We start from the raw sequence: 57,671 nt of genomic DNA on the forward strand, positions 1-57,671 counted from the left end.
ATTGGCATTGGAGGGGCTCTCTACGTCTCCAGCAACTTTAAATCCGCTGACACTGAGTACACCGACTTCATATCCAAGGATGGTAACGCGGAGATCGACATGGCGATCGCCAGCCAGCGCTTGGTTTCAATCGTCTATGACGCGTATCAGGTCTTCCTGTACGACGGTGGCACATCAGGAATGAAAAGAGCGACGGATGACTACGCGGCGAGCAAGACGAGACTTCACGAACTGATCGACAATGCCGAAAAGCTGTTGCCAGAAGAAGGCCAGACGCTTGGCGCTCTCCAGTCTCAGGCTGAATCAATCATCGAGATTACCGACAAGGCGGTAGCAGCAGGCTCGGCCAATCGCGATGAGGAAGCAAAAGCGCTGCTCGTGCAGGCTGACGAGAAGGCTGCCAAGACCATTGCTGAGATGAGAACGTGGATCAATAGCGCCAGCGACAACATCAAGAACAAGTCCGCGGAACTCTCCGACAAGACAAACGACACCATCCTGTACACCCTTCTCACCTTGGCCGGTGTGTTTGCGCTCACGCTGCTCTTGGCCGTGTTTGTTACGAAACGCGAGATCACGTCTCCAATCGAGCGTCTCCGCTCACGTATGATGTCGCTTGCTTCTGGAAAGGTCGATGAGGTCGTTCCAGGCGCTGATCGACGTGATGAGCTCGGCAGCATGGCATCGGCAGTCGCGGTCTTCCGTGACAACGCAATCGAAAAGGATCGTCTCGAAAAACAGACAGATGCTGACCGTGTCATGTCTGAAAACGAGAGACTGGAGCGAGAAAAACAGAAAGCGGAAGAGGCAGCGAACACAAAGTTCGCAGTCGATGCCCTCCGTGGAGGACTAGAAGCGCTGGCAAATGGTAATGTCTCTCACCGGATCCGGACCCCTTTCACAGGTGCGCTTGACGAGCTTCGCTCTAATTTCAACGGATCGGTCGAAAAACTCCATTCGGTTTTGAAATCCGTTGGGCAAAATGCGGCCGGCATCGATGCTGGTGCAAATGAAATCAGATCTGCAGCTGACGATCTGTCGAGACGTACAGAACAGCAGGCTGCATCTGTCGAGGAAACCGCTGCGGCGCTGGAACAGATCACCACGACCGTAAGGGACTCAGCCAAACGCGCTGACGATGCGGGCAAGCTGGTTGAGAAGGCGCGAAGCGGCGTAGAACGCTCGGGCGAATTGATGCAGGACGCCGTACAGGCCATGATGGCCATAGAGAAATCCGCAGGAGAAATGGGCAACATTATCTCTGTTATCGATGAGATCGCATTCCAGACCAACCTGCTGGCCTTGAATGCCGGTGTTGAAGCTGCTCGCGCAGGTGAAGCCGGAAAAGGGTTTGCAGTCGTTGCACAGGAAGTTCGCGAACTCGCGCAACGTTCGGCGACGGCCGCAAAGGAAATCAAGACTCTGATCGCGGCTTCCGGTTCGCAGGTTCAGACCGGGGTCAGCCTGGTAAAGCAGACTGGAAGCTCACTCGACACAATTGTCGACGAGGTCCGGGAAATAAACCGCCATGTCAATGCGATCGTCGAATCCTCCCGCGAACAGTCCACTGGACTGCAAGAGATCAACACCGCTGTCAACGTGATGGACCAGGGCACCCAGCAGAATGCAGCCATGGTCGAGCAGTCCACCGCGGCGAGCCACAGCCTTGCTCGAGAAGCCGCCGCGCTCAACCAGTTGCTAGCACAGTTTGATTTGCGTGGTGGACAAGGCTCCGACAGTGTTTTGCGGGGACAACGGGCCGCCTGAATAACGCAGCAGTTTAAGTCGGAGCGTGCCAGAAGACCATTTTGGCACCCACTCCTCTGATCATGAACAATGCACTTCGGCAAAGTTGAGAGCGGGACTTCGCTTGAACTGTGCCAATCCACGGTCTTGATAGGAATCGAACTGCTGACCCCGTGATTACACGACCGCTATGTGGTTGAAGGGCGATGTCACGTAGTTTGATCAACGGCCGTGAATGCGCTTGTCGTTAAACTCAGGCAATTGCAGCGCTCACCGCATTCCACTGCGCCATGGCGCGGATACGATGAATTCAGCGTAACGCTCGCTGCACAAATTTGAAATCAAAATTCTAATTCAGAGCTGGAATTCTGGACACCCATTACTCGATAGGTGTGAAGTGTTGAGAGGACAATGGAACCGTCAACTGTCTGCTTAACAGTCCCGGGGTCATCCAAACGACCGAAACGATAACTGTCTCTCCTACACCGGATTGAATATTGGCTAAATCCCGTATCATAGCGTCCTGGACACCAATATTTAGCAAGGTCGCAACTTCCTGGGTAGCTTTGACCGCGCTTGTACGCATTGTTAGAGCAGAACCCTCAATAGTGAGATATTCTTGAAGGTCTGATAAGACGTCTCGCCTCGACACATCAAAAATGTTCACTGGTATTTGGCGCGGCAGGTAATGATCGACGAGTATGCAGGGGGCACCATTGGCGCGGTACAACCAGCGGAGACGGCTCACTTTGACACCCCGCTTTATCTCTAAAAGAGTAGAAACATCGTCGGACGGAGCTACTTTGTCGCGGGAAATTTCTTCTAGCGTTGGCGTCATACCCGCGTCCTTGATCAGCCCCCAAAATCCGACTGTTTCTCGAGTAACGTTCAGGATGGGAGATGCAACGAATGTACCGATGCCGTGAATGCGCCGAATGACACCCTTGGCGCTCAAGGCAACATACGCCTCGCGTACCGAATTTCGGCTTAACTCAAGTTCCCTGGCAATCTCCATTTCGCCAGGAAGTTGGTTACCAACGACAAGCTTTTTTTCTCGGATGTATTCCAAGATACGTTTTGACGCCGTCCCAGTCATTTATGCTGCCATGTCGTTGTTTAACTCATCTTCAGTTTCGAAAAACAATCCAGGACATCGGGTCGACCGCCTTACGTTCTAGAATCCTTGCCTGTTCCGCCTACAAACGGAGTTGTGGACGTTAGCCCTTTGACGCCGATAAAACTTTCCGGCGTTTATTATAGGGGCGTCTATACATTGGGGGCTCCTCCTGTGGGAGATCAGTCGGCAATGTTTAGGCTTGTTTCCCTTCACTAATTCACAATCAGCATACTGCCTTTTTGTCAACACCGAAGCGTTTTCGTAGACTTGTCTCGATTCCTGCCCTTGTGGCAACGAGCGTTCAAAATAAGGGGGGCGACGGCGCGCTGTGATTTGCGTGTCTGTACAGCAAGCCAGGCGCAGACATAGAAGCTCACAGCTTGCCATTCGTCTCTATTCAATAACGGAGCCGATGCTACCGGCGCCAGATGGGGTCAGCTTGTCGCTTACAGTCCAGACGTTAGCGCAAAGGGATAGGCCAAGCAGCGAAAGAGATGTCTCCCCAATGGCGGGCCATCGGGAGATGATTGCGCTGTCCCAGTATCAACGTGTGCGGGTCTCCACACCACGGCTTCTTGCCAAATTTCACTGTTCGATGGCATCTCTGCGACGTGTGAATGCGATTACCACTTCACGCGGAACCCGACGGTACCCTTGTATGAGTAACTGTCAGCAAAGGCACTGAGGCTGGTGTTAATGCTGCCTTCGGCATAGATCGAATATTTATCGTTATCCCAGTTGTAAGAGCCGCCCAGCCCGATCCCGCCCCAAAGCTTCTCGTTGCGACTGGTGAATCCGGTGCCAGAAACATCAACTCGGGTCCCATCGAGGAACTCATAGTACAGATTGGAGATACCGTAGACATTGGCGCGGTTCAGAAGGCCATCGTCATTGTACCATGATGTCTGGCGTTCAACAGAAAGACCAAGGCGACCCTTGAGGCTTTCGCCCCGGTCGAGACTGACACGGGCGCCAAACACATCATCGAAACTGTCAAAGTCGACATGGGAGTAGCTCAGTTGGGCCTGAGGCGTTACAGACCAGTTCTCATCAATCGCGATCCGCTTGCCAGTTTCTGCCGAGAACGAATAGCCAAACCCGTCATTGCTGCCCTTAAGCCCGGTATTGGCCAAGTTTGAACTCAAACCGCTATTATACCACGTCGCCTGGGTCTGACCGTCAATGTAAAAGCCATTTTCGCCATACCAGGTCAACGTTCCCCCAAAGCCATAACCATTGGTCGAGATATCGCCATTGCCATAGATCGAGCGCGTATCAGCCTTGCCATGCACATAGTGAACTGTCACTCCACCGATCAGCGTGCCGCTTTCACTTTCGGAAAGCATACCATCAACGCCTGCCTGCATGAGGAAGGTATCGAAGCCGTAATCGGTCGATGACGTGGATGCACGCGGGTTGATGCGGTGATGCTCACCTCCCATGCGACCCCAGACTGCATTCTGTTCGATGAACTGTCCGCTTTTTGATGGTGACGCGTTAGGGGCCGGCTCGTCAGTACCCTCTGCAACAACGTGATTACCTGCATTATTCCAGTATCGGCTGCCGACGCGCTGCTGCAGCGTGGGCACGCTATTCAAGCCCAGCAGCAGCTGCGGATAAGCTTCATACGTCGGAACACCAGGCTGATAAAGCGGCGTATCAGGTTCTATGGAATCAACCGGTTTAAGCTGGGAACGAAGATACCAGTCACCGTCATCAGGTGTCGATGTGCCGCCCTGGTAGAGCCGGTAGCCATAAGCACCACCGACAACTGCTTGTTCACCTTCGAAGACGTAATCGCCCAAAAGCGAGAATGTGCCTGCCGAAATACCAGCGACATCAATGATCTTAATACCTTCAACAGTAGGAGCGCCGCTGCCACTTATATTAGCCACCTTCACACTGGAATTACCCGAAGTATCTCCTGATACGACGAGTCTGTCAGTCGACGATTCGTCGTCACCAAGTACAGTGTTGAACAAGACTGTGCCGCCCCCGCCTCGGTAATCGCCCGCAAGCGTCAGGGTGGCGCCCGGCACTCCTGCAAAGGTTATGATACCGTCATTTTGCAGCGAAGCGATCGTCTGATCAAAACCATTGAGGTCAAGTGTTCCACGCGCGTTAACCACATGATCGGAATTCGAACTGAACGCACCACTGAGACCTGCCCGCAAGGTGCCGGCGTCGATCGTCGTCATTCCTGCATAATCATTCACGGCAGTAAGTGTTGTCGCGCCAGAATTAACCTGATTGACGTCCAGATTGCCAGTAAGCTTCGGCAAAAACCCAATGTCATCGCTATGGTTGAAATTCAACGTCGCGTTGCCTCGCCGCCCAGTGATCACAGCAGTATCAATGAAACCCGAAACACCACCGGTTCCAACATTGATTACACCGGTACCCGAATACCCGGCGACATCAATGAATTGCGCAGAAACCTTACCGTTGTTTGCGACAGTTAAAGTGCCATTTCCGGTATACGCGACCAGCATCGATCCGATAACATTCAAATGCGAACTGCTATCACTGACAAGGATACTTCCATCTGGAGACGAAAGCCCTATATTGACGCTTTGCGCTTCGACGTAGCCACCCTGTGTAATAGTCAATGAACCTTGCCCGCCAGAACCAGCTGTCAAATTATTATTGACAATCCATTGTGATCCGCTTCCCGACACCTCCACATGCCCGACGGTTCCAGGGCGGTTGCCGATAAGAGAAAGCCCACTGGTAACTAGCCCCTGATCATAAATGGATAATGAGCCTTCATTGTAATTGCCGACAAAGAATGCACCTGTGTTCTCCCATGTCGCTCGATATCCACCGCTCGTTCCATGGACCGATGCCGAACCAACTGCGCCTGTTGGAAACACCGTATTTCCGCCATCAGCCGGAAGCTCAACAATACCCGTGTATCCACCGATCACCGTGGAGCCACTCTTTACCAGAGCACCTTCCGCAATATCCAACGTACCGGTGCCGAAATCGCCGAGTCTGATCTCCCCACCGGCGTTCAGGGTTGACCGATAGCCCGAGCCTAAATTAACGCCTGCGATATTTACTACGCCCACGCCTCCCACGGAGGTTCCTATGGAAACATTTCCTAGGCTTCCACCAACGCTCACGAGGGCTCCATCCGCGACTGTCAAACTGCCTTGGCCGCCCGGCCGACTAGCTGGCGAATATATGTCACCTCCCAGATATAATCGTCCCGTATTGACCCACGTTGAACGCGATCCTGATTGCGAAACTCCGGAGACCAAAGCCTCGCCCGAGCTCCCTTGGAATGTTCCTATAAATCCATTTCCATTTTGAAGATAACCGCCGTCTGCTATCGACAGGCTCCCATTTCCATAGTGACCAACGGTAAACCCTCCTGCCACCGTCCACCTCGATCCATCCCCCGAAATGCCGAAAGAACCGGATGTATTGTTTTCAAAACCTACGAAAACGCGACCCGTGTTGGCAACGCCCCCCGCGGTAGCAGAGGCTGTACCGCTGGCCAGTGGACCCGAGTTACTGTTGCTGAGATTGGCACCGATTAGCACGCCTGATCTTGGTCCCGAGGTATGCGTCCAGGTTCCGGCATTAACGGGCCCGATGGCAGCGCGCGTTTCCGTCGCACATTCACTTGGGACGTAAACCGTGCTGCAACCACCAATTTCGCCATTGCTACCAGATAGTGAGACATTCTGGGCCTGCGCGTTCAGGGAAAACAAAATCCCGAGCACAAATGAAGAAGCCGATAAAAACAGATTTGAAGTGCATTTGGCTAAAATAGTGCCACGTTTCCATCCCTCGTCGCTTCGCTCCACCAATGTTTTATCTGTGTTATTCTCGAGTTTTATACTTTCATCACTTTTCATAATGATATTCCCACTCTCCAGAAAAAACCCCCAATGTGGCACTGCTCGAATTGCATCCCGCTTGACTGCTTTAGAGCAACCAAAGGTTGCTAAATATTTGATATGCACTTTCAAAACATCGTCATCAACTATATGTTGGACGTCCAACTTCTTGTCTGGCTGGACATGTACGACGTCCAACCTCTAATGTAAAGCAACTTTGTAGCGGACACTCAGGCTGGGGTCAGAGCAAGGTCTGCTCCAAACCGTACTGCAACGATGAACCGAGAATGAACGTCATGCTGCGCGGAGTATTTTGCCTGGCAACCTCAACGGCTTGAAGCCTTCGGCCATCGGTTTTAGGGGTCAGAACAAGATTAGTGCGAAATGGTACGTTTAGATGAGAAAACGATGATCGAGATCGACATTCCCCCCCAAAACTGGGCACTCCTGATGCATTTCTCCCTAAAACCTAACGTTCGAGCAGATGGCAAACTACGGAAAACATGCACAATTTCGGCTAGCGTACGATTTCGTACTAATCTTATTCTGAGCCCTGCTTGTCTCGAAGTGACGCCTTAACGACGATTTCCCGTGTTGTCATAGCAGTGGCTCCTCGACCAGTCGCAATTGGCCGCTGCGCAAAGGTCAGGAATATCTTAATAGCGCACCGATGCAGCGCAGGCCGTTTCACACAACGCTGTCTCCGCTAGCAACCGGACCGAGGGTGAAGAACTAAACCTTTAGACAAGAGTTACCTCCTCTTGACCTCGCCGTGTGGACACGATTGAGACCAAAGGCGTGATGTAAGATGGCCTTGATGACAGGCATGCACAGACTTCTTGTCGTTGAGGATGAACCGCTTATTCGGCTGACCATCATTGACGCTCTGGAAGACGCGGGGTTCGATGCGGTCGAGGTGTCGAATGCCGATGAAGCCGTCCGTATCATCGACGGTCAGACCATCCACTTCCTTTTCACGGGCATTCAAAGCCCGGTCGGTTATCTGGGGTGGATCTCGCACACGCCGTGGCGGAACGATTTCCTAAAGCGGGAATTATCGTAGCGTCAGGCAGAATAAGGCCCGAGGACATAGATCTCCCTGCTGGCGCTCACTTCTTTGCGAAGTCCTACAGCAACGATAACGTCGTTGACCAACTAAACGCATGGACGGGTCGACAGCTATAAGGTTCGCAGAACCAAGCATTTCAATCTCTACTTGGCAAGTTTCTCAGCGCTCAGTTTCAACACCACCAATAGCCCTTTCTCAGACCAGTCGTAGGTGATCGTCCCGCCTAGTTGGCTCGAGACACTGCGATTGAGCAGCTTGCTTCCGTAACCCTTTTCGCCATCGGGTGGCTCTACGACCGGCCCGCCTCGCTCCGTCCAGGTCAAGATCACTTCGCCTTCCTCGGTTGATCCGGACAGATCAAGAGCTCCAGTATCCTCCGACAAGGCGCCGTATTTCATAGAGTTTGTCGCCAGCTCGTGGAAGATAAGCGCCAGTGAAGTCGCGGCTGCCTCCCCTACTCCCATGCGTGGCACGGCAACCCGAATGCGCCCTTTGAATGCCCCGAGATCCTCATATGGCGCCAGCAGAACGGATAGAAGGTCGCCCAGAAGAGCGGCATGTCCTTGTGAACCCGGGATCGGGCGCACGAGGTCATGTGCTCTTCCGAGTGCTGCCAGCCGGGCTGTTAATTCCTTCGCCATTTCCTTAGCTGTTGCCGTCGACTGCGAGGTTATGTTGGTGAGGCCCATGGCAATCGCGAGGAGATTTTTCACCCGGTGGCTCATCTCGCCAGCCAGCAATTCGTTGCCTTCTTCAGCCTGCTTGCGGCCGGTCACATCGAGGAATACTCCGAACATCTGCCCCTCGTGCAAGGCGGTATCGTCGCCCAACCCGCGCGCGGATACCCATCGAATTTCATTGCTCACCATGATGCGGAAATCGATCTCATATGATCCGACGATCCCGCGCGTTGCCGTGAATGCAGCGCGCACCCGGTCGCGGTCGGCTGGATGAATGTGGGCCGAGAGGTCCTCAAACTTGACCTCGCCGCTTTTTTCCAAGCCCCATAGCTCGAATCCCTTTTCGTCCATCGCAAAACGATCATTGGTGACGTTCCATGACCAAAGGGCCACTCCTGCTGCATGGATGGCACGACGAAGGTTTTCCGGCTTCCAGAGCGGATGATTAGGGTCGCTAAACGGCACTGATGCATCTCCATGAACGGTAGGTTATTTGGTATCGAAAAATCACGAAGATTTCGTTTTATCAGGCTGAGCTACGATCCTCAGTGGAGCACTGACTACCCGGCCACTTCACCAACCAAAGCCAAGGTGGCTCGGGCTGAGAATGTGCAGCCAAGTCCGTCCCACAGCAAAGTACATAGTGGTCAGATAAAGCAAAGCAGTATGACGATCGTCACCGATGACCGCAAGGTAGTTTACGGATGCTTCAGTCCCCAAGGCCATGAAGATGCACACGAATTAAAAACATCAGCGTTTTAGCTTTGCATCTTCCAAAAGTAAATTATGCCGGATATCTAATGTGCGGTCGTGTTAACCAAAGCCAGATTTGGTCGAGTTAAAGGAGTACGAGTTGAGCGACAATTCCATCGCAACGACGTCTTCCGTTCAGCCGGAACTCGACTTCCTGTCCGGATCAACCGAGGAAGGCGAAGTGATCTTGACCTGGACGGAGCGAGGCGGGCCGGTCGTAGAGCCACCCGATGACGAAGCGACATGAAAAGCACGCCAAGGTCGCTTATGACGAGGGTGTGGATATCGGTTACAAGCACTTCGAAAAGGACAGCGGCAACATCCTGTTTCCGTTCGGCCACAGCCTGAGCCACGGCAGTTTCCACTACCGCGACCTGAAGATCGGCGACTGGTCGCAAGACGAGGGGCTAGCGATTGAATTAACGATCGAAAAGAGATCCAATCCCGTCGCAGCTCTCCATGAAAAAGCAAGAGCCGTGTTCACCGACCTCGCCAAGACCGAGGACGGCGGGAAATGCTTCTGTTCCTTCTAGCAGAGCGTTTCTTAGGCATCCCACATGTTCTCTGTAAGATGGACCTCAAGACCTGGGGCGAATCCAAAGTCTACAAGGATCCGACTGATGCGATCTGGGACTGCCTCAACTCGCTGGCGCCATTTCTAATCGAAGAAGATCGTCTCGGTTCATCACGGCAGCGAGATCTAGTGCTTTTGAGCGACAAGGCAGATCTTGGCGATCCGGAATTGTCAGCAGCCTTCCGCCGCTTCTTCGACATAAGCTCGCCCATGTCGAACAGGGTGGAGTATTGCGGCGTAGCGTTGGTCGGCTTCGGTGCCGAGTTCTATCCTGCAAATGATGGACAGGGTGTGTTGGACGATATGGTGACTGCCGCGAAGAGCTTCTTTAGGCAATCGTCTCCAACAATGATAACCTGAGCTACGGCAGCATTATCTCCGTGTACACAGGAGACGATGAATCCGTGACCGTACTGACAGACGACCATGGACGAATTGGAGCAGATGCTCAAAGACGCCCGCCGCTCACCCCAAGAATGGAAAGAGTTCCTCGACAGTTTCGTCCGACGACGTGTTGCTCGCCGCTCGCATCAAAGCAAAAAGGACAGCCACCAATCTAGTTACAATCTGGTAAGCGCCGGCCGGCCAATAGTCGTTTAAAACAACCTCGTTTGTCAGCGCCTTGGATGTGGATTGAAAAGATTTGTGAAGTCAAGAGTTCGAGAACTGTCTTTGGGCGTTTTGAAGCGTTTCAACTATTTTGCTATCCAAGTCCAAATTGTAACGCGATGCGGGTACGGCGACGTTGATTGCACCCACCACACTGCCATTACGTTCTAACGCGACCGCGACAGCGGTGATCCCTGCTACATATTCGCTGAACGTGCGGGCAATCCCTGTCGCTCTAATTTCGCTGATTTCGGACCTCAATTTTGAAGCGCTGGTTATGGTACTCTCGGTATATGCCCGCAATTCCGCTCTTTCCAAGTACTTGTCGAATTCCTCATCGTTTAGCTTCGAAAGCAAAATCTTACCGCATGAATTGGCATATATGCGGACGCGCTCGCCAACCTGCATACTGTAGGACAACGCCTTCTGCTGGTACGATTCGGTTTCAATGCACTCCACCATGTCGCCGCGCATTTCGTAGTAGCCCGAAGATTCCTTCAGCGCGTAGGAAATCTGCTTGAGGAGTGGACCGACTAAGTTAGTATTCTTTGAGGACTTCCAGATCCGGCTCGCCAAGCGTTCGCTCGCCAACCCCAATTGAAATCCACCCCGTCCGCTGACATGTTCCAGATAGCCCTTCGCGACCAAAGTGGAAAGCAACAGCGACAGAGAACTGCTTGGAATTTTCAGCTCCCTGGCGATCTCGTTGAACGCTATTGGCTGACCCACATAGGCGATCAGTTCAAGGACTTCGAGCGTTCTGTTGGCCGACTTTACGGCAGGCGTCTGTTCTCTCGACTTAGGCACGTATTGCTCCCAGAATCAAAGCCGCAACCTTCGGAAGGAAGGCTCTGTATACTTTCGTATAAGATGCAGAGTCTATTGACGCTTTAATACGGGATCGTGAATGTTCGTCAACAGCGTCATCACTACGCAAGACACCGCCGTCCTGCATAGCGATACCGACCATAGCGAAATGGAGAGTGACAGATTCCGGTCAATTTCCAGTCAGCAATCTCTCAATTCGCCAATACCCATTTTCCATCGCTGATTCTCAGCATGATTATCGAGCGCTCATCAAGGCCGTATGGGTTCCCTTCGCTGAAGTTGTAGATGCCGCGCGTGCCGATCAAATTCTTCGTGTTGTAAAGTTCGCTACGTAGCGCATTCCGGAATTCCTGAGTACTTGGCTTGGTCGTCGCAAGGGCGCGCGTTGCAATATCCCTCAGGATAATTCCCGCATCGATACCGCCGGAGGCTTGGCCGTCCAGAGATCCGGCACCGAATTTGGCTTCGAAGGCGGCCACGGCCGGAAGCCCTTCTATCTTGACGGGATTATCGTCCGGCAACATCGGTAGTGCCAAGGCCAGGTAACTGGCGGCAAGAACGTTGTCTGGGACGTCGCCGAGCAGCCGCAAAAAATCGGGACCGATGACGGCATCCGTGTTGTAGATTGGCTTTGTGAAGTTCCGTTCGATGAGCGAAGTGTTCGGCAGCGCTGCAGGGCTCGCTGAGGCGCCCACCATAACGGCGTCCGGATCCATCGCAATCATCTTCAGAATCTGACCACTGACGCTTGTGTCCGACCGGGCGTAACGTTCATCACTTATGATCTCGATCCTTTCCTTAGCGGCCAGCCTCGTAATGTTGTCGTACACAATGTCGCCCCAAGTGTCGCTGTAACCGATATATGCAACACGCTTCACGCCTTTCCTTTTCATGTCGGCAATGACCGCGCCCGCCCACGCTTCGTTATTGCCTAGGACATTCGCAAACCAGCGCGCCTTTTCACCCTTCAATTCGATGGGTGTAACCGAGATCATCGGCACCATGAGCTCCGTCACTACGGGCGCAGTCGCGTAACCTGCCGGAGCACTGCCGGGCCCAACGATGACGTCCACGTTGCTTTCAGTGGCAAGCTTGCGCACATTGCGTACTGCCGCAGACGGATCGCTACCGTCGTCTAGTACGATGTAGCGAACAGGCTCCCCGCCTATCTCCTTGGGCGCGAACTCCAGTCCCCGTTGCACCGATAAGCCCAGCCCGGCGGCGGGACCGCTTAGAGGTAAATTTACCCCCACTACAATTTCGGCCAGAGCCGGATTAGAATACAACACAATCGCACCTGCGATAGCAGCAAGAAAACGTCTCATTCTCTTAATCCTCCCAATGTGAAGTCCCATGGCGGACCCCAGCCACTTCACTTAACGCGCGCCTCCACGACAACGCTCTCATTAAGTTGCACACGCGCAGGCAATGCGACATGCAACCCGATCACTTCGACATGACCAGCGACGTCCGCCCCCATATCAGAAGGACAAAGCGGATTTTCCGAAATACGTCTCCACGACCCTGGCGTCACTAACCATGGTGCTTGCCGACCCATGGAAAGAAAACTGGCCCGACTCCATCACATACGCGTAGTCGGCGATTTCCAAGGCCGCACGCGCATTTTGCTCCACCAACAAGACGGAAACGCCCGTATCGCGCAGACCGACAATCATCCGAAAGATCTCTCGTACCAGCAGAGGAGCCAGACCCAAGCTGGGCTCGTCCAGCATCAGCAGTCTCGGCTGGCTCATGAGGGCGCGGCCGAGCGCCAACATCTGACGTTCGCCGCCCGATAGGGTCCAGGCAAGCTGATCTCGCCTTTCTGCAAGCCTCGGAAAGCGGTCGTAGACCTCGGCAAGTCGCTTGCGGTAGCCCGCCCTGTCCCGCCGCATCGAAAATCCCCCGAGGAGCAGATTGTCGGCAACCGTCATTGAACCAAACAACTCCCGTTGTTCCGGCACCAGGCAAAGCCCCTTTTCAACACGGTCCTCGGTGTCGTTGCCATGGAGCGATCTGCCGTCGAAACGGATCGCGCCAGTCGAAGGCCGCAACCCGGCGATGGCAGCCAGCAAAGTAGTCTTGCCCGCACCGTTCGCGCCGACGATTGTCACGACGGCGCCGCTTGGAACCTCGAAGTTCACACCGCGAACGGCAAGGACCTCTCCGTAACCGATCTCAATATTGGAGACGTCAAGTATTATGCTCATACCGGGGCTCCCAAATAGGCGTCTTGTACGTCTGGATTGGAGCGAATTTCTGCCGGCGCACCGTCAGCAAGCTTCCTGCCGAAGTTGAGCACGACAATATGATCCGCCAAGCTCATCAAGAACTCCATGTCATGCTCGACGATTAGGATGGTCATGCCCTCTGAACGCAGCGTGGAAAGCAGTTTCGCCAGATCTGACTTCTCGAGTTGGCGCAGTCCAGCGGCGGGTTCATCGAGCATCAGCAATGATGGATCCGCGGTCAGGGCACGCGCTACTTCAAGGATGCGTTGCTGGCCAAGTGGAAGGCTCCCTGCGAGTTGGTGGGAGCGGTCGCCAAGACCGACGCGTTTGAGTTGCTCCAAGGCCTCTTCCCGCAGGATTTGTTCTTCCTTTCGATCAAGCTTTAACAATCCTTTGATCGCACCAGCTCTGGTCCTTGAGTGACCTCCGAGCATCGTGTTCTCGAGCAGGGTCATGGCGGGCCTGAGCTTGACGTGCTGGAAAGTACGCATCATGCCTGCCCGGACGAAGGCCAGGGTGTCGCTGCGGCGGAAATCGCGCGAGGAGAACAAAATACTGCCGCTCGTGGGCTGCCGTAGGCCGGAAATCATATCAAAGGTCGTGCTTTTGCCAGCTCCGTTGGGACCGATTATCCCCAAAATCTCCCCGGCATGCACATCGAAGCTGACATCATCAACCGCTGTCAGGCCTCCGAAGCGCCGTGTCAAATTGCTTACCCGGAGCAGCACCGTTCCAACGGTTGGCATGCGCCGCTTCGGAAAACGCTCTGCAGGGTTGGATTGAGAGACGTGCCTACGCTCGGCGGGCAAGAATGCGCCTAAAAGCCCAACCACACCGCTCCTGGCGCGCTGCAAAAGCACTATGAAAATGAGTCCGTAGACTACCACCTCGACGTTACCCGACGAGGCGGTGAAGAGCGGCAGCACGTCTTGCAACACGGTGTTCAGCGCAACGATTGCGGCGGCTCCGATCGCAGCACCCCAAATGGAGCCGACGCCTCCCACGACGGCCATGAGGAGAAAAATGATGCCATCCGAAAGTTCGAACGGAGCCGGGCCGACATAGCGCTGCATATGGGCATATAACCAGCCCGCAAGTCCAGACAGCAACGCTGCTGCAACGAAGACTTTCAGGCGGGCGTGGAAAGGGTCTATGCCAAGGCTTTTTACCAAGGCGTCGCCACCCCGCAAAGCCTTGAAAGCTCTGCCTTGGCGCGATTGCAGGAGATTAGACGCACCCCACATCGCGAGGGCCAAAAGCATCAGAACCAGATAGTAAAATGGGGTCTGTTGTACCAACGAGTATCCGAGTATTGAAAGTGGCGGAATATCACTGATGCCAGAGTTGCCGCCCAGACCCGGGATGTTGCTGAATAGAAGGGAAATCGTCACACCCCAGGCAATGGTGATCAGCGCAAGAAAATGACCTGATAGACGAAGACTAATCACGCCGAGGATCAAGGCTACCACGGTGCAGTTCGCGAGTGCTCCAAGCAAGCCAAACCAGGGCGAGAGGGCGAATGTCGTCGTCATCACGGCAGTCGTATAGGCTCCTATCCCGACGAACGCGGCTTGGCCGAGCGATATGAGGCCGGCAGCGCCCGTTAGCAACACGACACCCAAGGCGACCAGCGTGTAGATACCGATGAAGCTAAATAAATTGATATAGAAGTTGCCGAGCATGAACGGGACGGCAACCAAGATCAAAAACACGGACGCGACCGCCGCGACGCGCTGCCTAGCATTCATGATTCGTCCTCCACTTCATCGTCTTTGGGCGGGGCCAGCAGATAGCGCACGATCACGATGGGTATCAGTGAAGCGAAGACTATGACGTCCTTGAAAGCGCTGGAATAAAAGGAGGAGAATGCATCTATGAGGCCAATAATGAGAGCACCGGCAAGTGCGAGGGGATAGCTTACGAAGCCACCCACGACAGCGCCGACAAACCCTTTCAGGCCCACCATAAAGCCGGTGTCGTAGTAAATGGTCACCATTGGGCCGATCAAAACCCCGGACAGGGCTGCTAGCCCGGTCGCCAGAAGGAAGGACAGTGAACCTGCCCGACGTGTCCGGATGCCGACGATGCGAGCACCGACCGCATTCACGGCGGTCGCCCGCAGGGCTTTGCCCATTAACGTGCTATTGAAGAAAAGGTAGAGTAGGCCGACTATGCAGACCACGCTGCCAAGAATCACAACGGAGAGCCGCGACACATCGGTGAAACCGACATCGAACGATCCAGTTACATAGGGCTTCGTGCGGTACCCCTCCGCGCCAAAAAACAGGAGTGCCAGGCCCGAAAGCACGAAATGCACAGCGACGGCAGCCATTAGAGTTGTGAGTAGGGAGGCATTGGCCATCGGCTGAAATACCACCCGATACATCAGCGGTCCAAGCGGCAGGATCAGCGCTATCGTGAGCGCGATTTGGATGATCATTGGCAGTTGGAGGGAACTGAGCCACACGGCACAAATGACGGGAATGATGGGAAGAACGCCGTAGACTGCGATGGCACGCGGCAACCTGCTCGAAAAGCCGCGACGCACAAGGTCGAAACACTCCATCAAAACAGCAAGAATGGCCAGACCTACTACCAGCCACACCATCCCAGGTAATTGATGTCCTTGAATAGAGGCCAGCGTCAAGGCCGAGTAGGCAATGAGATCACCGAAGCTAACGAGCACTACCCGACTTACGGTAAAAAGCAGCACCACGCCTATCGCAATTAGAGCGAAAATGGCGCCGTTGACCACACCGTCTTGAAATAGGAAAATGGCAATATCGAAGCTCATCGGAAGCCACCGCCTCGCAGAGTGTAGCCAGCCAAACCCACCTGAAGCGAGCATGCCTTTGCAAACAAATACAGAGACAAGCGACAATTGTCGGCATATCGCTCGGCCACGATGCCAGCATGAACGAGGCCGAAGCGCGTGGTTGTCCGAACTCTGGCGCTCGCATCGGGTTTGTTCCAATGGGCAACGCTTCCAGCATGCTTTTTGGGTGTCATGTTGTTCCTCCCCAAGCCTATTGGTATTTCAACTCAAGACGGCCGGTATCTTCGCGCCGAGGGAGCGGGCGAGCGTGACCAAATTCTTCCTCGTACCCGCAGAGAGAGGTATTCCCTTCGATTTGCGCTCCCGAGCGGTTTCGAAACCCCGCTGGCCAGGCAACAGGATCCTGTCTGTACCCGCCGCCTTGGGAAGTTCCGAAATCGACATTGAGAGAGCGTGGACATCAGCCCGGAAGCTGATCTCATCGCCGAAAGCCTGGGGGTCCAGTGCTATCATTGCCCCATTGAACCCCCCGCCAGCCTGACCAGACAGTGCGGGTGCGATCACCGCATTCCTGACAAGCAGGCTGCAAAGCACCTCGATCATAAGCGACAAACCGGAGCCCTTTGGACCGGCCATGGGAAGCAAGACTTTGACTGTTTGAGGATCGGTTGTTCTTTTTCCGTTCTCGTCCAAGCCCCATCCCTCAGGAATCTCCCGTCCAGCGTCTCTTGCGGCCATAACCTTGCCCAGCGCGACCGCCGCTGTCGACATATCCAAAAGAAGCGGATCATCGTTGGTCGAAGATGGCGCGGCGATCGCCAGTGGATTCGTCGATACGGCCTCTGCCCTCGAGCCATGATAAGTCATCAGCGGTTTTGACGCCGACATGCCTATAGCGACCAATCCGGCAGCGGCGATTCTCTCGGCGAAGTAACCGATTGCGCCGGAATGCGTTATGTTGCGTGCCGAACACCAGCCGATACCGTTTGCCTTCGCGAGCGCGATTGCTTTTTCAGTGGCGTAGTTCATGCCTACCGCACCTGGCGCGCGCTTGGCATCGATAACAGCAATCGCCCCGAATTCATGCACAGTTTCCGGCATCGCGACGGGGTCAATGATTCCCAAATCGATCATCTCAAGGTAACGTGGAATTCTCAACACGCCATGCGAATCAGCGCCACGCATGTTCGCCCAGACAAGGAGGCGCGCCGTCTGCGCTGCCGAATCCGGAGCAAACCCGCCCGCGAGAAGAAGCTCTTCAGCAAAGGAGCGAAGCGTAGCTTCGTCGATGGTTGCCATGAGAAAATCCTCGATTTCAGGAGGTAAGAGGTGACGGGAAGAATTTGTCCAGCCATCCTTTGAGCGCGATTCTGGTGCGCGGGGCGTCCTCAGGTGAAAGCGGAAAATGAGACGTGCCTGTTAACAACATGAGCTCAGCTGGCTTTCCCGCTTTTTCGAACATCCGAATGGACTGTTCAGTTGGCGTGATGCTGTCATCGGCAGTATGGAAAAATAGTGCCGGGCGCGGAGCGATGTCTGCAACCACGTCCTCGGCGCGGAAATTGTACATGCTCCAAGCCGTTTCCACTGGGATGTCCATGATTGCCTTCGGTGACAGGTTCTTTCGCAGCGGTTCGGGAATCGGCACGGCGTCGAAGCGGGATATCCACATACTTTCGCCAGTCTCTTCCTTATGCTTGCGACCCTTCTCAAGCAGCCCGATGAACTTGGACCAAGCCTCAGGCGTCGGATGCTGGCCGCGGAACTTCCGCTCCCCGTCGCCCCAGCCGCAAGAAGAAATGACGCAGGCGAAGCGGCTGTCTGCTCCCGCAGTGTAGACCGCTACAGCAGCACCGAAGCTGTGACCAATTACGCCAATCCTCTTGGGATCGATTTCCTCGCGATCTGAAATGAAGGACAATGCATTCTTCGTGTCTGCTACCTGGTCAAGGCAACGGACCTGAGCCCGCTCACCCTCGCTTTCACCGCAACACCTGAAGTCGAAACGGAACGCAGCATAGCCCATTTCTTCGAGCAGCGTTGCCTGAATCTCGGCATGAGACTCGTCCTTCGATCCCACGAAGCCGTGAAGAACGATGAACGTAGGCAGGCGCTCGCCCAGCTTTCGACCCTCTGGGACGTGCAACACGCCCGAGAGTTTCAGCCCGTCGGAATAGAATGACAATTTCTCTCGCATGTATTTCTCCTGAAGGTCATTCGGCGGTCGGTTCAAAAAGGCGCAAAGAAAAGGATCCGCCGCTTGGAGAACGGATGGCTCGTCCCGCGCATTGGGAACCCAGCCGTGCGCATCCGGCCGTTAATCGATCCGTGCAAATGGAAAATGGTGCTCACGCCACTCGAGGGGGGCGGGCGTGCCCCAAACATTCATTACGCGCACGTTACCGGGCCGCGCGAGGTTGGTGATGACGTTCGGGGAAAAACTGGCATCGTCCGCTACCATAGCCATGGCGCCCGAGCACTCAACCATCGCCCCGCTAGCGTCTGTATAATAAGCGTACGTGTTGTCACCTGGACGATGGCGCCCGGGTCCCCAGAGTATTTGTTTGTCGAACCGATCGAGTAAATCGCCGAGCTTCAGATATTGGCCGAATTCGGCGAATTCGAACGAGTAGTGGTGCACCCCCACCTGCCCCTTGACGAGACCCAATATGTGGTGCTGACGGTTGCCGCCATACATCCAGCTCAAGCTGTCATTGACCAGTCGCTCCGAAAGGCGCAGTCCCGCAATCCGCGTCAGTTGGGCGCGCGTTGCCTCGGGGTCCGGCGTAATCAAGTTTATGTGGTCCATTCTGGTTGGCCCGACGCCATGAGTAGCATGACGGCGCTGGTACATCTGATCGGCGATCGGCGTGTGTATTTCGAAGCGGAGCCCCTCCGGAGTCGAAAACGTCAGGCCCGCCTGAATGCATTGCATACTCGGCTGTGTCGAAATAATCCTACACCCCGCTGCCTCGACCCGGCTTTCAGCTTCTCGGACAGCGTCCGTCGTCAATGCTTCTAATCCGATCGTGTGCGCGGAGTTCTCTTCCGACCGTACCAGTACCAGTTCGGCAGCGCGTCCATTCGAGCTTAACCAGACATGTTGTTCGTCGGCATGCGTCACATGGAGGCCTAGAATTTCCGTCGCGTCGCGTATCACCGCCTCAGTCACGTTCGTATTGATCTTGATGTGCCCGATGGCGTGAACCAGATGATCCATGCAATCTCCTCCTGCCTTGCTCTAATGCTAGCAATATCCGGAAACGCCGAGTAAATCAACAATTTTCGAAAAAATCAAATATTACGAAATTATGGCGATAATTATGATGAAGCTATTATGTTGCGCAACACACCCACACCGCCGATTTCAACCTCTATGACGTCTCCCACCTGGAGAAACTCGGGAGGATTCCTTTTCGAACCGAATCCCGATGGAGTTCCTGTGACGACTACGTCGCCAGGCGAAAGCGGGGTGAAACGAGACACATAACTCACGAGGTAGGCGATGCTGAAAATCATCTGACTGGTGTTTATGTTCTGTTTGACGATGCCATTTACCCGGGTCGTAAGCTGGAGTTGCGCTGGATCAATTTCGTCGGAAGACACCATCCAGGGTCCAAATCCTGCACTTCGATAGAAGTTTTTGCCTGCGGTGAACTGGCTTGAATGCTTCTGCCAATCGCGAGCGCTGCCATCGTTGAAGCAGGAGTAGCCGGCCACATAGTCCATAGCCTCCGTTTCCTGGACATCCTCGGCAGTCTTGCCAATGATCACGGCAAGCTCGCCCTCGAAATCGAACATGTCGGAGACGGAAGGTTTGAGTATCGATGTTCCGTGGCCCGTCTGTGCATCAGCGAATCGTGTAAACAGCAAGGGATATTGCGGTCGCGTCTGCCCGACTATTTCCCCTTCGAAGTAATTTGTGGCCACACAAATCACTTTGGAAGGATCTGGAATCGGTGGCAATAGTTCGACGTCGTTCAGCGAAATAGCCGCCTTCAACTGCCCTTTGGGGACGAGCGCCGGAAAGTGGGCAGCGATGTATTCTTTGAGACTGCCACACCCCACCACCGAGGGATCACGCAGGTCGGCAATCCCTTCATCGGTAACGCATCCGAATGACATGACTTCGTCAAACCGATAACTTACAAACCTCATAAATTACCCCGTCTTAAATTGTCACGGCACACCGTGCGCCCAGCCACGCGGCGGCCGATTGCCCAGTGCGGGCATCTGTGGCTAGTCACCTCAGGTGCGCTAGTAGCTGCTGGAGGAGGCCATTGAGGTCTGCCTCATCCTTCGCTCCGCCGAAGACCACATGATCTGGCCGGACGAGAATCGCGCCGCATTCGTAGTGATTGAGCCAGTCTTTGAATACTGTATGTTCCTCCTGCCATGCATTGACACCTTGGATTGGCGCCGCGGACACTTTGACGATAGTGGCGGCGACACGGGCCGCCCCCAACTCTGTGTCGATGCCGATGTGGAAGTCCGCATTCACCAAGATCTTGAAGCCTTCAGGCAGAATGTCATCAAGGCGGCGGCGATCCCCCGATTTGCAGACGATCCATGGCTGGGGAGACTGACGGCCCGCTGCGGGCGCCGGTTCGCCGTTTCCGCTCCAGCCAATCACGCCGGCAGAAATTGCGGGGAAGAGGTCCTGTCGAACCAAGGTGCCCTTCCCCTCCTCCCACAGGCGCCGCAGGGCCCTGTCGCGTTCGGTGGCCAGTTCTGGATCACGTTCGCATATGATCTGTCCCAGCGCCTTTGTAGTCGCGATCACATCGCGAACCACCGGTCGCCTTTCGATTTCGTAACTATCGAGCAGGTCCGGGGAAGCCCCTTTGAGCACCGCTGAGATTTTCCAGCCGAGGTTCGCTGCGTCCTTTATGCCTTGCACCATCCCTTGCGCTAGAAATGGAGGCGTCATATGACATGCGTCGCCAGCAAGGAAAACATTGCCCTCGCGCCAACTTTTCGCAACCAACGCATGGAACCGATATGTCGCCGCTCTCCAAAGCGTAGCCTGGTGAGGTTCTAGCCACGGACGGAGAAAGTGCCAAACGCTTTGCTCCGTCTTTATCTGCTCGGGATCTTCGCCCGGCATGAGCATGAATTCCCAACGACGCAGATTTTTCGGCCCTACAACGTAGGTATGCGGTCTTGCCGGATTGCAGTACTGAACGTTAACCTGCGGTAGATTCACAGTCGTGTCTGAAAGCAGCATATCAACAACGAGCCAAGGCTCGTCGAAGATGAGATCTTCGAAAGAGATACCAAGCTGTTCCCGCACGAAGCTTCTGGCTCCGTCGCATCCCACTACGTAGCGGCACGCAATCGCATCAAGGGTACCCGTGCGCAGATCGCGAATTTCGACGTTCACGTGATCGCCGCGGTCCTCTAAAGCCGTGATTTCAGTTGCAAGCCGGATCTGAAGCAATGGAAACGTCAGAGCTTTTGCGCGAAGTGCTTTCTCCAGCCCAGGCTGCATGAATGTGACGTAAGGCGGCCAGGCGAGCTGGAACGGCGGTTCTGGAGATACCATGCGCCTGAGTACCTCGCCCGTCGAACTGACATATTCCGATGTCCGATACTCACCGACGACATCGGCAAGGTCGTCGGCGACACCTAGATTTTGAAAGATGCGTAAGACCTCATGGTCCATCCCGACCGCTCGGGGTAGATCGTAGACGTCTCCAGAGGAGTCAATTGCCAGGACGGAGAGGCCTTTGGAACTTAGGATTGTAGCGAGCGTCGTACCCACGGGACCCAAGCCGACCACCACAACGTCATGGTCGTAATTTGTTAAACCCAGTTTTGCCAGCGGTAGGGTGTCCGTCATGATTTTTCGAGTCCTCCATCCCGACTCCGGCCGCAGCAGGATCCACACTCCACCGCAATCTGCACGATGGCGATACTATATTACGATATAAACCAATATTTTCGAAAATAAAGAAAATAGTTCCAATTTGGGGCAGATCTTTGCACGATCGAGCACGTGCAAATCGGAGTTGCCATTTCGCTCGGCCAAGCTCCTGAAGCCAACGCAACGCAAGTTCGAGCGCTTGGCCCTGATGCCGTCATCTGGGTTAGACAGCGCGCAGGCAATGTCACCGCCTGCATATTATGCAAGCGGTGAAGCAGATTCTTGAGAAAAGCTCGTAGCTGTCCGACGGCTGATACCGACTTGGGTATCTTACTGGAAGAACCTGCCACCTGCGCTGTTCCGGAAAACTCGGGAGGGCGCGCGCCACAGCTTTCCGGCGCCTTACCGCCCGAGGCTTTCGGCCTCCGCAGCGACGTCGTGCCGCAGAGCCTTATCTATTTCGTCTTGGTGTTCTGTGAAAAGATGACCCGCATGCATGATAACGTTCCGCGTCGTCTCCCGTATATGCAGGTCGATAAGCTGCAGGGCCTTCATCTCCTGACGCTCTAGAACGGCAGACATGATCTCAGTGTGCTCCGCCGTCTTTTCACGCCATTTTGGCCGGAACTGGGACGACATCCTGCGATAGCGATGTGCCCGCTCAAAAAGCTGATGACGTATTTCGACCAAATTAGGAGAATCGCAAGCACTGACCAGAGATGAGTGAAACGCGCTATGAAGCACAGCCCAGTCCTCTGAAAGGTAATATTCGGCCCCCAAGCGGGTCTGTAGTCGGTCCATCCGATGGTAGGTTCCGAGAATATTGGCTTCCCAGGCGTCGTTTCCTTTGAGCATCGACAGGCGAAGCGCTTCTTTCTCTATAAGCACGCGCACGTCTGTGAGATCATTAAGATCGCGCAGAGAAACCGGCGCGACGACGAATCCGCGCTGCCCCACCGACACCACGAGGCCTTCTGCTGCCAAACGCGAAAGCGCCTCTCTAATCGTCGAGAAGCTGACTGAGTATGACTCTTTCATTGCTTCGAATCTCAATTTGCTTCCTGGCATCAACACGCAGTCAATGATGTCTTTTCGCATTCTCTGAAGCACCACGACGGCGCGCGTTTCCGGACTATCGACCTTATGCATCAAAATTTCCTGATTCTCATTTTGGCCCTTCACAGGTCTCATCATAAGGCGAAAAATTTCGAAAAAAAACAATTCGTTTGATAAACGCCCCGCACATCCGACAATTCGGACATTTAAATTCTTGACCCCATAAATTTTTAGTTCTATATAACGAACTATCCTATATATAGAACTAACAAGGATGAACATGGGAGGGCTGCAAATGGAAACCGTCCAAGTCCGCGGAACGTCCATCGACTTAGTGCGCAGGGGAAAAGGGCCACCCCTCTTATTTCTCCATTCGGGAGCTGGACCAGTCAGCCATTCTGCGACGTACCTTGAGCAAATGACTGAAAAATTCGACGTAATCGCGCCTGTCCATCCGGGTTTCGGACTGCAAAAGCGTCCGGATTGCGTGAAGACCGTGGACGACCTTGCCTATCACTACCTCGATCTTATGCACGCGCTCGGCCTGAACGAGGTAATTCTCGTCGGCGCAGCCTTTGGAGGATGGATAGCGAGCGAGATAGCAGTGCGCTGTACGCAACGCATCTCCAAGCTGGTTCTTATCGATCCGTTTGGTATCAAGGTGAAGTCCCGCGAGGAGCGCGAGATCGCGGATTTCTTTGCCGTCAGTCCAGCAGATCGAGCAACGATGGAGTTCACCAAGGCTCCATTCTCGAACTTGACCTATGCCGGCAAGTCTGAAGAAGAACTGATGGTGCTCGCCCGAGGCCTCGAAGCCGAGGCATTTTTTGGCTGGAGTCCGTTCATGCACAACCCAAGGCTCGCTCACTGGCTACATAGGATTGCCGTGCCGACGCTCATTGTGCGGGGCGCGCAGGACGAAATCGTGTCGATGGACAACCACCGTGCATATGTCGAGAGGATACCCGACTGCCGTATGGAACTGATCGAAGGTGCCGGGGTCTTCCCGCATATCGAGGCGCCCGAGGCTTTCAACTTATGTCTGACAAAATTCGCAGCGGCGAGAACAAGCAAGATCACCACTCAGATCGGAGAAAGCGCATGAAGGCCTACTACTTTTCCGAGTGCCCGTATCCGGATGCATGGTCCGATGCTGACAAGGGAGCTATCCGCGTCACTTACCCTAACAGGCTCTTCGACCCGAAGGTGGGCGCAGATCTCATCAACTATCGCCTCGATGAATGGTGCCTGGCCGACGAGTTAGGAATGAACATCATGATCAATGAGCACCGCTCATCGACGACTTGCATTACCGCGTCATGTATACCGCCCGCTGCGATGCTGGCCAGGCAGACCAAAAACGCCCGGATCCTACTGCTGGGACCGACAGTGGGAATGCGGCGTGACCCGGTTGGCCTGGCGGAAGAGGTTGCTTACATTGACTGCGTTTCGCGCGGCCGCATCGACCTTGGTTTGCTGAAAGGATATAGTGCGGAGATCGCGCCGTCGAACATGAATCCGGCCACCACGGAGGCACGATACTGGGAAGCACACGACTTGGTGATAAAGGCTCTTTCCCACCGTGACGGCCCGTTCAACTGGGAAGGCGAGCATTTCCAGTACCGACAGGTCAATATATGGCCGCGTCCTTATCAGGAACCCTGCCCTCCGATTTGGATAAGTTGTTTCTCGGTCCGTAGCGCTGCGGAAGTCGCCAATCGCGGACACAACGTCGTCGCTGCTCTCGACTCGAAGATGGCTGCCAATATCTTCGGCGCTTACCGAAAACGTGTGATCGAGTTGGGTCAGCCCGCTCCCTCATTCACCAAATTCGGTTATATGGCGCTCGTAGCCGTGGCCAACACTCGAGATGAAGCGCTGCAGAGGCTGGCAAAAGTCCGAGGCTGGGTGTGGTCCAGCGGCGTTTCTCCGCCGCAGTTCACCAATCCGCCTGGCTATATACCGGTCGCCGGAAACGTCGAAATGATGAAAAATTTTCCTGAAGAGATCAGTTGGACCCACCGCGTCGTGGGACGCAGCGGCAGGACTTTCAATCCATCGGTCGACCCTGTCGAGAACCTGATTGATTCCGGCATGGGATTTGCCGGAACGCCCGACGAAGTCTTCGCACAGCTGAAAGAACTGTTTTACGAAGTCGGAGGCTTCGGGCATTTGCTTGCGATGATGCAAGGCGGCGATCTCGGTCATCACGAAGCTGTGGACAGCATGACGCTCTTCTCGAAGGAAGTTCTCCCGCGGTTAGTCGAATTTCAGAAGGCCGCCGAGAAGGACGGTATCATTCCAGTGGAAATCCGAGCGAAAGCCGGCTGAAAGGCTATGTTTGCCGCTTGGTTAAATGCGTGTGGCAGCCATGCGCCGATCTAACGACGAGTACATCTCTTTGGAGGAGAAGAAAATGACTTACGAAACCGCACAGACCAAGCACGCCTCTCAGTTCACACCTCATATCGTTGCCATCGGTGGCACGCTTCGGGCTGGATCGAGTTGTGAGAAGGCGGTCAAGTTCGCTGTTGCGTACGCAGAGGAACTTGGTGCGACAACTGAATGTTTCTGCGGTGCGGATCTGTTGCTGCCGCCTTACGATCCCGGCCAGAATTCCGGCAATCCCTTGGTTGATCGTCTCCTTGCATCCTTGCGCGAGGCAGATGGTATTATCATCGCGTCGCCTGCTTATCACGGCTCAATCTCGGGAATCATAAAAAACGTCCTCGACTACACTGAAGAGATGAGAACCGACGCGCTCAGCTATCTGGAGGGACGATCGGTTGGGCTTATCGTTTCCGCTGCGGGAATGCAGGGTATCGGCACGACCCTCACAACTCTCAGATCCGTCGTCCACACGCTCAGAGGCTGGCCCACGCCCTATGGCGTCGGCCTCCTTTCGGTGGGAGATCCGCTTTTCCAGGGTGAGCAGCCTGCTCGTCCCGAAACCGCACAGTCTCTAAAGATCATGACCCGGGAAGTCGTCGACTTTGCCGTAACACGGCTTTCGGTCGGCAACCAGGCCGTGGCATTGGCGGTCTGATATCCAGAACGCGTAGCTGTAGCTCGCCCGGGGCTATCCCCGGCGGCGTCCTGACGCAGACAGGCTCGCGACGGAGAATACGCAGTAGCAATTTGGAGGCAACCCATTGGAGACGTCCGTCTTTCCAAACACCAGAAGCAGGTTTATCGTCGTTGAGGGAGCGCGTACCCATTACCTGGAAGCGGGAGAGGGATCGACGCTGGTTTTGTTGCATGACGGGGCGTACGGTGGCTGCGCCGAGGTTACATGGTTCCAAAACATAGCGGCGCTGAGTAAGAGCTATCGCGTCATTGCTCCCGATTTTCTTGGCTTCGGCGAGACGGACAAACTCCATGACTTTGGCGGCGGCCGGGCACGACGCGTTCGCCACATGACAAAGTTCCTTGAGGCAATGGACATAAAAGAGGCTGCTTTCTGCGGCGTCTCGATGGGGGCCTCCATTCTCTTCCAAGCCTTGGCGACCGACGACCTGAATTGGCCGATCAAAGCAGCCATCTGCATCTCGGGTGGGGGGTTTGTTCCGTTCAACGAAGCACGCAGGAAGACACTTGATTTCGACTGTACGATCGAGAACATGCGTGAAATCATGTCCGTCATGATCCATCAACAAAAGTGGTTAAGCGATGACAGGGTGATTGACGCGCGGTTCCGCGCCGCGACGCGACCAGGCGCATGGGAAGTGACGGCGGCGGCGCGCTTCGTTTCGCCGATCACTCCGCCGCGTTCAGAGGAATTCGGAGCGGAGGACAAGACGCCCTACCAGCGGATTCGGGTTCCTGTCCTTGTGATGGCCGGAGCGAACGATCGGCTGAAGCAAGCGGGATACGCTTCAGAGCTGGCAGCACTGATTCCACAAGGTGAACACCAGCTTTTCGCGGAATGCGGCCACTTTCCCAATATTGAATCGGCTGACAGCTTCAATGAAGCCGTGCTCGAGTTTCTTGCAAGAGTATATCCCTCGAGTTCGTAGAGCCTGATAGTATGATTGCGAACGGTCGAGCCGGGGCTGGAGAAACCCGATCAGTGGGTGTCGCTTGAAAGCGCGTTGACCTGTCTGGGATCCGATCAGCGGACTACATCAGGACCAGCGGTATTAACGCGCCGCATTCAAAGGCCGAATACATGCCTGCACCCTACCAATCCGTCAGAAACACCAACTTGCCCCTTTCCACGCGGAGGCCACATGTCACTGAACTCTTGTCCGGCTGCGATTAGAGCCTCGGCGTTTTTCTTACACAAATAAGCGCGGTAGGAGCAACCGATGGCAGTTCACGTTCGAAGCGTGAATCATTGATGTGCAGAGACTTGCTGGCAAACTCACCCGGAATCGCCAGTCGCCACGTTTCTGCCCTAAGGAACCCGAAACGGTCATATCCACATCCATGCATGCGATAGCGTTGCATGTCTGGGGCCGGAGCGGCGCAACTCTCCCCCGCAAGCGCCGGGTTGCGATTAAAGTGCCGGATGCCAAAACCCTCGTCGGCCTCTGCGCGCGACTCGAGATCGCGAACGCCACCGTCTACGAGATCGGCGCGAGCTTCAAGACGCACAATCCGTTTAGACATGGTATCAGGATCGCCAGCCCCGACGCTTGACCGCGCTCATCGAGAGAGCCAGCGCTCCCTCAACTTCACGATTTTCGAAGCCGCCAAAGCAGCCTCGCGTCCCTTTTCTACAAAATGGTTTCTATAGATTTGCAAGTGGTGTTCCGTTTCTTGGTACTGATGAGGCGTAAGGGAAACCGATAGGATTGGTGTTCGGGTCTGCAACCCAGCGTGCATTAATCCGTTCACCACCGTCTGGGCCACGAACTCGTGCCGATAAATGCCACCGTCGACCACGAAAGCAGCGGCGACGATTGCCCCGTATTTCCTCGTACGCGCCAGTTCCAGCGCCGCTAGCGGCAGCTCGAAGGCACCGGGCACGTCGAAGACGTCGATACTTTCGGCTTGAATCAATTCACAGAAACCTATCAGCGCCCGATCAACGATCTCGGCATGCCATTGCGCCTTAATAAAAGCGTATCGTATGTTTTCCACTTGGTTTATCTCTCATTGAGCGGAAGATTGGACCCATCGAAGAGTTGGAGACGACTTGTGTATATGTGCGAACTTTGTTTGCTTTCAAATCAAAGCGAGTTCAGGTTCAAGGCCCAACAGCGCGCGTCCGTATCCGTTGCAGGTGCTGCTCCAAGACATCGAATGGTGATGCGATGCTGCCGCGATATCGCGCTGAAATTGATGGAGTTGATCATCAAGCCAGAGCACATGCGCGCCTCCCAACTCGAAAAGGCGGCTGACGCTGCCGGCCGCCAGATGGCCCGCAAAAGCTGCGTTGCGCCGCCAACGCACGCGATCGAGAGTCGTGATCTCGACGTCACCTGAAGCTCTGTTTCGGAGTTCGATGTACATGGTGCGGACTAATGCAGTCGCGGCATCAATGTTTGCGGCGCTTTCGCCTATGCGGTTGTGTACGTCGGCGCGTGAACCCACCTTGACTCCGCTCAAACCACCAACCTTGTTCTGCGTCCGCTCTACGAAAACTTCGATCGCCCCATGCGCCATCCCGAGCATTGACCCCAAGATGCCACAGCTGAAGATGCTAAGCATCGGCAGCCGGAACCATGGGGAGTCATACAGCTCGCGGCCGACCGTGCGAGCTTCGGTCGGACCGGCCAGATTAAGGATCCGGTGGATAGGCACAAAGATTTCCGCAGTAGTCACATCCGTGCTGCCAGACCCGCGGAGGCCGCCGGTATGCCAGGTGTCGAGAATCTGCACCTCGTGTGTGGGAACAAGATGCGCGAGGGGCCCTTCTGGTCCCAACGCCACCAGGACGATCCAGTCTGCGTGATGGACGCCGCTGGCGAAATCCCACCTTCCCTCTATGGCTGCCCCGCCTTCCACGGGCCGTGTCTTGGCACGCGCCGGGCTGAAGCCGGTCGAGATGATCGGAAATCTGTCGGCTTTGAAAACTTCCCGCTGAGCCTTGGGATCGAACATGGCCAGCAACAGACCGTGCATTGCCCAATTGCCCGCACACCACGCTGTGGATCCGCAACCCCGTCCGAGTGTCATAACCACCTCAAACAGGTCATCAACGCCGAGGCCAGCGCCACCAAGCTCGCGAGGTGTGACCAGACCCAGAACGCCAGTTTCTCGCAGGTCTTCAACCGTTACGTCGCTCAGCTGGCGGATTTCATCTGTCAGGCCGCGGCGCTCCCGCAACACCGGAATCAACTCCGCTGCCCGAGCAATGGCCGTCTTCACACTCAATTCGCTCATCGCCTCAAAATCCTCATTTGTTGACGCCCGAAAAATAGACAGCCCTCGCGGTTGTCCACACTAGGAAGGTGAGCTTTACGTTCAGCTTGAGCGCGACCTTTCGCGCCGTTTCCGTATGCACGACTCTCTCCTGAAAATCGGGACGGCCCATAACCTGTGCATCCCCTTACGCGACCGGCTACATCGACATGTGCCCACCATCGACAACAACCAGTGATCCCGTCATGTATGCCGAGAGATCACTTGCGCAGAAAAGCGCCACGCGGGCGATGTCGTCAGGCAATCCCGGCCGCCCGAGATGTACGCGCTCCGTCAGCATCTCCAGAAAGTCCCCGCCGATGTCTTTCGCGAATTGCCTCTTCAACTCTTCAAGTCCTGGCGTGATAATCGCGGCCGGCGCTATCCCAAGTGCACGGATGCCGAGCGCACCGAATTCCACGGCCATGCTTTTGGTCAGGCCCGCGACTGCGTGCTTCGACGCCGTATAAGTCGCGCTGCCAGGTGCGCCAGCGCTCATTGATGCAATTGACGCGATATTGACTATGACCCCGCTTCGGTTGGGAGCCATGAGCTTGGCAGCCTCACGTGCCCCGACCATTGTTCCGCGCAAGTTGATAGCCATCATATTGTCCCAGAAGGCGTCATCGATCTCAAAATATGGTCGAACGGGATAGATTCCTGCCGCGTTGACCCAGATGTCCAGCTTGCCTCCCAATTCGGCTGCCCGACTTGCGGCATCTGCAACCAAGTTGCTTTCGGTCACGTCCAACCGAAGTCCCCACGCCTCTTGCCGCCATTTCTCCTTCAATTCAGCTGCAACTGCCTCGGCAGAATCCTGGTTCAGATCTGCAACAACCACGCGCGCGCCCGCCTCAGAGAGCCGGGATGCAATTGCTTTGCCGATCCCACCTGCACCGCCGGTTACAACAGCGACACGCCCGGACAAGGAGACAAGGGCACTAATAGGCTTACTGGTGTAATCCGGGGCGACCATGGCTGCCGAGGTCTCAGTTAGAGTACTCACGTCAGTCCTCCTAAATTGTGATTCTTCAAATCCTGGTGTCGTCACGCGCGTGTGCGCAGCCAGTGACGCTGCGAGCAAAGAAGGCTGTCACACGCCGCATGGGTCGACCTCATTCTGCGGCCGCTGCTCCTTGCACCATCCGACATCCTCTTTTAAGCGGCGCATTCACTCGGATTCATCCTCCGAGATATGCGCTGTGCGAATTTCGGGGTTCTGGCGCAGGGAAACGGGGTCACCGGAAAAACAGAAAGCCGCAAATGACCAAACCCGTGCTCGTGCGGACTGCTCGGGCTTCCAGTCATCATCTACAATTGAAAAAGATATCGACTGCCCGTTTACCCCGCCGTTCTTGCCGGCGCATTGGAAATAGCGGTGTGCAGCACGAGCGCCATCGCTGACGTCATCGGGTCCGCTTGCGCTCACTGCGCTGCCGATCTTGATGGGAACGCCGGTGGCTTCTGTTCCGATATTGAGACCGTGTTTGGGCGCATCTGAGGCTAAGGCGGGTGATCCAGATATCATGAACGCAAACGCCAGTCCGGCAATCGCCGATACCACTATCGCTGGGTTCCCCATATTCATCGCCCCCCATTGGATGTCGAGTGATGCTGCTCCTACGCCTCCGCAGACGCTCCCAACAGCGCGACATCTCAGGCCACGCAACATATGACGATGACGTCCGCTGTCAACGAAATTTTCGACTATCTGAAAAATTTTCGTAATTTTGTCCAACTTTGCGTGCAAAACAGCATGGACCGATGGATTTGTCACAGGCTCCTGATCAAACGACGCATATCACCATAAAAATCGAAATTAATTGACATTTACGAAAATACGTTGGAGAAAATTGGACGTTAGCCCGTTGCCTGATGGGGTTGACTCAGTGTCCGCGAGGCATTCCGACAAATCTCTGAGTCACAGGGCAAAACTTGCGTTCTGCGCCAAGCAGTACGCAGCAGATTTCTTAGAGCGGACCAACGTCTGCCCAATAGCAGGAGGAAAATCCAATGGAATTCGGACTCTTCATCATGCCAAGCCACCCACCTGAGCGCAACTTGCGCGCAGGCCATGAGTGGGACCTGCAGATGATCCGCTGGGCAGATGAATACGGCCTGCTGGAGGTCTGGACGGGGGAGCACCACACCGAAGTATGGGAACCAAACCCAGCGCCCGAAGTCATGATGGCTCAAGCCATTCTCATAACAAAGAACATTCGGATTGGATCGGGCGCTTTTCTGCTACCCTACTACCATCCGGTGGCGCTGGCTCATAAGATTGCGTTTCTGGATCATATTTCCGGCGGACGGATCAATGTCGGTGTCGCGCCCGGTGCGCTACCGATGGACATGGAGATGTTCGGTAGCAACTCTCAACAAAACCGGGAGCAATTCGACGAGGCCTTGATGGTTCTGAGGCGAATGCTGGAAACCACTGGTCCCTTCGATCACAGGGGGAAGTATTATTCGGCCTCGCGAGCGGCGTTCGAAAAAGGCGATCTCCACGGGCCGCATCTTCGTCCATTGCAGGATCCACGACCGCCCATTGCGATGGCTGGAGGACCAGGTGCCGTCTCTAAGAGCCTAACGATCTGCGGCGAACAGGGTTTTCTGCCTATATCATTGAATATCGCCGCGCCGCACCTCAAGAATAATTGGCGCGATATTCAGAACGGCGCCAAGAAAGCAAACAGAGTTGCAAAGCGTTCTGATTGGCGCATCGTGCGGGAAGTTTTCGTTGCCAACACAGATGAAGAGGCTTGGGAACATTCAGTCAACGGAATGATGGGCCGGATGTACACCGACTATTTCCTTCCGCACATGCATAGCCTCATCGGGTCAGATGGCAAGGCTCTAGCAGAGTACTTCAATCCGGATCCGACCGTACCGCTAGAGCAGGTGACTACCGAATATTGCGCTAGACGCAATTGGATCATCGGGTCGCCGGATACGGTGGTCAGGAAGATCGAAGAGCTTTACGAGGATCTTGGAGGCTTCGGTTGCCTCGAAGTTCTTGGACTGGACTACGCCGAAGATTCCGAAGCCTGGAGGCGAAGCCTGGAACTGCTTGGAACGGTCGTCAAGCCGCGGCTTGGGCATCTGACAGCATGATGTTGATTTCCAGTAAGAACTTGACCTGCCACTGAGAATGTCCTCCAGATTGGATTAGAGTTCGGCCCAGGTTTCTGGACCAACTGAGGCTAAAGTTTTCCGGCTTCATTCAGGGAGGCGGGCTGGTTGAGCCTCCTGATTTCATCAGCGAGATCGGCACCTTATTGCCGATCTCGCCATGCGACTGAAACTCACTATAGTCTATACGCCAGTCCTCCATCTTTTCGCGGGCATCCGCAAGGGTCAGGAACCAGTGCTGGTTCAGACATTCGGCGCGGAAGCGGCCATTGAACGCTTCAATGAACGCATTGTAAGTGGGCTTGCCCGGGCGTGAGAAGTCCAAGGTGACGCCTTTGGCGTAGGCCGAAAGGTCAAGATCGCGAGACACGAACTCAGTCCCCTGATCGACACGGATCGTCTTCGGGTAGCCAACTTTCCGGCATACCCATTCCAAGGTTTGCACGACATCTTCACCTCGATAGCTGTGACGTGGATCAAGCACCGGCACATAGCGCGAGAAGGTGTCGACCACCGTGAGCACCCGCAGTTTCTTGCCGGTCGCGAGTTGGTCGTGAACGAAGTCGATGGCCCAGACATCGTTTGGTCCAACGGCCAATTGCCGATCTTCCCGCAGCTTGGCCTTGACCCGTCGCTTCGGCATCTTGTTACGCAGTTGCAGGCCCAAGTCTCTGTAAATGCGATAGGTTCGCTTGATGTTGGTCCCCCAACCCTCGCGCTCCAACAGTACATGCACGCGACGACAGCCGTAGCGAACACGTATCTCGCAGATCTCACAAATCCGACGTTCCAGAACCGCCTGATCGGCACGGCGAGAGGTGTAATGGTAGGTCGACCGATCGAAGTTCATTGCCCCACAGGCACGCCGGATCGAGATCATCCAATCCCGGTACATACCTTTCACCATCTCACGGTCCAGCGTCAGGTCCGCGATGATCTTCTTCAACCGCGCATTCTCGTCCTCGAGCTGCTTCAGCTTCTTCATCACCCTGCTTCAGAATGAACGCCTTCTGTGCGGCCGAAAACTGCGATGCTTTCATCGTCTTCCGTTCCTTTCCCAGCCAGGAAAATGCACCGGAAAACTCTAACCAAAAACGGTCCAGTTTGAAGGGTTCAGATCACTCTGCTCGCGTTGGCCGGGATCGAACTCTCTCTCTTCAAGCTAAACGACTGATTTCAAAGACTGTGCGAAAATCCCTTTCGGCATATCGCGCTTATGATAGCGTCAGTTTATTCCAGAACCGAAGACGCCAAACATATCGAACGCCACTGGACGTCGTCGATCAAGTGCCAAACCGTCCTGGATTTCGGTAATGTGTTCGCGCATCAACGAAACCGCTTTCTCGACATTGCCGGAAGCACAATGCCGGACGAGGTCATCGTGATGGTCATGCCATCCCGCCAGCCCCACCTGATTGTCGAACAGGTGCACGATGAGGCTTGTGCGAGCGACTAGCAGGCGAACCTGATCGGCCAGAATGCGATTGCCTGATAGTTCGGCCATGAGCACATGGAAACCACCGGAGAGATGGATTGCCTCGCGTATATAGCCCTGCTGTCTCAGTTTGTGCTCCTGGTCGATATTGTCGCGCAGTCTGGCGATGGCTGCCGGGTCAGCGGCCCGTGCAACGGCTTCGGTAGTCCCAGCCTCTATCGCCACACGGGCGGCGAATACCTCCACCGCCTCGACTGCATCTGGTGCAGCCACGAAGGCTCCGCGTTTGGGAAAGAATACGACAAGCTTCTCCCAGGTCAGCCTCTGTAGAGCAGTCCCGATGGTCCGCCTTCCAACTCCGAACGCCTCCATCAACGCGAGTTCGGTGAGCTTCGTCCCAGGAGGAAGCCTTTGATCGACAATGGCTGCGAACAGGTGCGCATACGCTTCATCAGCGTCATCAACTTTCGGCCTATTGCGGTCGTTCATAACGCCCACCAAGCGTTTGTTCTGCTTCATTGTTATTCTCTTTGACGATCTTTCTTGCGCCGGATTGTGCGCAATTGTGTGTGCGGCATTGTTTTCGTTCAGGTTCGCAGACTGGCACACGCCTTGCAATACCGTTTACAGGCAATATCAAAAAGGGGAACGCCATGCACAATTTTAACTCCACGCGTCGAACCATCCTCCAGCTCGGCCTCGCAGCGCCCTTTGTACTGACGGCGGGGCGGAGCTTTGCGGCAACGCCGGTCAAATTCTCGTTCTCTGCACCTTTCGACGGCTCAAACTCTCCGTTTCTTCTGGCTGAGAAGAATGGCTGGTATAAAGAAGCCGGTCTGGAATGCCAGTTTGATGCAGGTGGCGGCTCTGGTGAGGCTGCTTCTCGGACAGGATCGGGTGTTTATGACGGGGGCACCGTCGACATCAACAACGTCGCCGAATTCAACTCAAAGAACCCGACTGCAGAAATCAGGGCTGTCTATATGCTCTATTTCAAAAGCCCGCTCTGCGTCGCGACGCTTTCGAAAACCGGCATTACCAAGCCTTCCGACCTGATTGGCAAGACAATCGGCGCTGCGGCTCCGGATGGAGCCTATCGGCTGTTTTCGACCTACGCCAAGACGACGTCAATTGATCCTTCCACTATCAAGTGGAACATGGTGGGCCTCCAGCTGCGTGAGGCGGTGCTTGCCGGTGGCAGCGCGGACGCTATCCTGGGATTCGATTCCACCATGTATTTCGGGTTGGTCAAGGCTGGTATTGCGCCCGCCGACATCAAGTTCCTCTACTACGCCGACGCAGGCCTTGACCTCTATGGCAACGCAATTGTCCTGTCGAAGAAGTTCCGCACCACCAATCCTGAAGCTGCGAAGGCATTCGTTGCCGCCAGCGCGCGCGGATATCAGGCCGCTGCGGCTGATCCGAAGGCCGCCATCGCCGCTCTTAAAGATCACTCACCTCTGATCAATGCGACATTGGAGGAAGAAAAGCTGCGCTGGCTGGTAAAAAACCAGTTCACGACCGAGGAAACCATGAAGAATGGTCTCGGTGGCATTGACGCCTCACGCTTGTCAAAATCGATGATCGCGGTTGCTGAAGGTTTCGGACTGCCCTCCGTGCCCAAGGCTGAAGACCTGTTCGACGGCTCGCTCCTGCCCTCCGCCGACATACGGAAGCTGCCGGCATGAGCTATGACCTGGTGATCCGCGACGGGACGATCGTTACGGCGTCCGACGTGACGAAAGCCGATCTCGGCATCCGGGATGGCCGCATCGTAACGATTGCGGATCATATTTCCGGCGGCCAATCCGTCATCGATGCCAGCGGGCTGCTGGTCATGCCCGGTGGCATCGATGCCCATTGCCATCTCGACCAGCCTCAGGCGCCAGGACTGGCATCCAAAGGCGCGACAATGGCAGACGGGTTCCGATCCGGAAGTATCAGTGCCGCCTTTGGCGGCACGACAACCATCGTGCCCTTTTGCGTGCAACACCGTGGCGAGTCCCTGACCGCAGCCGCCGCGGACTATCACAGCCGGGCCGATGGCCAGTCGGTGATAGATTATGCGTTCCACCTGATCGTCAGTGACCCCTCACCCGCCGTTCTTGGCCAGGAGCTTCCAGCGCTTATCCGCCGCGGCCATACCAGCATCAAGGTCTACATGACCTACGATGCGATGGTTTTGAGCGATCGTCAGATCCTGGATGTCTTCGAAACCGCGCGCCGGGAAAAAGCCGTGATGCTGATTCACGCCGAAAACCATGAGATTATTGGTTGGCTGGCGGAACGGCTTGAACAGGACGGCCGCACCAAGCCGCTCGGTCATGCGCATTCCAGGCCGATGCCTGTGGAGCGCGAGGCGACGCATCGCGCGATGACACTGGCAGAGATTGCGGGCGTGCCGCTGGTCATCGTCCATGTCTCGGGCGGCGATCCGCTGGACGAAATCCGCCGCGCCCGCGCTCGCGGACACGTGGTGATCGCCGAGACCTGCCCGCAATATCTTCTGTTGACAGAAGACGACCTCGACATGCCCGACATGCTGGGAGCCAAGGCGATGTGCAGCCCGCCACCGCGCGATACCCAAGCACAGGCTGCACTCTGGCGGGGGATCGAAGATGGCACCATCGATATATTCAACTCCGATCATGCGCCCTACCGTTTCGACTCGGACGGAAAGTTGAAGGCCGGTCCTACTCCTACGTTTCGTGCAGTAGCAAACGGCATTCCCGGCCTGGAGACGAGACTGCCCATTCTGTTCAGCGAAGGCGTCGTCAAAGGTCGGATCGACTTGCAACGCTTTGTGGCGCTCACATCGACGAACAATGCCAAGCTCTACGGCCTGCATCCACGCAAAGGGACAATTGCTGTCGGTGCCGACGCTGACCTTGCGCTTTGGAACCCTGAGCGGCGCGTAACCATCACCAACAGCATGCTGCATCACAATGTCGACTACACCCCGTTCGAAGGGCTGGAGGTGCAGGGTTGGCCGGAGACAGTGATCAGCCGCGGCGAAATCATCATTGAGAAGAACGAACTCAGGGCAGAGCCGGGGCGTGGCCATTTCCTGATGCAGGAAACATCATCCGCCTGGAAGACGAGGGAGATCAAATCATGGATCTGAAGATTGCAGGAAAACGCGCGCTGGTTCTGGGCGGCAATCGCGGGATGGGGCTTGCGATCGCCAAAGCGCTTGCCGCCGAGGGAGTTGCCTTAACGATTGCAGCTCGCGACAAAAAGGCGCTTGCCCATGCGGCAAAAGAGATTGGCACTGCCGATACGATCACGGTCGACCTTTCCGATACGGCGTCCCTCGGAGCATTTGCTGCAAAGGTCGGCGATATCGACATCCTCGTCAACAATACCGGCGGCCCGCCTTATGGCAGCGCACTTGGCCGCGACCTTTGTGACTGGGAGGAAAGCTTCCGGAGTATGTCCCTTTCGGTCATAAGGCTGACAGATCTGTTCGTTTCTTCGATGCGCGCTAAAGGTTGGGGACGCGTCGTGACCGTTGTTAGTACCGGCGCGATACAGCCGATCCCTGTGCTCGGCATATCCAATACATTGCGGGCGGGGCTGATTGCCTGGTCGAAATCGCTTGCCCCGGAAGTCGCCAAAGATGGCGTGACGGTCAATATTCTCATGCCGGGCCGGGTCGCTACCGAGCGCGTGGCCTTGACAGACGACGCCACGGCCAAGCGGGAGAACATCTCCGTGGAGACAGTGCGCCAGCGATCCTTCGGACAGATTCCAGTGGGTCGATACGCCGAACCAGAGGAAATTGGGGCGGCGGCCGCATTCCTGTGTAGTGGTGTCGCATCCTACATCACGGGATCCGTTATCAGGGTCGACGGAGGGTATGTCCGTCATGTCTAACAGGAGCGCGGTCGAGACCGGATCAGACGTACGTTTGGCGGCCCGCTCTGGCTATGCTGGTTTTACCGTTGGGCGCGCTCCGGGTTACGTGCAGGCTAATGTCTACATCGTGCCCGACCCATTTGCCCAAGACTTTCTGGCATTCTGTCACGCTAACCCCGTGGCGTGCCCAATTCTCGGCAGAGGCGAGACGGGCTCGTACTCCATGCCTGCTCTCGGCCGAGACATCGATATCAGAACGGATTTGCCGTCCTTTCTCATACATGAGCAAGGCCTTGAAAGATCGGCAGGAGACGTCGTCGATCTGTGGCAGGACGATTTCGTCGTTTTTGCCGTTGGATGTTGGCTAGGCGCAGAGGGTGCGCTCGCGAAAGCTGGCATCCGTATGCGTCACCGCGAACTTGGTCGTCAGGACGGGCTTTACCGTACGCGCCTCGCCGCCACCTCCGCGGGACGATTTCACGGACCGCTGATCGTTTCGATGCGTCCGTTTCACAAAGAGGACGTCGATCGCGTGATTGCCACGACGGCAAGAACACCGCTCAGCCATGGAGCTCCTCTCCACATTGGTGATCCAGCCGAACTTGGGATCGAGGCTCTCGATAAGGCCACTTGGGGAGATGTCGTTCTTCCCGACGAGGATGAGTCTGCTGTGTTCTGGCCCTGCGGTCTGACTGCTCTGCAGGCGCTCAAAAACGCGGAGATACCGATTTTTATCAGCCATGCGCCGGGCGCCATGCTCGTGACCGATCTCAAGGAGGTTTTTGCATGACCATTGTTCGCCCAACACTCAAACTGACGCATCGTGGCGCCATGCTCGTCCTCAATGCAGCTATCGAGGCTGCGCAGGCAATGGGGGTCCCGCAATGCATCGCGATTGTTGATGAGGGCTGCAATCTTTTGTCGTTCATCCGGATGGATGGCTCGCGCGTCCTGTCCATCGAGAGCGCCACCCGCAAGGCGATGACCGCTGCAACAACAGGGCAGCCCACCGGTGGCATTGCCGCCGACAAAGCGCTTCTTCTTGCAGAAGCGACGTCTGGCCGGATGACCAACCTGCTTGGAGGCCTGCCACTGATTGCCAACGGTCATATCGTCGGCGGTATCGGCGTCGGCTCCGGCACGGGCGAACAGGACCTCGAAATCGCCAAAGCTGCCGTCGCGGCCTTCGAGCGTTCTATGCACGGAGGGACATCAGCATGACAGCCACGGATCTTGCAACACACCAGACAAAAAGAATTGCACAGCTTGAAAACGTGCAGGTCCGGTTCGGCAAGGGAGACAATGCGTTCCTCGCACTGGATCGCACCAATCTAGTTGTTCATCCTGGCGACTTCGTAGCGATGGTCGGTCCGTCCGGCTGCGGCAAATCGACGATACTGAAGCTTGTCGCCGGCCTGCTCCGTCCGACCGAAGGAGTGGTCTTCGTGGCAGGACGAGAGGTGGGCGCCGAGAAGGTTGGCATTGGCATGGCGTTCCAGAACCCGACCATGCTGCCCTGGCTGACGATCCGGCAGAATATCATGCTGCCACTCAAGATCGTTAAACCTTACGCCGATACGTTCCGGCGCGACAAGCACACGACTTTCCGCGACCGGGCCGACGCACTTCTCGCCAAGGTCGGCCTTACCGGCTTTGGCGACCGGCGACCCTGGGAACTGTCTGGCGGCATGCTGCAGCGTGCTAATCTTTGTCGGGCGCTCATCCACTCTCCTCAGCTGTTGATGCTGGATGAACCGTTCGGTGCACTCGACCAGTTTACCCGTGAGGAACTTTGGTCCGTGCTACAGGATCTCTGGATCGAGACCAAACCCACTGTCTTCCTCGTAACCCATGACCTGCGAGAGGCGGCCTTTCTTGCGAGCCGGATCCTGGTCATGAGCGCGCGCCCGGGTCGGGTCACCGAAGATCGAGAGGTGACATTCGCCCGGCCACGCACACTCGAAACGACGTTCGAAGCTGAATTCACCGACCTCACGAATGATCTGCGGCGCATGATCTTTGCAGCGCGCCAGAGCAAGGAGATAACCGCATGAGCATCTCCAGAAAATCACAGGAAAACCTGAAGGCGGCTGGTTTCATCGTCGCACTGTTTGCGATCTGGGAGATTGCCTGTGTTGTCTTTGAGATTAGTCCTATCGTGCTACCGCGACCAAGCGCGATCTTTTCGACGCTGTTCGTGCAGATGCCTGCCCTGTGGCCCCACATCGTCCAGACGCTCGTCACAACGATGATCGGTTTCCTGCTGGGTACCGTCATCGGCCTGGCGCTCGGTGCCTTCGTCGGTATTTCGCGAACAGCCTACAACGTTGCCTATCCGCTGCTGGTCGGATTTTCATCGATCCCCAAGGTGGCAGTGGTGCCGATCTTTGTTCTCTGGTTTGGGTCAGGGACGGTTCCGGCCGTTCTGACCGCGCTGACGACCTGCATTTTCCCGATCGTCGTTAACGTGGCGACCGGCCTTGCCACCACTGAGCCAGAAATGGAGGACGTCCTGAAAGCCCTCGGGGCAAGCCGCCTCCAGGTGCTGTGGAATGTCGGGCTGCCCCGAGCGATGCCCTACTTCTTCGCGTCTCTGAAGGTTGCCATCACGCTTGCCTTCGTCGGAACGGTCCTTTCGGAAACAGTCGCCGCCAACCGGGGCATCGGGACCGTGATGATGATGGCGACCTCAAGCTTCGACGTGCCACTTGCCTTTGCGGGGCTATTCGCACTCGCGATCCTCGGGATCACGCTTTACGCCGTCTTCGCCGTCATCGAACAGCGTGTCTGTGGCTGGGCCAGCCGGAAGAACGAGTTCGCGATGACCTGACTGAAGTACGGTCTTCGGAAGACGCTTCAGCCCTAAAAGCTTTGTTGGCCAGATAAATTTGCCGTAACGCGCAGTCCTTCGGATGCGCGCACGGAGAGATATTGCGTTTTTTGGGGTGGGTCTGTCCGCGCGCCCTGTTCACGAGGCTCGGAGCGACCGGATGTCGGCGTTCCAAGGCAGCGTCCTATCCCTCCGGGCTGAGCCGGGGCGGGACGAACAAGTCGAGATGCGACGCCATTTCTCGCGTTTCGTAAGCAACCACGTTCCCAACGGAGAAACCCATGACATTGAACCCTGCAGATGGCTACCCATTCACACCCTACCACTACGCTGAATATGCCGGCAATCGAGACCAGCAGGCCGAGCAATATGTTCTCGACATCGACTCGACTATGCGGGCCTGCTATGGGCCCAATATCTACAATATCGGGCGGAACATTTTTCCCATCCTCTATGCGGAATCCACCTTCGACGGCGGGCGCTATACGCTGGTCAAGGACGCCCATTCCTCTTACACCTACCAGAACGTTGACGCGGTCTACGACCAGGTGAAAGCAATCTGCCATATCCCGCTTGGCATCTTTTCGATCGTATCCGCCTATTTCGAGTATCCGGCCAACAGGCAATGGCAATCCGCGCTGCAGGACTATCGCGGCAAGGTTCAACTTGTCCGGGACAATCTGGACCGCCTTCATCTCGTCGGATTCATGCTTGCCGCCTGCCGCGGTATTCTGGATGGATCTTTGACTTACATGCAGGCCATCACCGGGAATGGAACGCTCTCGGCGGAGACCTTCGCCACATATGCCCGTGCGCTGACCGACCACATCGCGTTCTGCCAGGAGCAAGCCGCCAAGGATCAGGTCGCTGTGATGACCCGCGTGTTGGACAGCTGGAAAGCCATGATCGGCCAGGACGAATGGGACAAGATGTATGTCGTTGTCAGCGCTATCTGGACGCTTAGCCAGGAAAGCGCCCATGAACTCATCATCAAGGCGACCATGAAGCAGGAGCTAAGGGAGACTCATGTGATAGTCAGCGAGGCGGTCCCAACCCTGGATGATGCGAAGACACTGCTCGGCCGCATCGTCGGAGACCGCATCATGTCGGAATTGGTCTTCGATCCCAATGGTGGCGTGGTAGGTAAGGAGAACATCTACTCGCTATCAACCCGCAGAGACTTGCTATCCCAGGCGATCGAGAAGATCGTCGGTGATGTCGCGTCCGGGTCAGTGGCTGCCACATCCGGTTGTCCGCATATGGCCTGACCAGAAACTGAAGGCGCGCGTCGGTGGTTTCTGCGGATCTGCGCCTTGCCTGATGGAGTATGGGGAAGAAATTTCCTTTCTCATACTCCTTTTGCCGATGCGCTGGGGAGGGAGCAGCCGCAACTGCGCCTATCTCCGGAGCCGCAGTTGCGCCGGGCACGGTTACCCCGGCAGGCAGAAATATCCAGATACAGCATCCGCGCACGCCATTCTCGTCAATGCCCAACGGCAATTACCTCTCGCAAGCCTATGGGGGTGACTGCCGTCGGCGACGAATTCTCGCTGTGGCTGCTATTTTGCCGATTATTGATATTGGCACCTACCGACTCAGAAAGGCTCCAAGTCCCGTTGCATGAGATCTTTCATCGCCTCGATATCATCACCAATAGGACGGTCATCTGCATAAAATGGGATCTCGGCCCTGATCATTTGTCTCAACTTGGATGTTTCGATAGCCGGTTGCTTCCCGTTGCCCTGCAAATCATATGCCTGCGTTGCGGCTAAAAGCTCGATTCCCAAAATTGTTTCCAAGTTCTCCAGGATCGTCAAGCTTTTCAAAGCGGCTGGCGTGGAGTGGGTCAAAATATCTTCCTGCAGGGCGGCTGTGACGCCGCCGTCGAGGCTTGCCGGTGCCGAAAGGCGCCGATTGTCCCCTGCCAGGGCGGCGGCGGTCAGTTGAACAACCTGAAAGCCCGTGCATTTCCCATTGTCGCCCGTCAGAAATGCCGGCAAACCGCTCACCAGTGGGTTGATCAACCGGTCGATCCTTCGCTCGGAAATCGCTCCGAGCATTGCCGCGGCGGTCGAAAGTCCGTCCATGGACAACGCCACGGCAGCGCCAACCGCGTGAGCCTGCGAGTGTACCAAAGGCGCGTCCGGTGTGCCGGTGACCGCCGGATTGTCGGTAATACTCGACAGCTCTCGGTTGATCACGCGGCCGATATCCTCAAGCTGATCCACCACCGCGCCGTGGATTTGCGGTATGGCTCTGAGGCTTAACGGATCTTGCGTGCGCCGACCCGCCATTTCAGCCAGTATAGGGCTGCCGTTCAGGTAAAATCGCAGCCTCGCTCCAACCTCCTGCAATCCCCACGACTGGCGCATGGAAAGCGTTTCCATTTCAAATGTGCCGGCCTGGTTGCCCAGGTTTTCGTAGGTCATCGATGCTGCCGCATCGGCCCAGCCAGCCAGCCGGTTTGCCCGATCCAGCGCCACACACGCAATTCCGGTCGAACAAGCGGTGCCGTTAATGAGGCTCAAGCCTTCCTTCGCCTCAAGGACAAGCGGTTGCCAGCCGATCTCGGCCAAAGCGGCTGCACCGTTCAGCTTCTTGCCGCGGTAGAGCACCAACCCCCCACCAATTATCACCAGAGCGACTGCCGCCGCATGGGTCAGATATCCGACAGAACCTTTCGATCGAACAACCGGAATGCAATCCTGTATCAGCATGGTGCAGAGCAGTTCGACGAGTTCGATGCGTACGCCGGACTTGCCGAGAGCGAAATTATTGACCATCGTCGCCATGACGGCGCGTGTCTCGACCCTCCCCAATGGTTCGCCAACACCGCAGGCGTGGCTCATGATGATGTTGCGCGATAGGGTCTGCTGGTCTGCGCGATCGATGATCACGTCACAAAGAGCGCCGACCCCGGTGTTGATCCCGTAGCCGCGAATGCCTTTTTCCACGATCGCTTCGACAAGTCCGCGGGCATAGCATATCCTGTCGCGAGCGTTCTGCGAAAGCGCGATGTCGGCACCCGAGGCAACCGCTGCAATCTGGCGCCAGGAGAGTGGGTGATCTATGACGACGGGGTCAGTCATGCTGGAACCTGTTTTCCTTTGACGAAACGAGCAACGTAATCGTTGGCGGGGTTGGCGAGGATGGCGCTCGGGGTGCCGACCTGAACAACCTGACCGTCCTTCAGAATTGCGATTTCCGAGCCGATCTTAAGGGCTTCGTCCAGATCGTGCGTGATGAACACGACCGTCTTGGACAGGTTCTTCTGCAAGTCCAGCAATTGGTCCTGCATGTCCGAGCGGATCAGCGGATCGAGAGCGCTGAATGCCTCGTCCATGAGTATAACCTCAGTATCGGCCGCAAGAGCACGAGCCAGACCAACGCGCTGCTTCATTCCGCCCGAAAGCGAATACGGGTATCTGTCCTCGTATCCAGACAGACCAACCACATCGATCCACTTCCTGCCTATTTCACGTGCAGCGTCCTCGGGAGTTCCCCGTATGCGCTGTCCGTAAATGACGTTCTGCAGCACAGTACGATGCGGCAAAAGCCCAAAACTCTGGAAGACCATGCTGACACGATGCATGCGGAAATCGCGTAGCTGCCCAGGTTTCAGATCCAGGATATTTTTGCCGTCGAAAAGTATTTCCCCAGTGGTCGGTTCGATCAGTCGGTTAATGTGGCGAACCAGCGTCGATTTCCCCGACCCGGACAACCCCATGATAACAAAGATCTTGCCGGCCGCGATTGACATGCTGACTTCGTTGAGGCCGACGGAGCATCCACACTTTGCCAATACCTCCGTCTTGTCCGAACCATCGCGGATCATTTTCAGCGCCGTTTTCACGTCCTTACCGAAAATTTTCGAAACGTTGCGAATTTCGATGTCAGCCATGTTCGGCCTCCTCCCGTTTGGAGCGGCCGAAGCCCTGTGTGATCCTGTCGAGCACGATTGCAAGGATGACAATCCCGATCCCCGCCTCGAGCCCTTTGCCCACGTTCAGCGCTTGAATCCCATTGAGCACCTGTTCACCCAGCCCGCGTGCTCCGATCATCGAAGCAACAACGACCATTGAAAGCGCCATCATGATCGTCTGGTTGAGACCAGCCATGATCGTCGGGACCGCGAGCGGAAGTTCGACACCAAACAGGATTTGGCTCCGGCTTCCGCCGAATGCAGTCGCCGCCTCGACAACTTCCTTGTCCACCTGGCGGATACCGAGGTCGGTCAGGCGGATGAGCGGCGGAACCGCATATACGATGGTTGCCAGAATGGCGGGCACCTTGCCGAGGCCGAAAAGCATGAGAGCAGGAATGAGATAGACGAAGCTCGGCATCGTCTGCATGACGTCGAGCACCGGCAGGACCACAGACCGCATCAACCTGGATTTGGCGACCGAAATGCCGACCGGGATGCCGATCACGATCGAAACCACGGTTGCCATCAGCATCAGCGCCAATGTCTGCATCGTCAAATCCCAGAGGCCGAGCATGCCTCCAAGCATCAACAGAAGCCCCACCATCAGGGTAAGGCCGATTCGATGCGAACTCTGCCAAGCCAAGCCCATGAACACGGCGAGGATGACCCACCAGGGCAGCCCGCGCAGGATCCATTCGAAGAATAGAACGCCTTGCAGAATTGCGTTGGAGATTGCCTTGAAGACCCCTCCATAGTTGACGACGAGACCTTGAACGAATGCGTTCACGGGAGCCGCGATAGATATATGTAAACTCTCTGGGAACATGAGGCTTTCTTTCGCCGGTTGTCACCCTGCACTGCGACAGTACGTTGTGCAGGGTGACGATTTCGTCGGACTGGTTATTTCAGGCTTGCTGTAATTTTCGCCTTTGCCTGCGAAGAAACCCACGAGCCCCAGACGTCTGTTTTGTTCTTGAGGAAATAAGCCGCCGCCGCCGCGCCATCCAATTGCTTGTCTGTCATATAGGCGAGCGTTGCATTGACTTCCGATAGCGGTATGGTCGCTTTTTCAAGAACGGCGACGATCTCCGGAGCGGCTTTGGCAAACTCGGCGTTCACGCCATAGGTGACGGCGACGCTCGGAAAGGCACAGGCCTGGTCGCGGTTGCCGGTCACGCTGCTGAGTTCCTTCCAGCATGCGTCGCTGTAGGATGGTTCTTCGAGCTGCACGAGCTTGTACTTGCCCATGACAGCGGTCGGTGACCAGTAGTAGAAAAGCAGGGGTTCGCCCTGTGCGTAAGCCGAAGCAATCGCCGCGTCCAAAGCCGTGCCCGTGCCGGGACGGAAATTGGTATAGTCCTTGGTCAGATTGTAGGCTTCAAGCTTGGCGCTGCTGATCGCCTCGCAAGACCATCCGGAAGGGCAATTCAGGAAGCGACCCTTGGAGGGTTCTTCGGGATCAGCAAAGATTGCCATCATTTTCGGGTCTGCAAGCTGTGACACGCTCTTCAGGTCCGGAGCCACAGCATTGATGCCGCGGGCTTTATCGCCGTGGATCACATAGTCAGGAACGAACCAGCCCTCGGAGGCGCCAACAAACGGCTGCCCAGCATTGATGACCGTACCTTTCGCGATGGCTTCGTTCCAGACATCGCTTCGCCCGACCCATTGCTCGGCGAAGATCTGGATGTCGTTGGTCACTGTGGCATGTTCGAGGACCACCGACGTGCCAGGGATAGATTCCACAGCGCAGTCATAACCTTTGGCCAGAACCGTCTTCATAACCTCTGTAATGAAGGAGCCGCTTTCCCAGTCAAGACCGGCGAACTTGACCGTTTTGCCAGCCTCGCAATAGGAGGCCGCGGAGCTGGTGCCGGCCGAAGCCACGAGCATCAGACTTGAAATAACAAGAGACGTCCTTAGCATTTTCATCGAGTTTCCCTTCTGGAAGTGGAGTTTTGTGTTTTTATTGACGTCACCGCCGCATCGAGTGGCGAGGCAGACTTCGCGATCGAATCGACACTACGAATTCACGGGTTTGACGAAACGGCCGCTTCCGGGTTCAGAGCTTACCGTCTTGCCGTCGAACACGACCTTTCCACGAAGGAACGTCGCGATCGGCCGATAGGGAAGCTCGATGCCCTCATAGGGGCTCCAGGAAACGAAGTTGTGGCCGCTGGCGGCCGGATCGTAGAGGTGAGGGTCATGCGCAATGACGACCAAGTCTGCATCGTGACCCGGCGAAATCGAACCTTTTTGGTGCCCGATCCGAAACAGCCGCGCAGGGTTGGATGCCAGCAGGCGCGCAGCCCATGTAACAGGGAGATCGCGCTCGGTAAGACCTTTCAGCAGGAGCGGGTAAAGGGCTTCGAGCCCTGGAACACCGGACGCGTTCTTCAGCATGTCAGGGTCAGTCTTGCGATCCTCCGACCAACTGACGTGGTCGGTCGAGACGACGGTCACGTTGCCGGCGGCAAGATGTTTCCACAGCTTGTCCACCTGTTCCCGGGGACGTATCGGTGGATTGATTTTTGCCTTTCCGCCCAGCCTTTTGACGTCGTTCTCCTCGTCCAGAATGAGGTAGTGAATGCAGGCCTCAACCGTTGCATCATACCCCTGTTGGCGGTAGGCACTGCAGAGATCGTAGCCGCGGCCGACCGAGCAATGGACGACATGAGCGGAGCAACCGCTCTGTGCGCCCAGCTCATAGACTTCGGCCATTGCCAGCGTTTCGGTGACAGGCGGTCGCGACATGCCGTGGGCGCGATAGTCACGAATGCCAGACGCATCCACCCCGGCGATCGCGGCGCGCACCATTTCATCATTCTCGTTGTGAACGCCGGCAGCCAGGCCATGCTTGGCAATCTCGGAAAAGCAGGCATAGAGCGTTTGCGGCGCAATACGGGGGAACCGCTTGGAATCGGTATTGAAGGTCGAGAACTTGAATGCGGATACGCCTGCCTTGACCATGCCCGCGATTTCCTTCGGACCATCCTCCGGGGCGATCGTTCCGTAAAGCGCGAAATCGACACGCGCTTGCGCTCCGGCCTCGGCTGCCTTCTGGCGGACCCGATCACCATTGCAAACCAGGAACGCCGCGTCGTACGGCATGTCGACGATGGTGGTCACGCCGCCGGCCGCCGCGGAACGGGTAGACCAGATAAAGTCTTCCTGGTCCTTCTGCGAGCGAGAATGGACCTGCGCATCGATTGCGCCCGGCAGCACATAGGCACTGCCGAAATCATGCCGCTCGACGGCGGAGGGCGCCGGACCGGCACCCACCCGTTCGGTGACGCCGGCGCGAATGGCGACATAACCGTTGTCGATAACCCGGTCCGACAGCACGATCCGTCCGGTTACAACCATATCAAAGTCAGTCATTGGGTATCCTCAGTCGTCGAACTTGCATTGCGGGGGACGGTCGGTGGCGGCCGGCGGATCGTTACGTCTGGCGGTTCGTCCTGGTAGAGCGACACGTCGACAAGCGTGGAGTTGCAACTGGACCCCTGCGCCAACCGCGATGTGCCGCGGTCAGGCGTGAGGACGTTAGGGTTGCCGTGTTTCTCGAGTGATCCGGATGTTTTCGGATCCGAAGGGTCATACCAGGCGCCGGTCGGGATCTGGACTACGCCGGGCAAAACCGCCTCGGTCAGGACGGCCCCTGCGAGGCACGCGCCCCGGTTGTTGAAGACCCGCACCACGTCTCCCTCTTTTATTCCTCTTGCATCTGCATCTTGCCTATGGAGCAGAAGGCGCGCGCGGCCGGAGACCTTCGCGGCAAGGCTGACAGAGCCCTGATCCAGTTGGCTGTGAAGCTTGTCCGCGGGCTGCGGCGACAGGAGGTGCAAAGGGAACAGCTTGGCCGATGGGCTTCCCAACCACTCTTGCGGCTCTCGCCACACCGGGTGACCTGGGCAATCGTCATAGCCGAAAGCGTCGATCGTCTCCGAAAACAGTTCGATCAACCCGGATGGCGTCTGGAGCGGATACTTTTGAGGATCGTTTCGGAAATCTAAGAAAAGCGTGCTTGTGCTGATCTTGCGCTCGGCCTCGAAGTGTCCAAGGGCCCAGAAGGAGTCGAAATCCGGTAGCGTCACGTCGCCGACAGCGGCTCGTTGTTTCGCCTCGTTATAGAGCGTGCGTATCCACCCGGCTGCGTCTCGTCCACCGGTGAAATCTTGCTCGCGCTGAAAACGCATGGCGAGAGACCTGAAGATCGAGAAGTCGTCGCGAGCCTGACCGACCGGCTTGATGATCTGCTTCATCGCGAGCGCGAGGTTCTCCCGGTTGGCAAATGCCAGGTCTTCCCGCTCGAGCGTCGTGGTTACCGGAAGGACGATATCGGCATGGCGCGCAGTTGCGGTCCAATAGGGTTCGTGGACAATGACCGTTTCAGGCCGCTGCCATGCTTCCGCGAGCCGGTTCAGGTCCTGGTGGTGGTGGAATGGATTGCCACCGACCCAGTAGACGAGCCGGATGTCGGGATAGGTCAGCGTCCTGCCGTCGAACGCGAACGCCTTTCCCGGGCTCTCCAGCATATCCGCCAGCCGGGCGACCGGGATCACCTGACCGATCGGGTTGTTGCCCTGCGGGAGCGACGGCCATTTGAAGCCAAGCTCCGCACGTCCGGCGCCGTTCGTGGAGGAATAGCCGAAGCCGAAGCCTCCGCCCGGTAGCCCGATCTGGCCCAGCATCGCGGCGAGCGCGACGGTCATCCAATAAGGCTGTTCGCCGTGATCTGCGCGCTGTATGGCCCAGTTGACCATGATCATCGTCCGCACCGCGGCCATATCGCGCGCCAGTGCCCGGATGAAGTCCGGTTCGACCCCGCAGACCGCCGCGGCCCATCCCGGAGTTTTTGCCGCGCCGTCGGTCTCGCCGAGGATGTAGGCACGTAACTTTTCAAACCCGACACAGTAACGCTGCAGAAAATCGACGTCGTGCAGTTCTTCCATGAGAAGAGTATGGGCGATCGCTAACATCATCGCGGTGTCGGTATTCGGCCTGAGTGGCACCCACTCAGACTCGACACCCTCTGGACCGTCGTCACGAACCGGTGAGATATTGACAAACCGGACGCCGCTCGCCCGGGCGTTTTTCATGGCTGACAGCACTTCGTGCCGGCCAAGTCCGCCGGCCTGAACCTGTGCGTTACGCTTTGGGATGCCGCCGAAGCAAACGACCAACCGTCCCTCGTTGGCGATGCCGTCCCAGGTCGAATGACTGCCTGTGAGGCCGTTCATGCTGCCGATGATATGCGGGAGCAAAACTTCGCCGGCAGCATACGAGTAGGAATTGACGGAACCGGTATAGCCCCCGATCGTATTCAGGAACCGATGTAGCTGGCCCTGTGCGTGATGAAAGCGCCCAGCACTCGCCCAGCCGTAAGAACCCCCGTAGATGGCGCCGTTGCCGTGCTCGTCGCACACACGCTGCAGCTCGCCCGCCACCAGATCGAGCGCTTCATCCCATTCGAGTTCCACGAACGGGTCCGCGCCGCGGCGGCCTGCCGCACGTGATCCCTTTCGCTCCAGCCATTCCCGGCGAAATGAAGGTTTGCTAACCCGAAGCGGTCCATCTACCGCGCCAACAAAGGATTGCCCGATCGGCGACGGGTCTGGATCCCCAGCCCAGGGCTCTACAGCCTTCAGACAACCGTTCTCGGTCTCAACCAAATAGGTTCCCCAATGGGTCGCCGTCAGTTGACTGTTCGACGTGGGAGTGGTCACCGAACGCTCCCTTGCAACTGTTCGGCGATGCCGATGCCTGCCTGCCGAGCCTTCGTGCGTGCTGTTTCGTATCCGGCGCTTGCGTGACGAAGCACGCCCATGCCGGTATCATTGTCCATCACCCGTGCCAGGCGGCTGGCGGCGTCCTGCGTGCCTGTTGCGATAGTGGTCACGCCCGCCGACTGTGCCCAGTTGCCCATTCCGTGCAGGGCCACGAGATCGGCGCCAGATGCGCAATTGAGCAATGCGTTCAAGATCGGCCAGTCCGATATGGCGTCCGAGCCATCGGCCATGTTTTCCGTCTCGCGATGCGGCAAGGTTGCTGAGCCTGAATCAAGATGGTCACGCGTAAACGCAATCGGACCCTTCAAAGCACCCTTTGCGACCAGATCATTGACGGCGAGTGCCAGCTGTTTGCGTTCCCCAAGACCAAGCCAGCCTATGCGAGCCGGTAGCCCGGTGAACTGGACGTGATCGCGGGCGGTGCGGATCCAGCTCGATATGCGATGGTCTGACGGGAACATCTGCAGGATCAGATCGTCGATCGCGTGGATGTCCCCCGGCTCGCCGGATGCGGCGATCCAGCGAAATGGCCCAATCCCCTCGCAAAACAGCGGGCGGATGAAAAGTTCGATGAAGGACCCAAAGCCGAATGCCTCTTCCAGTCCGCCCTGTTTCGCATATTTTCGCAGATTGTTGCCGTATTCGAAGACCAGAGATCCGCGCTCCTTCAGCCTCAGCATCGCTTTGACGTGCATGGCAAGGGTCGCGCTGGACTGCTGCTTCAGGGAGTCGGGATTGGATTGGCGTAGGTCCGCGGCCTGATTGGTGCTCATGCCGGATGGCACATAGCCGGCGACGGGATCAGCGATGGTCTGGTCGGTGACGATATCCGGCGTGATCTCCCTCGTGACCAATTCCGACAGGACGTCGGCAATGTTTCCCACGAGGCCCACGGACAGGCCCTCGCCGGCACTGCGCGCCTCGTCACACCATGCGAGTGCCTCGTCGAGGCTGTAGGTCAGTCGCTGGCAATATCCGGTGTCGACGCGACGTTGAATGCGCCTCGCATCGACCTCGACGACGAGCGTGGCCGCGCCTGCGAGTTGCCCCGCGAGCGGCTGCGCGCCGCTCATCCCTCCGCATCCTCCCGTGACGATCAGCCGGCCTTTGAGCGAACCGTCGAAATGAAGGCGGGCAGCGGTCATGAATGTTTCATAGGTCCCCTGAAGGATGCCCTGGCTGCCGATATACTGCCATGCTGCAGCGGTCATGCCTGGCATGATCGTCAAACCCTTGCGCTCAAGGGCGCGGAAGTCGTCGTCTCCTGCCCAGCCGCCCACCACGTTTCCGTTGGCCATCAAGACGAGCGGTGTCGTTCCTTGCGAGGGGAACAGGCCGACAGGGCGACCCGATTGCATGATCAGTGTCTGGTCCTCCTCCAGACGTTTCAGCGCCGCAACCGCTTGGTCGAAGCTCTCCCAGTCGCGCGCGGCTTTTGCCCAGGACATGTAGATCACGAGGTCGGCCGGGTTCTCGGCGTTCTCCAGATTGTTCTCCAACAGGCGCAGGATGGTTTCCTGCCGCCAGCCCTTGCACCGCAGGTCTGGACCGCGCATCGCTTGAAAGCTGCGTTCACTTTTCATTGGAGTTCCTTGCATTGTGTCTGCTGCTGACGCGATTGATTGAAAGCTTGGTCGGCGTCGACGCGCAGCAGTGTTTCCAGAAGGATTGCCGCACCGTTGGCGCATTGCTGGGCCGGGGTCCACTCCTCGGGGCAGTGGCTGCGACCTTCCCGGCTGGGAACGAAGACCATTGCTATAGGCGCCACCTGCGCGACGAAGGAAGAATCGTGCCCTGCCCCGCTTGCCATCGACAGCGTCGACAATCCCAGATCAGATGCGGCCATACGCATATGATCGCGCAGGCGCTGGTCACAGTGGGCCGGCAACGAATCCGACAATTGACGAAACACCGCTCGTTCGACCTTTGCTGTGGTCGCCGCATGCAGGCTCGCTTTGTCGATCGTCGCGACAAATTCGGAAAGTTGCGCTGCGTCCTCAGCCCGGGCCTCGACAATCAGGCGAGCGAGCCGTGGTACGACATTGGCTGCGTTAGGCTCTACTTGGATTGCTCCTGTCGTTGCTATGAAATAGCCCCTCCCCGCTGCTGCGAACTGCTCACCGGATGAGCGAACCGAACTGATGGTCGATGCCGCTGCCACCAGCGCGTCGCGCCTCAGGTCGAACGGCGTTGCTCCGGCATGATCCGCGGCCCCGAGAAACTCGATCTCCAGACGAACGATACCGACAATACTGGAAACGATGCCCAGGTCGGTGCCACTGCTTTCGAGAACGCGTCCCTGTTCGATGTGAAGTTCGAGAAAGGCTGCGAGATCCGAGCGTCGAGCCAGGAACAATTTGTCAGGCTGTCCGCCGATCCGAGCTATTGCCTGCCCCAGCGTCTCACCCTGCGAATTCTCAAACGGAAGGAAATGCTCCGGCAGGTGTCCCGACAGCGCCCTGCTGCCGACGCACGAGAGGCCGTATTCACTCGGCTCCTCGGCCAGAAAGTCGATTATTTCGATCGGGTGACGCGTATGGATATTACGTTCGCGCAGGGTGCGGATGACCTCCAGTCCAGCGAGCACGCCGAGAATGCCGTCAAATCGACCTCCGGATGGCACTGTATCCGAATGCGAGCCAATCGCGATCGGCGGAAGATCCGGCTCGCTCCCCTCCAGACGGCCGATCAGATTCGCGGCGGTGTCGTAAGACACGCTCATCCCAGCTTCGCGGAAGCGATTTTCGATCCAAGACCGTCCCTCCAGAAAGCAGGAGCTGAACGAACGGCGCGTATAGGGGCGACCCGGCTCCGTTATATCGGCAAGGGTCATCAGGTCCTGCCAGAGCCGATCCGCATTGACAGCCGAATTGGAAGTTGGATCACGGACAGTCATTGTTGGCCTCCGGCGACCAGCGCTTCGTAAGCAGGCAGCGCCTCGAAGCGAGCAATCCACGCTTGGACATTCGGCCAGGTCGACAGGTCAAACCCACCTTCGGGCGACAGACGGATGTAAGGGTAGAGAGCAAAATCCGCAGCACTCAGACCATGATCATGAAGCCATTGATGTTCGCCGAGTGCCCTTTCGACCGGCGCCAGGGCCGCTGCGACGATGCCGTGATAGTGCGAGATCACCTCGGCTTGCGCATCCGTCTGGCCGGTCATCGCATAGAACCGTGGATACGCCAGAAAACGGCCTAGATCGGCCTGCTCGTAGAACAGCCATGCGGTGACGGCGGCGCGCCCCTTCGGGTCCTGCGGAAGGAGATCCGTTCCTTCTGAGAAATGCAGCAGGATCGCGCCGGATTCGCTCAGATGCGTTCCGTCCGGCAGCCCGACGACGGGGACGCGTTGAAAACGACTGAGCTTCTCAAAATCGGCACTCTTATGCGTGCCCTCCGCGAGATTCATCGTCACCCGTTTGAACGGGAGACCCAGGTGACGTAGGAGCAGGCGAACCTTCCAGGCGTTGCCGGAAAGCTTGCTATCGTAAAGCGTGATCATTATTCGGAGACTTCACTATTCGTTTCAAGGTAGGAAAACAGATCGACACCGAGGGCTTCCTCGACCTCCGCAAAAACGCTTGGATCGAGGGCGCCCTTGCCCAACGGGAAACCTGAGCGATTGGCGACGACGATGGAAACCTCAGCACCTTCCGGAAGCTGGGCAATGGCGATCGGATCACCCGTAACCGGGTCGAGCGATCCGATCATGTCGGGAAACGTCGCGACCCGCTGGCCATCGCGATCCGCGGTCATGAATTCATTGTAGATCCCAAGAACAATTTCGCGTGCGCCATCCGATATCACCAGCCGCCCGACGTCGAAGCCATTGCGGTAAACCACGCTGTTCTCGAGCACGGTACCGGTAACCAGAACGTCGCCCTTCATGAAATCGGCGGCGGCGCGGATCCGAGCGCTGCCAGGCGCTGCTTCCAGCATAGCTTTGCCAAGGTCGACCTGGAAACTGATTGCGCCCAGGGCAGCATTCGCAGCCACGAATGAGGTTTCGTATGGCCCTCGGGCAGAGGCGACCAGCCCGCCGCTGATGATGGCGGCGTGGCGCATCACTTGCGAGGTCTTGACCAAATTGCCTTGCGCGATCACCGAGATTTTCGAGCCGGTTTCCGTGTAGCCGGCCTGGGCGACCTGATACAGAAACGCATCCGACTTGGATGCCAATCCCATGCCACCCATCTGGACAGTCGGGTGACCGCGTCCGTTGGCTGCTGCATCGATATATGGAATATCGAGAGCGGCTGCGACGAGCCAGCCATTGAAGCCCGGGACATGGCCGCAAATGACCCCGTCCGGCTTTTTCCCGAGCCTTTCGATGAGAGACCGGGCGGCATCGACATGATCGCGCAAAACAAGTTCCGGCTTGGCAAATCCAGGAGCACCGACCGAAGTGGAGATAAGGACGTAGCCATCTGGATCCAGCGCATCGACGGAGACCAGGGAGATGTCGCCATAGCCAAGCGCGACTTCCGCCGCAAGGTCATGCCGCTCCAGCGAGCGGGCCACACCGCTGCCGCCTGCGGAAAGCAGGAGACCCCCAATCATTGCAGGCTCAACGTCTTGCCGCGTCAGCTTCCGTTTCATTTCAAACCTCTTTGGCGGGTTTCAGGCGGGTTTTTCCCGGCCCATGCGGGTGCCCCGAGATGGGACGACAGGTCCTGTGCTTCCGCGACCAGCCGATCGCCTGTGCGCGCAATGAAGGTCTCATCGACGCGGTAGCTGGGGCTGGTGACACTTAGGGCGGCAATGATCTGGGCGTCCGCGCCATAAACGGGTACAGCCACAGCGGTTACGTCCGGTTCGAGCGTCGTGGTCCGGAGGGAAAAACCGTCCGCGTTCACCCTGCCGGCAATCGCATCGCCTATCGCCGTTCCATCAAGCGGGACAGATCGGCCGATCCAGTTGTCGTGACGCACGGAGTGGCGGCTTGCCACCTGGCGAAGATACAGAACCTGCCCGTCATTGGTGGGAATTGCCAGATTGGCCGATTCCCCAGTCACACTGGCCAGACGCTCCAGATATTCCTCGGCGACATCGTAAAGCTCCACCCCATGCAGTGCGACGACACCGATCCGCAGCAACCGTCCGCCTGGCATGTAGCGGCCATCGGCAAGCCGACGTATAAACCGGGAGGCTTCGAGTGTTCCGAGCAACCGCGAAACGGTGCTTAGCGGAAGATCGACGGCACGCGCGGCTTCCGTAAGCGTAATGGTCTTCTGTTCAGCGCTGAAGCATCCGAGAAGATCGAATGCACGCTCGACGGACCTGACCGTCGCACGGTCCTGACTCCCGCCATCCCGCTTGGTCGTTTCCGTTTTTTTTCATCGTCCATGGGGGTCTCCTACTACGCCCTGGGGACTGAACTGCCGCTTGCTTCGGCGGTGTCGAGCCCGAGATAGGTTCCAAAGAAATTTTCCGTCCGCGAATCTCCGCCGGCGTACCAGCACCGACGACTCGCCCTGAGGAGAGGACAACGACCTGGTCGGCGATATCAAGTGCGCGATCCGTGTTTTGCTCGACCAGAACGATCGCCAGCCCTTCGGACTTCAAACGGGAAATGGTCTCCAGGCAAAGGTCGATCATCTTAGGCATCAGGCCGAGCGACAATTCGTCGACCAAGAGCACTTTCGGCGATGTCATCAGGGCGCGCCCGATGGCCAGCATCTGTTGCTCGCCCCCGGACATCAGGCCTGCTGTCTGGCTCCGTCTTTCCGCAAGACGTGGAAAGAGACTGTAAACCCGCTCACGGAGCTTGCGCGCCTGCGCGCGACTCTGCGAATATCCGCCGACGGTCAAATTGTCCTCGACGCTGAGGTCATTGAAGAGCCGGCGGCCTTCCGGAACGACGGACATGCCGAGAAAGGGACGGTGTTGCGGCGGGCCTTCCGGTTATGTCCTCGTCATCAAGCCTGATCGTGCCGGCGCTCACCCGCACATGGCCCATGGCGGCCATGATGGTCGATGTTTCCCCGCTCCATTGGAACCGAGAATGGCGAGAATTTCTCCCTTGCCGACGGTAAAGCTGACCTCGGCAGCAGCGATGACCGCGCCGTAACCACATGTGAGATTGTCGATCGTCAACATTGTCAGTGCCCTCCGAGATAGGCGGAGCGAACGTCTGGCCGTGCCATCACGTCGGCGGGCTCGCCAACCGCCATGAGGCGTCCCTGATCGAGGACGGCCAGCCGCCCGACGATCCGCATCACCTCGGCAAGCCGATGCTCCACGAGCACGATTGTCAGGCCGTCACGGTTCAGGCCGATGATCAAATCTCCAAGCGTCGTGGCCTCGCTTTGATTGAGCCCTGCCAGAGGCTCGTCGAGCAGGAGGATATCCGGATCGAGAGCCAGTGCACGGGCCACTTCGAGACGCTTCAACTGCCCCAAAGGCAAGAGACCTGCGGCTTTGTGAGCGACATCCGCAAGACCGACGCTGCCAAGGAGGTGCATGGCCCGCTGGGACGACGACGCCCGGTCGCGGTGAAGCAGGCTGCTGACGGGCGATCGAGTCATCCTGTGGCCGGCAGCCAGCATGACGTTCTCGACGGTCGTCATCGACCGAAACGGTCTGACGATTTGGTGCGTCATTGCGAGGCCCGCGCGTGCGCGCCTGTCGACCTGCGCGCGCGTCACATCCTTGCCGTTCAGTACAATCGTGCCGGACATCGGCTGCACGATGCCGGTCAGCAACCGCAGGAATGTTGTCTTGCCTGCGCCGTTCGGTCCGATCAGTCCAAGGAGCTCACCCTTTTCGACCGCTAGCCCGACGGCCTGCACGGCCTTTATTCCGCCGAACGAAATGCTGACGCCCTTGGCTTCCAGTATCGCCGTCATGCTGCGGCCCTCCTGTGCAGGGACCGACCGGCTTTTGCCAGGCTTGCCGTGACAAGACCAGCAAGTCCAGCCGGGCTGAACCGCATGACGAGCACCAGCATGACGCCGAAAATCAGTTGCCTGTAATCTCCGGCGAAACGGAAAGCTTCAGGAAAAAGCGTCAGCAGCACCGCACCGGCAAGGACGCCCCAGACCGACCCGATGCCGCCGATGACGACCATGGCGAGGATCGAGACCGACACAAGAAAACTGAAGGCATCAGGCGTAATGAATCGTGCGTAGTAGCAATACAAACCACCGGCCAATCCCGAGAGCGCGCTGGCGATAAAGAACGCGGCCAGCTTGAAA

The 57,671-nt window shown here is 56.7% G+C and carries 52 protein-coding genes and 2 pseudogenes (1 of these 54 running past the window's edge); 19 read left to right on the plus strand and 35 right to left on the minus strand.

Features of this window, described 5'->3' with window-relative positions; genetic code table 11:
• Positions 1-99: 99 nt before the first annotated feature.
• Positions 100-1,767, plus strand: a complete 1,668-nt coding sequence (locus CRO62_RS01075) for a methyl-accepting chemotaxis protein (protein ID WP_272448208.1) — start codon at positions 100-102, stop codon at positions 1,765-1,767.
• 358 nt (positions 1,768-2,125) lie between these two features.
• Here the strand turns inward: CRO62_RS01075 and CRO62_RS01080 are convergent, their stop codons facing one another.
• Positions 2,126-2,842, minus strand: coding sequence for a GntR family transcriptional regulator (locus CRO62_RS01080; RefSeq protein ID WP_097098821.1), 717 nt, complete (start codon positions 2,840-2,842; stop codon positions 2,126-2,128).
• A 644-nt stretch (positions 2,843-3,486) separates the two neighbouring features.
• Entirely contained in the window at positions 3,487-6,876 is a 3,390-nt protein-coding gene (locus CRO62_RS01085) for an autotransporter outer membrane beta-barrel domain-containing protein (protein ID WP_143539367.1), read from the minus strand.
• Positions 6,877-7,537: 661 nt separating this feature from the next.
• Between CRO62_RS01085 and CRO62_RS27435 the strand changes: the two genes are divergently transcribed.
• The gene (locus tag CRO62_RS27435; protein ID WP_323455418.1) at positions 7,538-7,774 is read left to right on the plus strand and encodes a hypothetical protein; all 237 of its coding nucleotides are present in this window, start codon (positions 7,538-7,540) and stop codon (positions 7,772-7,774) included.
• Positions 7,775-7,923: 149 nt separating this feature from the next.
• On the opposite strand, the gene CRO62_RS01095 is transcribed toward CRO62_RS27435, so the two are convergent.
• Positions 7,924-8,925 (minus strand): sensor histidine kinase, encoded by a 1,002-nt coding sequence (locus CRO62_RS01095; protein ID WP_097098823.1) that lies wholly within the window; start codon positions 8,923-8,925, stop codon positions 7,924-7,926.
• A 388-nt stretch (positions 8,926-9,313) separates the two neighbouring features.
• Here CRO62_RS01095 and CRO62_RS27135 point away from each other — a divergent pair, with 388 nt between their 5' ends.
• The 4 genes and pseudogenes from CRO62_RS27135 to CRO62_RS27450 form a co-directional block, all read left to right on the plus strand.
• Positions 9,314-9,460 carry a hypothetical protein gene (locus CRO62_RS27135; RefSeq protein WP_179784425.1) on the plus strand — a complete coding sequence of 49 codons (147 nt, stop codon included), beginning with the start codon at positions 9,314-9,316 and terminating at the stop codon, positions 9,458-9,460.
• A complete protein-coding gene (locus CRO62_RS27440; protein WP_323455419.1) occupies positions 9,444-9,746 on the plus strand; it encodes a hypothetical protein in 303 nt (100 codons plus the stop codon). The genes CRO62_RS27135 and CRO62_RS27440 overlap by 17 nt, the downstream gene beginning before the upstream one ends.
• Positions 9,747-9,784: 38 nt before the next feature.
• Positions 9,785-10,147, plus strand: a complete 363-nt coding sequence (locus tag CRO62_RS27445; RefSeq protein WP_373694504.1) for a DUF1837 domain-containing protein — start codon at positions 9,785-9,787, stop codon at positions 10,145-10,147.
• Positions 10,120-10,361 (plus strand): annotated as a pseudogene (locus tag CRO62_RS27450) (hypothetical protein); the annotation flags it as partial. The gene CRO62_RS27445 and the pseudogene CRO62_RS27450, both read left to right, overlap by 28 nt.
• 77 nt (positions 10,362-10,438) lie before the next feature.
• On the opposite strand, the gene CRO62_RS01105 reads toward CRO62_RS27450, so the two are convergent.
• From CRO62_RS01105 to CRO62_RS01155, 11 genes are all read right to left on the minus strand, one after another.
• On the minus strand, positions 10,439-11,203 hold the full coding sequence (locus CRO62_RS01105; RefSeq protein WP_097098824.1) for an IclR family transcriptional regulator: 765 nt from the start codon (positions 11,201-11,203) through the stop codon (positions 10,439-10,441).
• A gap of 212 nt (positions 11,204-11,415) precedes the next feature.
• On the minus strand, positions 11,416-12,549 hold the full coding sequence (locus CRO62_RS01110; protein ID WP_179784426.1) for an ABC transporter substrate-binding protein: 1,134 nt from the start codon (positions 12,547-12,549) through the stop codon (positions 11,416-11,418).
• Positions 12,550-12,705: 156 nt separating this feature from the next.
• Positions 12,706-13,434, minus strand: coding sequence for an ABC transporter ATP-binding protein (locus CRO62_RS01115; RefSeq protein ID WP_097098826.1), 729 nt, complete (start codon positions 13,432-13,434; stop codon positions 12,706-12,708).
• Positions 13,431-15,203, minus strand: coding sequence for an ATP-binding cassette domain-containing protein (locus CRO62_RS01120; RefSeq protein ID WP_097098827.1), 1,773 nt, complete (start codon positions 15,201-15,203; stop codon positions 13,431-13,433). The genes CRO62_RS01115 and CRO62_RS01120 overlap by 4 nt, the downstream gene beginning before the upstream one ends.
• Complete coding sequence (locus tag CRO62_RS01125; RefSeq protein WP_097098876.1) at positions 15,200-16,249, minus strand: branched-chain amino acid ABC transporter permease; 1,050 nt, start codon at positions 16,247-16,249, stop codon at positions 15,200-15,202. Before CRO62_RS01125 ends, CRO62_RS01120 begins: the two co-directional genes overlap by 4 nt.
• A gap of 243 nt (positions 16,250-16,492) precedes the next feature.
• Complete coding sequence (locus CRO62_RS01130; protein WP_097098828.1) at positions 16,493-17,530, minus strand: Ldh family oxidoreductase; 1,038 nt, start codon at positions 17,528-17,530, stop codon at positions 16,493-16,495.
• Between the two features lie 16 nt (positions 17,531-17,546).
• Positions 17,547-18,428 carry an alpha/beta hydrolase gene (locus CRO62_RS01135; RefSeq protein WP_097098829.1) on the minus strand — a complete coding sequence of 294 codons (882 nt, stop codon included), beginning with the start codon at positions 18,426-18,428 and terminating at the stop codon, positions 17,547-17,549.
• 120 nt (positions 18,429-18,548) lie between these two features.
• The gene (locus CRO62_RS01140) at positions 18,549-19,451 is read right to left on the minus strand and encodes a VOC family protein (RefSeq protein WP_097098830.1); all 903 of its coding nucleotides are present in this window, start codon (positions 19,449-19,451) and stop codon (positions 18,549-18,551) included.
• A 101-nt stretch (positions 19,452-19,552) separates the two neighbouring features.
• Positions 19,553-20,389 carry a fumarylacetoacetate hydrolase family protein gene (locus tag CRO62_RS01145; protein ID WP_097098831.1) on the minus strand — a complete coding sequence of 279 codons (837 nt, stop codon included), beginning with the start codon at positions 20,387-20,389 and terminating at the stop codon, positions 19,553-19,555.
• An 85-nt stretch (positions 20,390-20,474) separates the two neighbouring features.
• On the minus strand, positions 20,475-22,073 hold the full coding sequence (locus CRO62_RS01150; protein WP_097098832.1) for a bifunctional 3-(3-hydroxy-phenyl)propionate/3-hydroxycinnamic acid hydroxylase: 1,599 nt from the start codon (positions 22,071-22,073) through the stop codon (positions 20,475-20,477).
• A gap of 426 nt (positions 22,074-22,499) precedes the next feature.
• The gene (locus tag CRO62_RS01155; protein ID WP_097098877.1) at positions 22,500-23,246 is read right to left on the minus strand and encodes a GntR family transcriptional regulator; all 747 of its coding nucleotides are present in this window, start codon (positions 23,244-23,246) and stop codon (positions 22,500-22,502) included.
• A gap of 202 nt (positions 23,247-23,448) precedes the next feature.
• Here CRO62_RS01155 and CRO62_RS01160 point away from each other — a divergent pair, with 202 nt between their 5' ends.
• The 4 genes from CRO62_RS01160 (at position 23,449) to CRO62_RS01175 (ending at position 27,169) form a co-directional block, all read left to right on the plus strand.
• Complete coding sequence (locus tag CRO62_RS01160; protein ID WP_179784427.1) at positions 23,449-24,258, plus strand: alpha/beta fold hydrolase; 810 nt, start codon at positions 23,449-23,451, stop codon at positions 24,256-24,258.
• A complete protein-coding gene (locus tag CRO62_RS01165; protein WP_179784428.1) occupies positions 24,255-25,484 on the plus strand; it encodes an LLM class flavin-dependent oxidoreductase in 1,230 nt (409 codons plus the stop codon). Before CRO62_RS01160 ends, CRO62_RS01165 begins: the two co-directional genes overlap by 4 nt.
• Before the next feature lie 85 nt (positions 25,485-25,569).
• Positions 25,570-26,199, plus strand: coding sequence for an NADPH-dependent FMN reductase (locus tag CRO62_RS01170; protein WP_179784429.1), 630 nt, complete (start codon positions 25,570-25,572; stop codon positions 26,197-26,199).
• A gap of 106 nt (positions 26,200-26,305) precedes the next feature.
• Positions 26,306-27,169 carry an alpha/beta fold hydrolase gene (locus CRO62_RS01175; protein WP_097098836.1) on the plus strand — a complete coding sequence of 288 codons (864 nt, stop codon included), beginning with the start codon at positions 26,306-26,308 and terminating at the stop codon, positions 27,167-27,169.
• A gap of 631 nt (positions 27,170-27,800) precedes the next feature.
• Here CRO62_RS01175 and CRO62_RS01185 read toward each other — a convergent pair.
• The 4 genes from CRO62_RS01185 to CRO62_RS01200 form a co-directional block, all read right to left on the minus strand.
• Positions 27,801-28,238, minus strand: coding sequence for a 6,7-dimethyl-8-ribityllumazine synthase (locus CRO62_RS01185; protein WP_097098838.1), 438 nt, complete (start codon positions 28,236-28,238; stop codon positions 27,801-27,803).
• Between the two features lie 84 nt (positions 28,239-28,322).
• Positions 28,323-29,483, minus strand: coding sequence for an acyl-CoA dehydrogenase family protein (locus CRO62_RS01190; protein WP_097098839.1), 1,161 nt, complete (start codon positions 29,481-29,483; stop codon positions 28,323-28,325).
• A gap of 178 nt (positions 29,484-29,661) precedes the next feature.
• Entirely contained in the window at positions 29,662-30,507 is an 846-nt protein-coding gene (locus CRO62_RS01195) for an SDR family NAD(P)-dependent oxidoreductase (RefSeq protein ID WP_210201835.1), read from the minus strand.
• Between the two features lie 165 nt (positions 30,508-30,672).
• A complete protein-coding gene (locus CRO62_RS01200) occupies positions 30,673-31,239 on the minus strand; it encodes a hypothetical protein (RefSeq protein WP_143539369.1) in 567 nt (188 codons plus the stop codon).
• Positions 31,240-31,514: 275 nt separating this feature from the next.
• Here CRO62_RS01200 and CRO62_RS01205 point away from each other — a divergent pair, with 275 nt between their 5' ends.
• Positions 31,515-32,615 (plus strand): LLM class flavin-dependent oxidoreductase, encoded by a 1,101-nt coding sequence (locus CRO62_RS01205; RefSeq protein ID WP_097098842.1) that lies wholly within the window; start codon positions 31,515-31,517, stop codon positions 32,613-32,615.
• 109 nt (positions 32,616-32,724) lie between these two features.
• Here the strand turns inward: CRO62_RS01205 and CRO62_RS01210 are convergent.
• Together CRO62_RS01210 and CRO62_RS01215 are read right to left on the minus strand one after the other, a co-directional pair.
• Positions 32,725-33,673: pseudogene (locus CRO62_RS01210) on the minus strand (IS3 family transposase).
• A gap of 185 nt (positions 33,674-33,858) precedes the next feature.
• Complete coding sequence (locus CRO62_RS01215; protein ID WP_097098843.1) at positions 33,859-34,587, minus strand: GntR family transcriptional regulator; 729 nt, start codon at positions 34,585-34,587, stop codon at positions 33,859-33,861.
• 134 nt (positions 34,588-34,721) lie between these two features.
• On the opposite strand from CRO62_RS01215, the gene CRO62_RS01220 reads away from it, so the two are divergent.
• The 8 genes from CRO62_RS01220 to CRO62_RS01255 all read left to right on the plus strand — a co-directional run bounded on the left by CRO62_RS01220 (position 34,722) and on the right by CRO62_RS01255 (position 42,024).
• Entirely contained in the window at positions 34,722-35,756 is a 1,035-nt protein-coding gene (locus CRO62_RS01220; RefSeq protein WP_097098844.1) for an ABC transporter substrate-binding protein, read from the plus strand.
• Positions 35,753-37,192 (plus strand): dihydropyrimidinase, encoded by a 1,440-nt coding sequence (hydA, locus tag CRO62_RS01225; protein ID WP_097098845.1) that lies wholly within the window; start codon positions 35,753-35,755, stop codon positions 37,190-37,192. The genes CRO62_RS01220 and hydA overlap by 4 nt, the downstream gene beginning before the upstream one ends.
• Positions 37,183-37,944, plus strand: coding sequence for an SDR family oxidoreductase (locus tag CRO62_RS01230; protein WP_097098846.1), 762 nt, complete (start codon positions 37,183-37,185; stop codon positions 37,942-37,944). The genes hydA and CRO62_RS01230 overlap by 10 nt, the downstream gene beginning before the upstream one ends.
• On the plus strand, positions 37,937-38,716 hold the full coding sequence (locus tag CRO62_RS01235; protein WP_097098847.1) for a D-glutamate cyclase family protein: 780 nt from the start codon (positions 37,937-37,939) through the stop codon (positions 38,714-38,716). The genes CRO62_RS01230 and CRO62_RS01235 overlap by 8 nt, the downstream gene beginning before the upstream one ends.
• Positions 38,713-39,147, plus strand: coding sequence for a GlcG/HbpS family heme-binding protein (locus CRO62_RS01240; protein ID WP_038497103.1), 435 nt, complete (start codon positions 38,713-38,715; stop codon positions 39,145-39,147). The genes CRO62_RS01235 and CRO62_RS01240 overlap by 4 nt, the downstream gene beginning before the upstream one ends.
• Entirely contained in the window at positions 39,144-39,980 is an 837-nt protein-coding gene (locus CRO62_RS01245; RefSeq protein WP_097098848.1) for an ABC transporter ATP-binding protein, read from the plus strand. Before CRO62_RS01240 ends, CRO62_RS01245 begins: the two co-directional genes overlap by 4 nt.
• On the plus strand, positions 39,977-40,756 hold the full coding sequence (locus CRO62_RS01250; RefSeq protein WP_038497106.1) for an ABC transporter permease: 780 nt from the start codon (positions 39,977-39,979) through the stop codon (positions 40,754-40,756). Before CRO62_RS01245 ends, CRO62_RS01250 begins: the two co-directional genes overlap by 4 nt.
• A 281-nt stretch (positions 40,757-41,037) precedes the next feature.
• A complete protein-coding gene (locus tag CRO62_RS01255; protein WP_038497109.1) occupies positions 41,038-42,024 on the plus strand; it encodes a hypothetical protein in 987 nt (328 codons plus the stop codon).
• A 327-nt stretch (positions 42,025-42,351) separates the two neighbouring features.
• Here CRO62_RS01255 and CRO62_RS01260 read toward each other — a convergent pair whose 3' ends face one another.
• The 15 genes from CRO62_RS01260 to CRO62_RS27345 form a co-directional block, all read right to left on the minus strand.
• A complete protein-coding gene (locus tag CRO62_RS01260) occupies positions 42,352-43,845 on the minus strand; it encodes an HAL/PAL/TAL family ammonia-lyase (RefSeq protein WP_097098849.1) in 1,494 nt (497 codons plus the stop codon).
• The gene (locus CRO62_RS01265; protein ID WP_097098850.1) at positions 43,842-44,657 is read right to left on the minus strand and encodes a quaternary amine ABC transporter ATP-binding protein; all 816 of its coding nucleotides are present in this window, start codon (positions 44,655-44,657) and stop codon (positions 43,842-43,844) included. The genes CRO62_RS01260 and CRO62_RS01265 overlap by 4 nt, the downstream gene beginning before the upstream one ends.
• Positions 44,650-45,507, minus strand: a complete 858-nt coding sequence (locus tag CRO62_RS01270; RefSeq protein WP_097098851.1) for an ABC transporter permease — start codon at positions 45,505-45,507, stop codon at positions 44,650-44,652. The genes CRO62_RS01265 and CRO62_RS01270 overlap by 8 nt, the downstream gene beginning before the upstream one ends.
• A gap of 74 nt (positions 45,508-45,581) precedes the next feature.
• On the minus strand, positions 45,582-46,613 hold the full coding sequence (locus CRO62_RS01275) for an ABC transporter substrate-binding protein (protein WP_373694493.1): 1,032 nt from the start codon (positions 46,611-46,613) through the stop codon (positions 45,582-45,584).
• A 90-nt stretch (positions 46,614-46,703) separates the two neighbouring features.
• Positions 46,704-48,062 carry a dihydroorotase gene (locus CRO62_RS01280; RefSeq protein ID WP_097098852.1) on the minus strand — a complete coding sequence of 453 codons (1,359 nt, stop codon included), beginning with the start codon at positions 48,060-48,062 and terminating at the stop codon, positions 46,704-46,706.
• Positions 48,059-50,410: a molybdopterin guanine dinucleotide-containing S/N-oxide reductase gene (locus tag CRO62_RS01285; protein ID WP_097098853.1), complete on the minus strand. Its 2,352-nt coding sequence runs from the start codon at positions 50,408-50,410 to the stop codon at positions 48,059-48,061. Before CRO62_RS01285 ends, CRO62_RS01280 begins: the two co-directional genes overlap by 4 nt.
• Complete coding sequence (locus tag CRO62_RS01290) at positions 50,407-52,056, minus strand: urocanate hydratase (protein WP_097098854.1); 1,650 nt, start codon at positions 52,054-52,056, stop codon at positions 50,407-50,409. Before CRO62_RS01290 ends, CRO62_RS01285 begins: the two co-directional genes overlap by 4 nt.
• The gene (locus tag CRO62_RS01295) at positions 52,053-53,369 is read right to left on the minus strand and encodes a Zn-dependent hydrolase (protein ID WP_097098855.1); all 1,317 of its coding nucleotides are present in this window, start codon (positions 53,367-53,369) and stop codon (positions 52,053-52,055) included. The genes CRO62_RS01290 and CRO62_RS01295 overlap by 4 nt, the downstream gene beginning before the upstream one ends.
• On the minus strand, positions 53,366-53,977 hold the full coding sequence (locus CRO62_RS01300; RefSeq protein ID WP_097098856.1) for a glutathione S-transferase family protein: 612 nt from the start codon (positions 53,975-53,977) through the stop codon (positions 53,366-53,368). Before CRO62_RS01300 ends, CRO62_RS01295 begins: the two co-directional genes overlap by 4 nt.
• The gene (locus CRO62_RS01305) at positions 53,977-55,074 is read right to left on the minus strand and encodes a DUF917 family protein (RefSeq protein ID WP_097098618.1); all 1,098 of its coding nucleotides are present in this window, start codon (positions 55,072-55,074) and stop codon (positions 53,977-53,979) included. The genes CRO62_RS01300 and CRO62_RS01305 overlap by 1 nt, the downstream gene beginning before the upstream one ends.
• Positions 55,071-55,586: an IclR family transcriptional regulator gene (locus CRO62_RS01310; RefSeq protein WP_143539371.1), complete on the minus strand. Its 516-nt coding sequence runs from the start codon at positions 55,584-55,586 to the stop codon at positions 55,071-55,073. Before CRO62_RS01310 ends, CRO62_RS01305 begins: the two co-directional genes overlap by 4 nt.
• Before the next feature lie 124 nt (positions 55,587-55,710).
• A complete protein-coding gene (locus CRO62_RS01315) occupies positions 55,711-56,343 on the minus strand; it encodes an ABC transporter ATP-binding protein (protein WP_210201836.1) in 633 nt (210 codons plus the stop codon).
• Positions 56,344-56,415: 72 nt separating this feature from the next.
• Positions 56,416-56,574 carry a hypothetical protein gene (locus CRO62_RS27340; protein WP_210201837.1) on the minus strand — a complete coding sequence of 53 codons (159 nt, stop codon included), beginning with the start codon at positions 56,572-56,574 and terminating at the stop codon, positions 56,416-56,418.
• A 2-nt stretch (positions 56,575-56,576) separates the two neighbouring features.
• The gene (locus CRO62_RS01320; protein WP_097098625.1) at positions 56,577-57,323 is read right to left on the minus strand and encodes an ABC transporter ATP-binding protein; all 747 of its coding nucleotides are present in this window, start codon (positions 57,321-57,323) and stop codon (positions 56,577-56,579) included.
• Positions 57,320-57,671, minus strand: partial view of a branched-chain amino acid ABC transporter permease gene (locus CRO62_RS27345; RefSeq protein WP_323455425.1) — the 3' portion only. It continues 98 nt past the right edge of the window; 352 of the gene's 450 nt are visible here — the last part of the coding sequence; its start codon lies beyond the right edge, outside the window — the gene reads right to left on this strand; it ends in the stop codon at positions 57,320-57,322. The genes CRO62_RS01320 and CRO62_RS27345 overlap by 4 nt, the downstream gene beginning before the upstream one ends.

This window comes from Rhizobium sp. AN6A, from assembly GCF_900215635.1.
Lineage (GTDB): Bacteria > Pseudomonadota > Alphaproteobacteria > Rhizobiales > Rhizobiaceae > Agrobacterium > Agrobacterium tumefaciens.

Bases quoted from the DNA above. Each gene is read 5' to 3' on its own strand.
- CRO62_RS27435 (WP_323455418.1), top strand. From the start codon at position 7,538: ATGCACAGACTTCTTGTCGTTGAGGATGAACCGCTTATTCGGCTGACC.
- CRO62_RS27445 (WP_373694504.1), top strand. From the start codon at position 9,785: ATGGACCTCAAGACCTGGGGCGAATCCAAAGTCTACAAGGATCCGACT.
- CRO62_RS01320 (WP_097098625.1), bottom strand. From the start codon at position 57,323: ATGACGGCGATACTGGAAGCCAAGGGCGTCAGCATTTCGTTCGGCGGA.
- CRO62_RS01290 (WP_097098854.1), bottom strand. From the start codon at position 52,056: ATGAAAAGTGAACGCAGCTTTCAAGCGATGCGCGGTCCAGACCTGCGG.
- CRO62_RS01255 (WP_038497109.1), top strand. From the start codon at position 41,038: ATGACATTGAACCCTGCAGATGGCTACCCATTCACACCCTACCACTAC.
- CRO62_RS01220 (WP_097098844.1), top strand. From the start codon at position 34,722: ATGCACAATTTTAACTCCACGCGTCGAACCATCCTCCAGCTCGGCCTC.
- CRO62_RS01110 (WP_179784426.1), bottom strand. From the start codon at position 12,549: ATGAGACGTTTTCTTGCTGCTATCGCAGGTGCGATTGTGTTGTATTCT.
- CRO62_RS01260 (WP_097098849.1), bottom strand. From the start codon at position 43,845: ATGACTGACCCCGTCGTCATAGATCACCCACTCTCCTGGCGCCAGATT.
- CRO62_RS01130 (WP_097098828.1), bottom strand. From the start codon at position 17,530: ATGGCAACCATCGACGAAGCTACGCTTCGCTCCTTTGCTGAAGAGCTT.
- CRO62_RS01075 (WP_272448208.1), top strand. From the start codon at position 100: ATGGCGATCGCCAGCCAGCGCTTGGTTTCAATCGTCTATGACGCGTAT.
- CRO62_RS01160 (WP_179784427.1), top strand. From the start codon at position 23,449: ATGGAAACCGTCCAAGTCCGCGGAACGTCCATCGACTTAGTGCGCAGG.
- CRO62_RS01080 (WP_097098821.1), bottom strand. From the start codon at position 2,842: ATGACTGGGACGGCGTCAAAACGTATCTTGGAATACATCCGAGAAAAA.
- CRO62_RS01240 (WP_038497103.1), top strand. From the start codon at position 38,713: ATGACCATTGTTCGCCCAACACTCAAACTGACGCATCGTGGCGCCATG.
- CRO62_RS01115 (WP_097098826.1), bottom strand. From the start codon at position 13,434: ATGAGCATAATACTTGACGTCTCCAATATTGAGATCGGTTACGGAGAG.
- CRO62_RS01145 (WP_097098831.1), bottom strand. From the start codon at position 20,389: ATGAGGTTTGTAAGTTATCGGTTTGACGAAGTCATGTCATTCGGATGC.
- hydA (WP_097098845.1), top strand. From the start codon at position 35,753: ATGAGCTATGACCTGGTGATCCGCGACGGGACGATCGTTACGGCGTCC.
- CRO62_RS01280 (WP_097098852.1), bottom strand. From the start codon at position 48,062: ATGACTGACTTTGATATGGTTGTAACCGGACGGATCGTGCTGTCGGAC.
- CRO62_RS01190 (WP_097098839.1), bottom strand. From the start codon at position 29,483: ATGAGCGAATTGAGTGTGAAGACGGCCATTGCTCGGGCAGCGGAGTTG.
- CRO62_RS01215 (WP_097098843.1), bottom strand. From the start codon at position 34,587: ATGAAGCAGAACAAACGCTTGGTGGGCGTTATGAACGACCGCAATAGG.
- CRO62_RS01300 (WP_097098856.1), bottom strand. From the start codon at position 53,977: ATGATCACGCTTTACGATAGCAAGCTTTCCGGCAACGCCTGGAAGGTT.
- CRO62_RS27340 (WP_210201837.1), bottom strand. From the start codon at position 56,574: ATGTTGACGATCGACAATCTCACATGTGGTTACGGCGCGGTCATCGCT.
- CRO62_RS01250 (WP_038497106.1), top strand. From the start codon at position 39,977: ATGAGCATCTCCAGAAAATCACAGGAAAACCTGAAGGCGGCTGGTTTC.
- CRO62_RS01170 (WP_179784429.1), top strand. From the start codon at position 25,570: ATGACTTACGAAACCGCACAGACCAAGCACGCCTCTCAGTTCACACCT.
- CRO62_RS01315 (WP_210201836.1), bottom strand. From the start codon at position 56,343: ATGTCCGTCGTTCCGGAAGGCCGCCGGCTCTTCAATGACCTCAGCGTC.
- CRO62_RS01310 (WP_143539371.1), bottom strand. From the start codon at position 55,586: ATGCCAGGCGGACGGTTGCTGCGGATCGGTGTCGTCGCACTGCATGGG.
- CRO62_RS01155 (WP_097098877.1), bottom strand. From the start codon at position 23,246: ATGCATAAGGTCGATAGTCCGGAAACGCGCGCCGTCGTGGTGCTTCAG.
- CRO62_RS01205 (WP_097098842.1), top strand. From the start codon at position 31,515: ATGGAATTCGGACTCTTCATCATGCCAAGCCACCCACCTGAGCGCAAC.
- CRO62_RS01120 (WP_097098827.1), bottom strand. From the start codon at position 15,203: ATGAATGCTAGGCAGCGCGTCGCGGCGGTCGCGTCCGTGTTTTTGATC.
- CRO62_RS01295 (WP_097098855.1), bottom strand. From the start codon at position 53,369: ATGACTGTCCGTGATCCAACTTCCAATTCGGCTGTCAATGCGGATCGG.
- CRO62_RS01135 (WP_097098829.1), bottom strand. From the start codon at position 18,428: ATGCGAGAGAAATTGTCATTCTATTCCGACGGGCTGAAACTCTCGGGC.
- CRO62_RS01235 (WP_097098847.1), top strand. From the start codon at position 37,937: ATGTCTAACAGGAGCGCGGTCGAGACCGGATCAGACGTACGTTTGGCG.
- CRO62_RS01140 (WP_097098830.1), bottom strand. From the start codon at position 19,451: ATGGATCATCTGGTTCACGCCATCGGGCACATCAAGATCAATACGAAC.
- CRO62_RS01150 (WP_097098832.1), bottom strand. From the start codon at position 22,073: ATGACGGACACCCTACCGCTGGCAAAACTGGGTTTAACAAATTACGAC.
- CRO62_RS01165 (WP_179784428.1), top strand. From the start codon at position 24,255: ATGAAGGCCTACTACTTTTCCGAGTGCCCGTATCCGGATGCATGGTCC.
- CRO62_RS01245 (WP_097098848.1), top strand. From the start codon at position 39,144: ATGACAGCCACGGATCTTGCAACACACCAGACAAAAAGAATTGCACAG.
- CRO62_RS27440 (WP_323455419.1), top strand. From the start codon at position 9,444: ATGACGAAGCGACATGAAAAGCACGCCAAGGTCGCTTATGACGAGGGT.
- CRO62_RS01265 (WP_097098850.1), bottom strand. From the start codon at position 44,657: ATGGCTGACATCGAAATTCGCAACGTTTCGAAAATTTTCGGTAAGGAC.
- CRO62_RS01270 (WP_097098851.1), bottom strand. From the start codon at position 45,507: ATGTTCCCAGAGAGTTTACATATATCTATCGCGGCTCCCGTGAACGCA.
- CRO62_RS01305 (WP_097098618.1), bottom strand. From the start codon at position 55,074: ATGAAACGGAAGCTGACGCGGCAAGACGTTGAGCCTGCAATGATTGGG.
- CRO62_RS01125 (WP_097098876.1), bottom strand. From the start codon at position 16,249: ATGAGCTTCGATATTGCCATTTTCCTATTTCAAGACGGTGTGGTCAAC.
- CRO62_RS01230 (WP_097098846.1), top strand. From the start codon at position 37,183: ATGGATCTGAAGATTGCAGGAAAACGCGCGCTGGTTCTGGGCGGCAAT.
- CRO62_RS01275 (WP_373694493.1), bottom strand. From the start codon at position 46,613: ATGAAAATGCTAAGGACGTCTCTTGTTATTTCAAGTCTGATGCTCGTG.